51 protein-coding genes (2 of these 51 only partly in view) are annotated in these 57,094 nt (G+C 71.1%); 27 read left to right on the top strand and 24 right to left on the bottom strand.

All coding sequences use genetic code 11. The annotated features are described in order from the left end of the window. From ACZ52C_RS01235 to ACZ52C_RS01210, 6 genes are all read right to left on the bottom strand, one after another. Positions 1-193: the 5' portion of a TerD family protein gene (locus tag ACZ52C_RS01235; protein WP_469072820.1), read on the bottom strand. Its footprint begins 548 nt before the window's first position; only the first 193 of its 741 coding nucleotides appear in the window; it begins with the start codon at positions 191-193; its stop codon lies off the left edge, out of view. A 109-nt stretch (positions 194-302) separates the two neighbouring features. Then, the gene (locus ACZ52C_RS01230) at positions 303-1,448 is read right to left on the bottom strand and encodes a DUF475 domain-containing protein (RefSeq protein WP_469072819.1); all 1,146 of its coding nucleotides are present in this window, start codon (positions 1,446-1,448) and stop codon (positions 303-305) included. A gap of 125 nt (positions 1,449-1,573) precedes the next feature. After that, the gene (locus tag ACZ52C_RS01225; protein ID WP_469072818.1) at positions 1,574-2,149 is read right to left on the bottom strand and encodes a TerD family protein; all 576 of its coding nucleotides are present in this window, start codon (positions 2,147-2,149) and stop codon (positions 1,574-1,576) included. Between the two features lie 173 nt (positions 2,150-2,322). Then, entirely contained in the window at positions 2,323-2,898 is a 576-nt protein-coding gene (locus ACZ52C_RS01220; RefSeq protein ID WP_319363197.1) for a calcium homeostasis/redox stress adaptation protein, read from the bottom strand. Between the two features lie 113 nt (positions 2,899-3,011). Further along, a complete protein-coding gene (locus tag ACZ52C_RS01215) occupies positions 3,012-3,470 on the bottom strand; it encodes a peroxiredoxin (protein ID WP_215455185.1) in 459 nt (152 codons plus the stop codon). Positions 3,471-3,663: 193 nt separating this feature from the next. Then, positions 3,664-4,104, bottom strand: a complete 441-nt coding sequence (locus tag ACZ52C_RS01210; protein ID WP_033527287.1) for a DUF3052 domain-containing protein — start codon at positions 4,102-4,104, stop codon at positions 3,664-3,666. Between the two features lie 436 nt (positions 4,105-4,540). Here ACZ52C_RS01210 and aceE point away from each other — a divergent pair, with 436 nt between their 5' ends. Both aceE and ACZ52C_RS01200 read left to right on the top strand, forming a co-directional pair. Beyond that, complete coding sequence (aceE, locus tag ACZ52C_RS01205) at positions 4,541-7,288, top strand: pyruvate dehydrogenase (acetyl-transferring), homodimeric type (RefSeq protein ID WP_469072817.1); 2,748 nt, start codon at positions 4,541-4,543, stop codon at positions 7,286-7,288. A 72-nt stretch (positions 7,289-7,360) separates the two neighbouring features. Beyond that, positions 7,361-8,122 carry a potassium channel family protein gene (locus tag ACZ52C_RS01200; RefSeq protein ID WP_469072816.1) on the top strand — a complete coding sequence of 254 codons (762 nt, stop codon included), beginning with the start codon at positions 7,361-7,363 and terminating at the stop codon, positions 8,120-8,122. 234 nt (positions 8,123-8,356) lie between these two features. Here ACZ52C_RS01200 and ACZ52C_RS01195 read toward each other — a convergent pair whose 3' ends face one another. Next, entirely contained in the window at positions 8,357-8,662 is a 306-nt protein-coding gene (locus ACZ52C_RS01195; protein WP_469072815.1) for a small hydrophobic protein, read from the bottom strand. A 286-nt stretch (positions 8,663-8,948) separates the two neighbouring features. Beyond that, positions 8,949-10,574 carry an MFS transporter gene (locus ACZ52C_RS01190; RefSeq protein WP_469072814.1) on the bottom strand — a complete coding sequence of 542 codons (1,626 nt, stop codon included), beginning with the start codon at positions 10,572-10,574 and terminating at the stop codon, positions 8,949-8,951. 100 nt (positions 10,575-10,674) lie between these two features. On the opposite strand from ACZ52C_RS01190, the gene ACZ52C_RS01185 reads away from it, so the two are divergent. The 3 genes from ACZ52C_RS01185 (at position 10,675) to ACZ52C_RS01175 (ending at position 13,627) form a co-directional block, all read left to right on the top strand. After that, positions 10,675-11,340, top strand: a complete 666-nt coding sequence (locus ACZ52C_RS01185; protein ID WP_469072813.1) for a TetR/AcrR family transcriptional regulator — start codon at positions 10,675-10,677, stop codon at positions 11,338-11,340. A 124-nt stretch (positions 11,341-11,464) separates the two neighbouring features. Continuing rightward, positions 11,465-12,673, top strand: a complete 1,209-nt coding sequence (locus ACZ52C_RS01180) for an alpha/beta hydrolase (protein WP_469072812.1) — start codon at positions 11,465-11,467, stop codon at positions 12,671-12,673. Between the two features lie 75 nt (positions 12,674-12,748). Continuing rightward, a complete protein-coding gene (locus ACZ52C_RS01175) occupies positions 12,749-13,627 on the top strand; it encodes a DUF4429 domain-containing protein (protein WP_469072811.1) in 879 nt (292 codons plus the stop codon). Positions 13,628-13,739: 112 nt separating this feature from the next. Here ACZ52C_RS01175 and ACZ52C_RS01170 read toward each other — a convergent pair whose 3' ends face one another. Continuing rightward, a complete protein-coding gene (locus tag ACZ52C_RS01170; RefSeq protein ID WP_469072810.1) occupies positions 13,740-14,765 on the bottom strand; it encodes an aldo/keto reductase in 1,026 nt (341 codons plus the stop codon). Then, positions 14,762-15,256, bottom strand: a complete 495-nt coding sequence (locus ACZ52C_RS01165) for a MerR family transcriptional regulator (protein WP_469072809.1) — start codon at positions 15,254-15,256, stop codon at positions 14,762-14,764. Before ACZ52C_RS01165 ends, ACZ52C_RS01170 begins: the two co-directional genes overlap by 4 nt. A gap of 96 nt (positions 15,257-15,352) precedes the next feature. On the opposite strand from ACZ52C_RS01165, the gene ACZ52C_RS01160 reads away from it, so the two are divergent. The 3 genes from ACZ52C_RS01160 (at position 15,353) to ACZ52C_RS01150 (ending at position 18,671) form a co-directional block, all read left to right on the top strand. Then, entirely contained in the window at positions 15,353-15,829 is a 477-nt protein-coding gene (locus ACZ52C_RS01160; RefSeq protein WP_469072808.1) for a GNAT family N-acetyltransferase, read from the top strand. Between the two features lie 19 nt (positions 15,830-15,848). Further along, positions 15,849-16,676 (top strand): serine hydrolase domain-containing protein, encoded by an 828-nt coding sequence (locus ACZ52C_RS01155; protein WP_469072807.1) that lies wholly within the window; start codon positions 15,849-15,851, stop codon positions 16,674-16,676. A 123-nt stretch (positions 16,677-16,799) separates the two neighbouring features. Beyond that, entirely contained in the window at positions 16,800-18,671 is a 1,872-nt protein-coding gene (locus tag ACZ52C_RS01150) for a serine/threonine-protein kinase (protein WP_469072806.1), read from the top strand. Between the two features lie 7 nt (positions 18,672-18,678). On the opposite strand, the gene ACZ52C_RS01145 is transcribed toward ACZ52C_RS01150, so the two are convergent. After that, positions 18,679-19,338 carry a pirin family protein gene (locus ACZ52C_RS01145; protein WP_469073400.1) on the bottom strand — a complete coding sequence of 220 codons (660 nt, stop codon included), beginning with the start codon at positions 19,336-19,338 and terminating at the stop codon, positions 18,679-18,681. A gap of 62 nt (positions 19,339-19,400) precedes the next feature. Here ACZ52C_RS01145 and fasR point away from each other — a divergent pair, with 62 nt between their 5' ends. The 5 genes from fasR (at position 19,401) to fabF (ending at position 24,376) form a co-directional block, all read left to right on the top strand. Continuing rightward, complete coding sequence (gene fasR / locus ACZ52C_RS01140; RefSeq protein ID WP_329901569.1) at positions 19,401-20,603, top strand: fatty acid biosynthesis transcriptional regulator FasR; 1,203 nt, start codon at positions 19,401-19,403, stop codon at positions 20,601-20,603. 89 nt (positions 20,604-20,692) lie between these two features. After that, positions 20,693-21,607, top strand: coding sequence for an ACP S-malonyltransferase (locus tag ACZ52C_RS01135; protein WP_469072805.1), 915 nt, complete (start codon positions 20,693-20,695; stop codon positions 21,605-21,607). A 13-nt stretch (positions 21,608-21,620) separates the two neighbouring features. Beyond that, positions 21,621-22,652, top strand: coding sequence for a ketoacyl-ACP synthase III (locus ACZ52C_RS01130; protein WP_045557917.1), 1,032 nt, complete (start codon positions 21,621-21,623; stop codon positions 22,650-22,652). A gap of 100 nt (positions 22,653-22,752) precedes the next feature. Then, complete coding sequence (locus tag ACZ52C_RS01125; protein ID WP_045557916.1) at positions 22,753-23,001, top strand: acyl carrier protein; 249 nt, start codon at positions 22,753-22,755, stop codon at positions 22,999-23,001. A gap of 103 nt (positions 23,002-23,104) precedes the next feature. Further along, entirely contained in the window at positions 23,105-24,376 is a 1,272-nt protein-coding gene (gene fabF / locus ACZ52C_RS01120; RefSeq protein WP_239753936.1) for a beta-ketoacyl-ACP synthase II, read from the top strand. A gap of 137 nt (positions 24,377-24,513) precedes the next feature. Here the strand turns inward: fabF and ACZ52C_RS01115 are convergent, their stop codons facing one another. Next, on the bottom strand, positions 24,514-25,008 hold the full coding sequence (locus tag ACZ52C_RS01115) for a DUF3145 domain-containing protein (protein ID WP_045558053.1): 495 nt from the start codon (positions 25,006-25,008) through the stop codon (positions 24,514-24,516). A 277-nt stretch (positions 25,009-25,285) separates the two neighbouring features. Between ACZ52C_RS01115 and ACZ52C_RS01110 the strand changes: the two genes are divergently transcribed. Both ACZ52C_RS01110 and ACZ52C_RS01105 read left to right on the top strand, forming a co-directional pair. Continuing rightward, entirely contained in the window at positions 25,286-26,182 is an 897-nt protein-coding gene (locus ACZ52C_RS01110) for an SGNH/GDSL hydrolase family protein (RefSeq protein ID WP_469072804.1), read from the top strand. A gap of 49 nt (positions 26,183-26,231) precedes the next feature. Next, complete coding sequence (locus ACZ52C_RS01105) at positions 26,232-27,221, top strand: aldose epimerase family protein (RefSeq protein ID WP_469072803.1); 990 nt, start codon at positions 26,232-26,234, stop codon at positions 27,219-27,221. An 87-nt stretch (positions 27,222-27,308) separates the two neighbouring features. Here ACZ52C_RS01105 and ACZ52C_RS01100 read toward each other — a convergent pair whose 3' ends face one another. Continuing rightward, the gene (locus tag ACZ52C_RS01100; protein WP_469072802.1) at positions 27,309-29,771 is read right to left on the bottom strand and encodes a glycoside hydrolase family 3 protein; all 2,463 of its coding nucleotides are present in this window, start codon (positions 29,769-29,771) and stop codon (positions 27,309-27,311) included. A gap of 113 nt (positions 29,772-29,884) precedes the next feature. On the opposite strand from ACZ52C_RS01100, the gene ACZ52C_RS01095 reads away from it, so the two are divergent. Further along, positions 29,885-30,481, top strand: a complete 597-nt coding sequence (locus ACZ52C_RS01095) for a TetR/AcrR family transcriptional regulator (RefSeq protein ID WP_469072801.1) — start codon at positions 29,885-29,887, stop codon at positions 30,479-30,481. Between the two features lie 9 nt (positions 30,482-30,490). On the opposite strand, the gene ACZ52C_RS01090 is transcribed toward ACZ52C_RS01095, so the two are convergent. Continuing rightward, the gene (locus ACZ52C_RS01090) at positions 30,491-30,880 is read right to left on the bottom strand and encodes a RidA family protein (protein WP_469072800.1); all 390 of its coding nucleotides are present in this window, start codon (positions 30,878-30,880) and stop codon (positions 30,491-30,493) included. Positions 30,881-30,938: 58 nt separating this feature from the next. On the opposite strand from ACZ52C_RS01090, the gene ACZ52C_RS01085 reads away from it, so the two are divergent. Further along, a complete protein-coding gene (locus tag ACZ52C_RS01085) occupies positions 30,939-31,907 on the top strand; it encodes a LysR family transcriptional regulator (protein ID WP_469072799.1) in 969 nt (322 codons plus the stop codon). Positions 31,908-32,190: 283 nt separating this feature from the next. Continuing rightward, a complete protein-coding gene (locus ACZ52C_RS01080) occupies positions 32,191-33,444 on the top strand; it encodes a pyroglutamyl-peptidase I (RefSeq protein ID WP_469072798.1) in 1,254 nt (417 codons plus the stop codon). A gap of 34 nt (positions 33,445-33,478) precedes the next feature. On the opposite strand, the gene ACZ52C_RS01075 is transcribed toward ACZ52C_RS01080, so the two are convergent. From ACZ52C_RS01075 to ACZ52C_RS01065, 3 genes are all read right to left on the bottom strand, one after another. Further along, a complete protein-coding gene (locus tag ACZ52C_RS01075) occupies positions 33,479-34,309 on the bottom strand; it encodes an EI24 domain-containing protein (RefSeq protein ID WP_469072797.1) in 831 nt (276 codons plus the stop codon). 150 nt (positions 34,310-34,459) lie between these two features. Beyond that, on the bottom strand, positions 34,460-35,671 hold the full coding sequence (locus tag ACZ52C_RS01070) for a GDSL-type esterase/lipase family protein (RefSeq protein WP_469072796.1): 1,212 nt from the start codon (positions 35,669-35,671) through the stop codon (positions 34,460-34,462). Between the two features lie 89 nt (positions 35,672-35,760). Beyond that, a complete protein-coding gene (locus ACZ52C_RS01065; RefSeq protein WP_469072795.1) occupies positions 35,761-36,339 on the bottom strand; it encodes a TetR/AcrR family transcriptional regulator in 579 nt (192 codons plus the stop codon). 248 nt (positions 36,340-36,587) lie between these two features. Here ACZ52C_RS01065 and ACZ52C_RS01060 point away from each other — a divergent pair, with 248 nt between their 5' ends. Both ACZ52C_RS01060 and ACZ52C_RS01055 read left to right on the top strand, forming a co-directional pair. After that, positions 36,588-39,152, top strand: a complete 2,565-nt coding sequence (locus tag ACZ52C_RS01060) for a M14 family zinc carboxypeptidase (protein ID WP_469072794.1) — start codon at positions 36,588-36,590, stop codon at positions 39,150-39,152. Between the two features lie 25 nt (positions 39,153-39,177). After that, positions 39,178-40,362 (top strand): serine hydrolase domain-containing protein, encoded by a 1,185-nt coding sequence (locus ACZ52C_RS01055; RefSeq protein ID WP_469072793.1) that lies wholly within the window; start codon positions 39,178-39,180, stop codon positions 40,360-40,362. 125 nt (positions 40,363-40,487) lie between these two features. Here the strand turns inward: ACZ52C_RS01055 and ACZ52C_RS01050 are convergent, their stop codons facing one another. Then, positions 40,488-41,510, bottom strand: coding sequence for an NADP-dependent oxidoreductase (locus ACZ52C_RS01050; RefSeq protein ID WP_469072792.1), 1,023 nt, complete (start codon positions 41,508-41,510; stop codon positions 40,488-40,490). Between the two features lie 129 nt (positions 41,511-41,639). Here ACZ52C_RS01050 and ACZ52C_RS01045 point away from each other — a divergent pair, with 129 nt between their 5' ends. The 4 genes from ACZ52C_RS01045 to ACZ52C_RS01030 all read left to right on the top strand — a co-directional run bounded on the left by ACZ52C_RS01045 (position 41,640) and on the right by ACZ52C_RS01030 (position 46,407). Further along, positions 41,640-42,077 carry a MarR family winged helix-turn-helix transcriptional regulator gene (locus tag ACZ52C_RS01045; protein WP_469072791.1) on the top strand — a complete coding sequence of 146 codons (438 nt, stop codon included), beginning with the start codon at positions 41,640-41,642 and terminating at the stop codon, positions 42,075-42,077. Positions 42,078-42,160: 83 nt separating this feature from the next. Continuing rightward, complete coding sequence (locus tag ACZ52C_RS01040; RefSeq protein ID WP_469072790.1) at positions 42,161-43,411, top strand: hypothetical protein; 1,251 nt, start codon at positions 42,161-42,163, stop codon at positions 43,409-43,411. Next, entirely contained in the window at positions 43,404-43,712 is a 309-nt protein-coding gene (locus ACZ52C_RS01035; protein ID WP_469072789.1) for a hypothetical protein, read from the top strand. Before ACZ52C_RS01040 ends, ACZ52C_RS01035 begins: the two co-directional genes overlap by 8 nt. 319 nt (positions 43,713-44,031) lie before the next feature. After that, the gene (locus ACZ52C_RS01030; protein WP_469072788.1) at positions 44,032-46,407 is read left to right on the top strand and encodes a hypothetical protein; all 2,376 of its coding nucleotides are present in this window, start codon (positions 44,032-44,034) and stop codon (positions 46,405-46,407) included. A 185-nt stretch (positions 46,408-46,592) separates the two neighbouring features. On the opposite strand, the gene ACZ52C_RS01025 is transcribed toward ACZ52C_RS01030, so the two are convergent. From ACZ52C_RS01025 to ACZ52C_RS01000, 6 genes are all read right to left on the bottom strand, one after another. Next, on the bottom strand, positions 46,593-47,318 hold the full coding sequence (locus ACZ52C_RS01025) for an SCO2400 family protein (protein ID WP_469072787.1): 726 nt from the start codon (positions 47,316-47,318) through the stop codon (positions 46,593-46,595). A gap of 196 nt (positions 47,319-47,514) precedes the next feature. Further along, a complete protein-coding gene (yjfF, locus tag ACZ52C_RS01020; protein WP_469072786.1) occupies positions 47,515-48,546 on the bottom strand; it encodes a galactofuranose ABC transporter, permease protein YjfF in 1,032 nt (343 codons plus the stop codon). Further along, positions 48,543-49,643, bottom strand: coding sequence for an ABC transporter permease (locus tag ACZ52C_RS01015; RefSeq protein ID WP_469072785.1), 1,101 nt, complete (start codon positions 49,641-49,643; stop codon positions 48,543-48,545). The genes yjfF and ACZ52C_RS01015 overlap by 4 nt, the downstream gene beginning before the upstream one ends. Then, positions 49,640-51,178 (bottom strand): sugar ABC transporter ATP-binding protein, encoded by a 1,539-nt coding sequence (locus ACZ52C_RS01010; RefSeq protein WP_469072784.1) that lies wholly within the window; start codon positions 51,176-51,178, stop codon positions 49,640-49,642. The genes ACZ52C_RS01015 and ACZ52C_RS01010 overlap by 4 nt, the downstream gene beginning before the upstream one ends. A gap of 100 nt (positions 51,179-51,278) precedes the next feature. Further along, entirely contained in the window at positions 51,279-52,283 is a 1,005-nt protein-coding gene (locus tag ACZ52C_RS01005; protein ID WP_469072783.1) for an ABC transporter substrate-binding protein, read from the bottom strand. Between the two features lie 143 nt (positions 52,284-52,426). After that, complete coding sequence (locus tag ACZ52C_RS01000; protein WP_469072782.1) at positions 52,427-53,470, bottom strand: LacI family DNA-binding transcriptional regulator; 1,044 nt, start codon at positions 53,468-53,470, stop codon at positions 52,427-52,429. Positions 53,471-54,239: 769 nt separating this feature from the next. Between ACZ52C_RS01000 and ACZ52C_RS00995 the strand changes: the two genes are divergently transcribed. The 3 genes from ACZ52C_RS00995 to ACZ52C_RS00985 form a co-directional block, all read left to right on the top strand. Then, positions 54,240-55,397: a mandelate racemase/muconate lactonizing enzyme family protein gene (locus ACZ52C_RS00995; protein WP_469072781.1), complete on the top strand. Its 1,158-nt coding sequence runs from the start codon at positions 54,240-54,242 to the stop codon at positions 55,395-55,397. After that, positions 55,394-56,416: a zinc-dependent alcohol dehydrogenase gene (locus ACZ52C_RS00990; protein ID WP_469072780.1), complete on the top strand. Its 1,023-nt coding sequence runs from the start codon at positions 55,394-55,396 to the stop codon at positions 56,414-56,416. The genes ACZ52C_RS00995 and ACZ52C_RS00990 overlap by 4 nt, the downstream gene beginning before the upstream one ends. 131 nt (positions 56,417-56,547) lie before the next feature. Beyond that, positions 56,548-57,094, top strand: the 5' portion of a protein-coding gene (locus ACZ52C_RS00985) for a hypothetical protein (RefSeq protein ID WP_469072779.1). The gene runs 422 nt beyond the window's last position; 547 of the gene's 969 nt are visible here — the first part of the coding sequence; it begins with the start codon at positions 56,548-56,550; its stop codon lies off the right edge, out of view.

The following is a 57,094-nucleotide window of genomic DNA, read 5'->3' as shown; positions in this document are numbered from 1 at the left end:
GCCGCTTGGACCCGCCGATGTCGGAGGTCCGCATCCGCCAGGACAGGTTGACGCGCAGATGCCCGGCCGCCGCGTTCTGTTTGGAGAGGGACACCTTCTGGTGCCGCTTGGTCAGCTCGATCGCGTTGGTCGCCGCGTTGCCCGCGTCGAACTCCGAGGCCCGCCCGCGCCACAGGTTGTCCAGAAAACTCATGCCCGCCCCACACCTGCCGTGTCGTCGCGTCGACCACCAGCGGGGCGGCCGACGAGGACGCGTCCTCGTCGGCCGCCCCGCTCAGAGCCTGCCCTCACCTCACGGGTGGTCACACCCCTGAGGAGACCTCCGCCTTGTCGGCGGCGTCAGCGTTTCCCTCTTCGGCCGCCAGCGCCTTGTTGCGGCGGACGGAGGACCAGAAGGACCAGGCGATCAGGATGACACCGACGGAACCGGTGATGAACTCGTTGATCTCGTACTGGATGGTGACCAGCAGGATCGCGGCGAGGGCGCCGATCGCGTAGTGGGCGCCGTGCTCCAGGTAGACGTAGTCGTCGAGGGTGCCCTGGCGGACCAGGTACACGGTCAGCGACCGGACGTACATCGCGCCGACACCGAGGCCGAGCGCCATCAGGACGATGTCGTTGGTGATGGCGAAGGCGCCGATGACACCGTCGAAGGAGAAGGACGCGTCCAGGACCTCCAGGTAGAGGAACATGAAGAACGCGGCCTTGCCGGCGAGGGCGACGGCCGAACGCGGCTTGCCCGTGCGCGCCGCCTCTTCCTCCTCCTCGTGCTCGCGCTCCTCGTCCTCCTCCAGCTTGTTCTCGAAGTAGCCGGAGAGACCACCGACGATCAGATAGGTGATGAGGCCCGCGAGGCCGGAGATCAGGACCGTCTGCGCCTTGTCGGCATGGGTGCCGCCGTGCTGGTGGGCCTGGGTCGCGAAGGTCATCGAGGTGATCAGCAGGACGATCATCGCGATGCAGGCCGACAGCATGTCGACCTTGCCGAGCTTGGACAGCGGGCGCTCCAGCCAGCCCAGCCACTTGATGTCCCGGTCCTCGAAGATGAAGTCCAGGAAGATCATCAGCAGGAACATACCGCCGAAGGCCGCGATCGACGGGTGCGCGTCGGTCACGTACTGCTGGTACTGGTCCTTGTCGGTCAGCGCCAGGTCGACGGCCTCGAGCGGCCCGAGCTTGGCGCTGATCGCGACGATGACGACGGGGAAGACCAGCCGCATACCGAAGACGGCGATCAGGATGCCGACGGTGAGGAAGATCTTCTGCCAGAAGGCATTCATCTTCTTCACGATGCCGGCGTTGACCACCGCGTTGTCGAACGACAGCGAGATCTCCAGGACGCAGAGGATCGCGACGAGCCCGAGGGCCGTCCATCCGTCGTAGAGAACCGCTGCTACCAAGCCGAGCGCGGTGACCGCGAACGACCAGCCGAAGGTTTTCAGCACCACTGGCTACCCAATCGTGTGTGTACGGGGTTCCCCCGCGCCGCGCGCGGCTTTGCGAAACTTTGAACCCGAAGTCTAGTCGGGTACCCCTCGCACCCCACACGGCCCCGGCTTTTGCGCATATAGCGCTACGAGACGTTCACCCCGAAGTCGAGCGCGATGCCCCGCAGACCGGACGCGTACCCCTGTCCCACCGCGCGGAACTTCCACTCCCCGCCGTAGCGGTAGACCTCGCCGAAGATCATGGCGGTCTCGGTGGAGGCGTCCTCGGAGAGGTCGTAGCGGGCGAGTTCCTGGCCGTCGGCCTGGTTGACCACACGGATGAAGGCATTGCTGACCTGCCCGAAGGCCTGACCGCGGTTCTCGGCGTCGTGGATGGAGACCGGGAAGACGATCTTGTCGACGGTGGTCGGCACCCGCGAGAGATCGATGATCAACGACTCGTCGTCGCCGTCACCCTCACCGGTGAGGTTGTCGCCGGTGTGCTCGACCGAGCCGTCCGGGCTCTTGAGGTTGTTGTAGAAGACGAACCACTCGTCCCCCAGCACCCGGCCGCCCTGGCACAGCAAGGCGCTGGCGTCGAGGTCGAAAGGGGCTCCGGTGGTGGTTCTGACGTCCCAGCCGAGCCCGACCAACACGTGCGTGAGGTTCGGCGCGGCCTTGGAGAGGGAGACATTGCCTCCCTTGGCGAGTGTGACGCCCATGGTGCTGGTCCTCCCCGATTTTCGAGCTTCAGTTGCTCAACTGTTCAGTTGTGTGCGTACGCGCGTGGACGGCCCGCCCCGTCGTACGAGCGCGTCCGGCGCCGCCGTCGGTGACGACAGCGGCGCCGGACGTGTGGTGAGTCGGCAAGTCCAGGGGGGTACTCCCCCGCGACTCAGACGTTCACACCGAAGTCCTGGGCGATACCGCGCAGGCCCGAGGCGTAGCCCTGGCCGATGGCGCGGAACTTCCACTCGGCGCCGTGCCGGTAGAGCTCGCCGAAGACCATGGCGGTCTCGGTGGAGGCGTCCTCGGAGAGGTCGTAGCGGGCGATCTCCGCCTCGCCCGCCTGGTTCACCACGCGGATGAAGGCGTTGCGGACCTGGCCGAAGGACTGCTGACGGTTCTCGGCGTCGTAGATCGAGACCGGGAAGACGATCTTCTCGATCTCGGCCGGGACGGTCGCGAGGTTGACCTTGATCTGCTCGTCGTCGCCCTCGCCCTCACCGGTGAGGTTGTCGCCGGTGTGCTCGACCGAGCCGTCGGGGCTCTTCAGGTTGTTGAAGAAGATGAAGTTGGCGTCGCTGCTGACCTTGCCCGACGCGTCCAGCAGCAGGGCGCTGGCGTCCAGGTCGAAGTCGGTGCCGGTCGTGGTGCGGATGTCCCACCCCAGACCCACGATGACCGCGGTCAGGCCCGGTGCCTCCTTGGTCAGCGATACGTTGCCGCCCTTGCTGAGGCTGACTCCCACGAAGTCCTCCGTTTGGTTTCAGGGGCGGGGAGCCCCGTCGTGCGTTGGTGTCGGATCAACGTGTCGATCCTAGTGACGGGTTCCCGTTCCCCGCAGGGTGTGGAACCGAAGAATCACAGGGTGTCGAGGGCCGCGAGGTACTCGTTCAGGTCGCGGGCGTCGGGGAGGGCGTTGACGACCGACCAGCGGACGAGGCCCTCCTTGTCGACGATGAACGTGCCGCGCACCGCGCAGCCCTTGTCCGCGTCGAAGACGCCGTAGGCCCGGGAGACCTCGCCGTGCGGCCAGAAGTCCGACAGCAGCGGGTACTCCAGACCCTCCTGCTCGGCGAAGACCCGCAGCGTGTGGATGGAGTCGTTCGACACGGCCAGCAGCTGCACGTCGTCGTTGACGAACTTCGGCAGGTTGTCCCGCAGCTCGCACAGCTCGCCCGTGCACACCCCGGTGAAGGCGAACGGGTAGAAGAGCACCACCACGTTCTTCTCGCCCCGGAAGTCCGACAGCCGCACCGTGGCGCCGTGGTTGTCCTTGAGTTCGAAGTCGGGCGCCTTGTCACCGACCTGGATCGCCATGATCTACCTGAGTCCCTTCATGGACTGTTCGGGTGACCCAGCCTAAAACGACGCCCCTCGAAGGGCCCCGTAGGGGCACCCTTCGAGGGGCGCGGGGAACTGCGCGACAAGCCACGACGTACGCGCGGCCGCCCTCGCACAGAACCCACCGAGCTCTCAGGCGAACCTGCCGAGCCACAGCGGCAGCGTCACGTCACCTCTTGCCGGACTTCGCCGCCTTCGGCGTCACGAGCCGACTGCCGCTCCAGTCCTTGCCCACGCTGACACTCTTCGACGCGGACAACCCCGCAGTCGTCGCGGCCTCCGAAATGTCGCTGGGCTCCACATAGCCGTCGCGCCCGGTCTTGGGCGTCAGCAGCAGGATCGAGCCACCTTCCTCGATGTACGTGGTGGCGTCCACCAGCACATCCGTCAGGTCGCCGTCGTCGTCTCGGAACCACAGCACGACGGCATCGGCCACGTCGTCGTAGTCCTCGTCGACGAGCTCACTGCCTACGACTTCCTCGATGGACTCGCGGAGCTCCTGGTCGACATCGTCGTCGTAGCCGATCTCCTGGACCACCTGCTCGGGCTGGAACCCCAGCCTTGCGGCAGGGTTCGTCCGCTCCTCCGCGTGGTCCGCGGTCGCGCTCACGGGTTGCCTCCTGATCATGTTCGGGTGGGGTCGCCCCCTGGGGAATCAGCCACGCGCGTGCGCGAAGCATTGGCCGTAGTCCACACGGGCGGGACGGATCGCGCAAGTACCCAGCCTTCGAGACCGCCGAAACGGTGACGATCCGGGCCGTGTCACCGCAACTCTCTACGCGGATTCACAGCTTCACATGACGCACGCCACACCGTTCTGCCCGTTTTGCGTATTCGGCAACCATCCGGGGGTACGAGCATCGAATACCTTTACTACCTTTGTCGAGCCAGTATGCGCCTTGGTTACCTCTCGGTAGAGATGACGTTTGCGTCCCCGAGGTACACGATGGGGGGCGGTGCAGGCACCTAGAGAACCCCCAGAAGAACCCCTGCGAAACCCCCAGAAGAACCCTTGAAGAGCGGCCCTCTGACAGCTAAGGAACAGCGTGGCTTCCGGATCCGATCGCAATCCGATCATCATTGGCGGCCTTCCGAGTCAGGTCCCTGACTTCGATCCCGAGGAGACCCAGGAGTGGCTCGACTCGCTCGACGCCGCCGTGGACGAGCGCGGCCGTGAGCGCGCGCGCTACCTGATGCTCCGGCTCATCGAGCGGGCCCGCGAGAAGCGCGTGGCCGTGCCCGAGATGCGCAGCACGGACTACGTCAACACCATCCCGACCAAGGCCGAGCCGTTCTTCCCCGGCAACGAGGAGATCGAGCGGAAGATCCTCAACGCGACTCGCTGGAACGCCGCCGTGATGGTCTCGCGCGCCCAGCGGCCCGGGATCGGCGTCGGCGGTCACATCGCGACCTTCGCGTCCTCCGCCTCCCTCTACGACGTCGGCTTCAACCACTTCTTCCGCGGCAAGGACGAGGGCGACGGCGGCGACCAGATCTTCTTCCAGGGCCACGCGTCCCCGGGCATCTACGCCCGCGCGTACATGCTGGACCGGCTCGACGACCAGCAGCTCGACGCCTTCCGCCAGGAGAAGTCCAAGGCGCCGTACGGCCTGTCCAGCTACCCGCACCCGCGCCTGATGCCGGACTTCTGGGAGTTCCCGACCGTGTCCATGGGCCTCGGCCCGCTGGGCGCGATCTACCAGGCGCGGATGAACCGGTACATGGAGGCGCGCGGCATCGCCGACACCTCCAAGTCCCATGTCTGGGCGTTCCTCGGCGACGGCGAGATGGACGAGCCGGAGTCGCTCGGCCAGCTCACGATCGCCGCCCGAGAGGGCCTCGACAACCTGACCTTCGTGGTGAACTGCAACCTCCAGCGCCTCGACGGCCCGGTGCGCGGCAACGGCAAGGTCATCCAGGAGCTGGAGTCGGTCTTCCGGGGTGCCGGCTGGAACGTGATCAAGCTGGTCTGGGACCGCTCCTGGGACCCGCTGCTCGCGCAGGACCGCGACGGTGTGCTGGTCAACCGGATGAACACCACGCCGGACGGCCAGTACCAGACGTACGCCACCGAGACCGGCGCGTACATCCGCGACCACTTCTTCGGTGACGACCACCGGCTGCGCGCGATGGTCGAGAACATGACCGACGACCAGATCCTGCACCTGGGCCGCGGCGGTCACGACCACCGCAAGATCTACGCGGCGTACAAGGCGGCCTACGAGCACAAGGGCCAGCCGACGGTCATCCTGGCGAAGACGGTCAAGGGCTGGACCCTGGGCCCGAACTTCGAGGGCCGCAACGCCACGCACCAGATGAAGAAGCTGACGGTCGACGACCTCAAGCGCTTCCGTGACCGGCTGCACCTGCCGATCTCCGACAAGGAGCTGGAGAGCGGGGCCCCGCCGTACTACCACCCCGGGCGGGACTCCGAGGAGATCCAGTACATGCACGACCGCCGCAAGGCGCTCGGCGGGTACGTGCCCACCCGCGTCGTGCGGGCGAAGCCGCTGGCCCTGCCGGACGACAAGACGTACGCGACCGTGAAGAAGGGGTCCGGTCAGCAGTCGATCGCCACGACCATGGCGTTCGTCCGCCTGCTGAAGGACCTCATGCGGGACAAGGAGATCGGCAAGCGGTTCGTGCTGATCGCGCCCGACGAGTACCGCACCTTCGGTATGGACTCGTTCTTCCCGAGTGCGAAGATCTACAACCCGCTCGGCCAGCAGTACGAGGCGGTCGACCGCGATCTACTGCTCGCGTACAAGGAGTCCCCGACCGGCCAGATGCTGCACGACGGCATCTCGGAGGCGGGCTGCACGGCGTCGCTGATCGCCGCCGGTTCGGCCTACGCCACACACGGCGAACCGCTCATCCCGGTCTACGTCTTCTACTCGATGTTCGGTTTCCAGCGCACCGGTGACCAGTTCTGGCAGATGTCCGACCAGCTGGCCCGCGGCTTCGTTCTGGGCGCGACCGCCGGCCGTACGACCCTGACCGGTGAGGGTCTGCAGCACGCGGACGGGCACTCGCAGCTGCTGGCGTCCACCAACCCGGGCTGTGTCGCGTACGACCCGGCGTTCGGGTACGAGATCGCGCACATCGTGAAGGACGGTCTGCGCCGGATGTACGGCGAGACCGCGGACGGCAAGCCGGGCGAGGACGTCTTCTACTACCTCACCGTCTACAACGAGCCGATCCAGCACCCGGCCGAGCCGGCGGACGTGGACGTCGAAGGCATCCTCAAGGGCATCCACCGCCACAAGGCCGGCGAGGCGGGCTCCATCCCCGCGCAGATCATCGCCTCCGGTGTCGCGGTGCCGTGGGCGGTGGAGGCCCAGCGGATCCTCGCCGCCGACTGGAACGTCAAGGCGGACGTCTGGTCGGCGACCTCCTGGAACGAGCTGCGCCGTGAGGCGGTCGAGGTGGAGCGGCACAACCTGCTGCACCCCGAGGAGGAGCAGCAGGTCCCGTACGTGACGAAGAAGCTCGGCAGCGCCGAGGGGCCGTTCGTGGCCGTCTCCGACTGGATGCGGTCGGTGCCGGACCAGATCTCGCGCTGGGTGCCGGGCACGTACCAGTCGCTGGGCGCGGACGGCTTCGGCTTCGCGGACACCCGGGGCGCGGCGCGGCGCTTCTTCCACATCGACGCGCAGTCGATCGTGGTCGCGGTGCTGACCGAGCTGGCGCGTGAGGGCAAGGTCGACCGCTCGGTGCTCAAACAGGCCATCGACCGGTACCAGCTGCTCGACGTGGCCGCGGCGGACCCGGGGGCGGCCGGCGGCGACGCCTAGCATCCGGCCCGTGTGTCAAGGGGTGGTGAACCGATGGGTTCACCACCCCTTCACGTTTCCTACGATGCCGCCATGAAGCAACGATCGGTATCGGCTCAGCTCCGTTGGGAACGGCATACGCAGCGGCCGCTGTTCGGTCTGGCCCTGGTGTTCGCCGTCGCGTACGCCGTGCCGATCGTCCGGCCGGACGCGAGCGACGAGGTGGAGTGGTGGTGCGAGTTGGCCGAGTGGGTGGTGTGGGGGGCGTTCGCGCTCGACTACGTCATCCGGCTCGCGCTCACCGACCGGCGCCGGGAGTTCGTGCGGTCGCGGTGGCTGGACCTGGCGGCCGTGGTGCTGCCGATGATCCAGCCGCTGCGGCTGCTGCGGTTGGTGGCGACGCTGCTGCTGGTCGGGCAGCGGGCGCGGATGGCGTCGCAGATAAAGCTCACGACGTACGTCGGCGGGGCCGTCGTCGGGCTGCTGATGTTCGGGTCGCTGGCGGTGCTGTCCGTGGAGCGGGACGCACCCGGCGGGAACATCGACACGCTGGACGACGCGGTGTGGTGGTCGTTCACGACGATGACGACCGTGGGGTACGGGGACCACGCGCCGACGACCGGGCTGGGGCGGGTGCTGGCGGTCGGGCTGATGCTGTCCGGGATCGCGCTGCTGGGTGTGGTGACCGCGAACATCGCGGCGTGGTTCATAGCGCGGTTCGAGAAGGACGACGCGGAGGAGCGGCGGCAGACGGCCGCGATAGCGGAACTCGCCGAGGAGGTTCGGCTGCTGCGGGCGGAGGTGGCGTCGTTGAAGTCCGTGTCCGGGGAGGGGGTGCCTGAGCAGCGCCGGTGAGTGGGGGCCGTGGGGGTGCGTCGGCGGGTGCGGGTGCGGGTGCGTGGGGCTTCTCGCGCAGTTCCCCGCGCCCCTGGAAGCATCAGGCCCCTGCGGGCCTGAAAAGGCCTGCTCCCCGCGCCCCTGAAGAGCACGGGGCGCAGCCCGTGCTCTTCAGGGGCGCGGGGAGCTGCGCGGGAAGCCCCACCGGGGCGCGGCCCGCGACGGGGCTGTACCCCTACGGCGAACCCCGGGTCAGAAGACGCCGACCCCCGGCCCCGACGCACCCGCGAGCCAGATGATCGCCAGGATCGTGTCGATCGCACCCAGAACGACCGCGATGAGCGCAGGGACGGGGCGGGCGCCGGACCACGTGCGGTTCATGGCCAGCCAGCCGCAGAGGACCGCCACGGGTCCCAGGACGATGCCCAGGACGAAGAATCCGGCGACCGCGCAGATGACTCCGATGATCCCCAGCGTCGCGCGATCCGGCCCGCTCCGTGACCACGTCCGGCCACGTGAGCGAGGGTGCCTGCGCGAACTGTGTCCGAAACCCGCCATTGTCAACAACTCCCTGAACCTCGCGGTCAGTTCGAGTACGACGTGGCGAGTACCCCGGCGAAGTGGTTGAAACCAGGGAGGGTTGGCGGAGCCGTCTGCGCGCGCTGCCCCCCTCCGGCAGCGCGCCGCAGACCCCCGGGTCGCTCCGCGGTCGTACGACCATGCCGTGCGGAGGACTTGACCCACTGTGACCTGCGGCGCGCGCCAGACGGAAGCGATCATCAGCCTTGTCACCCTGATAGGCGAACGCGGGCGGAAACCCGCGCGTGAAGCGGCGGCGGGGCTGTTAGATGTGCGCCGCTCCCGCACCCGCCTCGGCGTTCGCGCCGCGCTTGGTCAGGAACGCCACGAGGACGGCGACCGCGGCCACCCCTGCGGCGACGAGGGAGGCCAGGCTCATGCCGGAGATGAAGGTGTCGTGCGCGACCGTGGTGATCTTCGCGGCGATCTCCGCCGGGGTGCCCGGGGCGACCGGGGCGGCCCCCTGCTGGACGGCCTGCTTGGCCTGGGCGAGCTGCTCCGCGTCGAGCGGCGGGAGCCCCGCGTCCTTCCAGTTGCCCGCGAAGTCGCTGTCCACCTTGGACGTCATCACCGCGCCCAGCACGGCCGTGCCGAGGCTGCCGCCGATCTGCATCGCGGCCTGCTGGAGGCCGCCGGCGACACCGGACAGCTCCAGGGGCGCGTTGCCGACGATGACCTCGGTGGCGCCGACCATCACCGGGGCGAGGCCCAGGCCGAGGAGGGCGAACCAGAGGGACATCACGGCGCTGCCGGTGTCGGTCTGGAGCGTCGACATGCCGTACATCGCGATCGCGGTGAGGGCCATGCCGCCGGCCAGCGGGATGCGCGGTCCGGCCTTGGTGATCAGCGCGCCGGCCAGCGGCGAGCCGACGATCATCATGCCGGTGAGCGGCAGCAGGTGCAGACCCGCGTCGATGGGGCTCATGCCGTGCACGTTCTGGAGGTAGAACGTGACGAAGAACAGGCCGCCCATGAAGGCGATGGCCATCAGGACCATCAGGACGACACCCGCCGAGAGCGGTACGGAACGGAAGAGGGCCAGCGGGACGAGCGGCTCCTTCACCTTCGTCTCCCAGAGGGCGAAGAGAGCGAAGCCCACGACGGAGACGACCAGGAAGGTCCAGGTCTGGCCGTCGCCCCAGCCCCACTCCGGGGCCTTGATGAGCGCCCAGACCAGGCAGAACATGGCTCCGGACAGCAGGGCGATGCCCAGCACGTCGAAGGAGCGCGGGGCGTTCTCGGCGCGGTGGTCCAGCAGGATCCAGGCGCCCAGCACCACGGCGAGGACGCCGACCGGGACGTTGATCCAGAACACCGACTGCCAGCTGACGTTCTCCACCAGGAAGCCGCCGAGGATCGGGCCGCCCGCGGTGGAGGCGCCGATGACCATGCCCCAGATGCCGATCGCCATGTTCAGCTTCTCGGCGGGGAACGTGGCGCGCAGCAGGCCGAGCGCGGCCGGCATCAGCAGCGCGCCGAACAGGCCCTGGAAGACACGGAAGGTCACCACGAAGGCGACCGAGTTCGACAGGCCGATGGCTCCGGAGGCGGCGGCGAAGCCGACCACGCCTATGAGGAAGGTCTGCCGGTGGCCGAAGCGGTCGCCCAGCTTGCCCGCGGTGATGAGGGTGACGGCGAGGGCGAGGAAGTACGCGTTGGTGATCCACTGGACATCGGCCCAGGTGGCACCGAGATCCTTGGCGATGGCCGGGTTGGCGATCGCCACGATGGTGCCGTCGAGGGCGACCATCATGACGCCGACGGCCACGGTGAGGAGGGTGAACCAGGGATGGCCGCGCAGGCCCCGGCCCTGGTTCGTCGTCGGGTCCGACGGGACGCCTGGCGCCTTGTCCCCCGGTCCCGTCTTGTCGACAGTGGTCTGACTAGTCATACACGCGAGGCTAATGACAGCCACTGACAGTTGACAAACCAATTCACAAGTCGGTAACTGTCACGTCACTCGCCGCAGGGGCGGGTGGAAACGAGGGTTCATGGAGACGGCGGCGACGGCGGCTGCGACGTCGGAGGAGCGGCCCGGGCTGCGCGAGCGGAAGAAGCGGCGCACCCATGACGCGCTGCTGCGGGCGGCTCTGGAACTGTTCACGACGCGGGGGTACGAGGCGACGACCGTCGACGACATCGCCGAGGCCGTCGATGTGTCGCAGCGCACCTTCTTCCGCTACTTCGCGGGCAAGGAGGAGGCCGCGCTCGCGGTCGTGAGCCTGACCCACGAGCACTTCCTCGACGCGGTGCGCGCCCGGCCGGCCCACGAGGCCCCGCTGGAGGCGATGCGCAACGCCGTCCTGGAGGGCTGGGACGCCTTCGGCGAGGCCGTCGGCCAGGTCGTGCCGCTCGACCTCCATCTGCGGGCGTACGGCATGGTCGAGTCGACGCCCGCGCTGCTGGCCGCGCATCTGCGCCGGGCGGACGAGGTGGCGCGGCAGATCGAGCGGATCATCGCCGAGCGCGAGGGGCTCGACGTGGAGACCGACCCCCGGCCGCGCGTGGCGGTGGCCGTGTTCGCCGGCGTCATGCGCGTGACCGAGCGGCTGTGGGCGCTGGGCGGCGACCTCAGCATGGAGGCGATGCGCGAGCTGACCGCCACGCATCTGGACGCCCTGCGCCCCTCGTTGGCCGAAAAGTGGCGCACTGGCTGAAACTAGACGACATCGTCATCATCGGGACGTTCTCTGCGCACTGTACGGAACGTGCGTGATCGAAACGTGATCCCCCTCACTCGGTTAACGCGAGACCCTTCCGTTCTCTTAGTGTGTCCTTTCAGTGACTTCCTTCGACTCCTCCCCGCAACTGAACGTCTGGCGCGCACTCCTGGCGCTGGCCGTGGTTTTCGTGATGCTGGCGACCACCGGCTGGACCGCGATCCGCAGCCATCGAGAGAAGTCGCCGCTCCAGGCGTCCCTCTCCGCATGGCAGAGCGGACACCTCGGCGGCCGTGAACTGCCGGACGCCGAATCGCCCCCGCACCGCCTGGCGGACTTCTTCGCCTCGCTCACCGCGCATCAGCGCACCCGGCTCGCCCACCGCTACCCGCTCGCCGTCGGCAACATGAACGGCGCGCCCGTCGTCCTGCGTTACCGGGCCAACCGCATCGCGCTGAAGCAGCAGAGCCGGCGCGAACGGGAACGCATGCACGACCAGCGGCTCTCCGCGACCGGCCGGCACGAGGCCGGCCGCCGGATGCACCGCTTCGACATGCTGGCCGCGAAGCAGCGCCACATCCTCGCCTTCGACCCCGAGGGCAACGGCCGGGTCGCCGAGGTCTTCGGCGACCTCGACAAGGCCGAGCGCGTCTCGGTCGTCGTCCCGGGCGTCGACACCAACGTGATCAACTTCCAGCGCACCAACCGCCGCTACTCCGCCCCCGTCGGCATGGCCGAGTCGCTCTACGACGCGGAGCGCGCGGCGAGCAGGGGGACGCGTACGGCCGTCATCGCCTGGGCCGACTACACCGCGCCCGACGGCCTGGGCCTGGACTCGGCGACCGCGCTGCGGGCCGAACAGGGCTCGGTCCGGCTGAACGCGCTGGTGCGGGGCCTGCCCGGCGCCTCCACGGTCGCGCTGGTGTGCCACAGCTACGGCTCGGTGGTGTGCGGGGTCGCCGCGCGCTCGCTGCCGTCACGGGTCACCGACATCGCCGTCGCGGGCAGCCCCGGCATGCGCGCCGAGACGGTCGGCCAGCTGCGGACGGCGGCCCGGGTGTGGGCCATGCGGGACGCCGACGACTGGGTCCAGGACGTGCCCTACCTGGAGGTCGGCGGGCTCGGTCACGGCGCCGACCCGGTCTCCTCGGAGTTCGGGGCGCGCATCCTGTCGGCGGCCGACGCCGAGGGGCACAGCGGCTACTTCGAGCCGGGCACGGAGAGCCTCCACAACTTCGCCGAGATCGGCATCGGCGCGTACGAGTCGGTGCGGTGCGCACGGGACGACGACGCGTGTCTGACCGGTCTGTCCGACAGCGCTGCGGCCTGACGCGCGTAGAGGAGGGGGAAAGTGCGGTTCGCCTCGGTCGGGACTTCCCCGCGCCGCCCGCATACGATGACCCGCATGGGTGACGTACTGGCCGGATTTCATGCCGCCTGGGAGTTCGAGTCCGACTCCGTCCTCATCCGCTTCGAACGGGGGATTCGCACGCCGAAGCTCTTCCAGACGCTCGGTGAGCGGCGCATCCCCCTGGAGGCGATCGCGGGGGTTTCACTGACACCCGGGAAGCGGGACACCGTCGTCCTGCGTGTCATACCGCGGCCCGGCGCCGATCCCCTGATGGAGGCGGCGGGGGACCAGCTCAAGGAAGGTTCCGACCCGTACCGGCTGGTGCTGCCGGCCGAACGGGAGACGCTCGCGGAGTACTACGCCGACGAGCTGCGGGCCCGGCTGACCGGGTCGGGGCCCGTCGACCGCTTCCTGGTGGCGGCGCCGGAGGTGCCGCTGCACTTCAAGGCGTACGACGGGAAGGCCTCGTTCGACGGACGGTCGGTGTCGTTCCGCTGGTTCTGGACGGGGGCGTCGTCGGCGAAGTGGAAGGCCGGGGACCAGAGCTTTCCGGTGAGTGCGCTGGCCGGCGTCGAGTGGCGCTCGCCGGAGCTGTTCGAGGGGTATCTGCGGTTGCTGCGCCGCGACGGGTCCGTGGAGCGGCCGGCCCAGCCGGATCATGATCCGGCCGCGGTGGTGTTCGGGCTGGGATACGGGCCGGTGCACGAGTCGTTGCCGTTCGCTGCCGCGGTCCTCGCCGCGGTGCGCTCGGCCGGAGGTGCGGTGGCGGGTGCGGGTGCGGTGGCGGGTGCGGCACCCGCCGACGCCGGGTCCCGGCGGGATCCGGCCGATATCGCCGACCGGATCCGGCACCTCGGGGAGTTGCACGAGGCGGGGCTGGTCACTGATGAGGAGTTCAGTGTGAAGAAGGCGGAGTTGTTGGCTGAGCTGTAGCCATGCGCCGTTCGCGGGGAGCGCCGTGAAGCAGTGACGGTGCGTCGGGGCTGATCGCGCAGTTCCCCGCGCCCCTGGCTCCGCTGCCGTACCCCCGCCCGAGAAGCCGGCCCTACTCCCTGCCCACCGACGTGAAGCGCATGTCCGCGTAGCGGTCGCCCGCGACCTTGGCCGCTATCGGCTCCAGCAGGGCCATGTCCTCCTCGCCCAGGACGATGCCCGTCGCCGCCACGTTCTCCTCCACCCGTGTCGGCCTGCGGGTGCCCGGGATCGGGACGACCGGGAGGCCGTGCATCGCCGACTGCTGGTGGACCCAGGCCAGGGCTATCTGGCCGAGGGTGGCGTCGTGGGCGGCGGCGACCTCGCGGATCGGGGTCAGGAGCGCCGCGTTGGCCTCGGCGTTGTCGCCGGTGAAGCGGGGCTGCTGGCGGCGGAAGTCGTCGGCGGTGAGGTCCTCCGCCTTGGCGAAGGAACCGGTGAGGAAGCCGCGGCCGAGCGGGGAGTAGGCGACGAGGGTGACGTCCAGCTCGCGGGCCGTGGGGACCACGTTCGCCTCGATGTCCCGGCTGAAGAGCGACCACTCGGACTGGAGGGCGGCGATGGGGTGCACGGTGTGGGCGGTGCGCAGCTCGGCGGCCGTGACCTCGCTGAGGCCCAGCTGCCTGACCTTGCCCTCGCGGACCAGCTCGGCCATGACGCCGACGGTCTCCTCGATGGGGACGCTCACGTCGCGGCGGTGCATGTAGTAGAGGTCGATCACGTCGACGTCGAGCCGGCGCAGGCTGCCCTCGACGGACTCCCGGATGTGGGCGGCGTCGTTGCGGATGATCCGCCCGGTCGGGTCGTCGGGGTCGATCGCCAGGCCGAACTTGGTGGCGACGACGACCTCGTCGCGGTGTGCCCGGACGAAGGGGGAGAGGAACCTCTCGTTCTCCCCGGCGCCGTACGCGTGGGCCGTGTCGTACAGCGTGACGCCCAGTTCCAGCGCGCGTTCCAGGGTGGCCCTGGACTCCGCCGCGTCCGAGGGGCCGTACGCGAAGCTCATGCCCATGCAGCCGAGGCCCTGCACCCCGACCTCGGGGCCGTCGGCGCCCAGCCGTGCCGTCGCGATCCTGCCGTTCGTCGTGCCGTCCGTCATGAAGCCCTCTCCGAGGCCAGGGCCCGCCCGGCGTCAGCATAGAAATTGATCTTGCGGTCGAGCACATTCAGGGTGTCCTGGAGTTCGGCGATCCGGGACAGGACGTCGTCCCGGGTCGACTTGAGCAGGTCGAAGCGCTCGGTGTAGGTGTGGTCGCCCGCCCGCACCAGTTCGGCGTAGCGGACCATGTCGGCGACCGGCATGCCGGTGAGCCGGAGCTTGCCCACGAGGTCGAGCCAGTCGAGGTCGCGGTTGCGGTAGCGGCGCTGGCCGGTGTGGGAGCGGTCGATGTGCGGCATCAGCCCGATCCGCTCGTACCAGCGCAGGGTGTGCGCCGTCAGCCCGGTGAGGTCGGCCACCTCGCTGATCGTGTATCTGTCCTGCCCGTCCGGCCGGCGCGGCTTGAGCGGCGGACCGGCGCAACTGTCGGTACCGGCAGCACCCGTGGCACTCTCGACACTCGTCGTACTCGTGGTCTCCATCACCGTCATGAGCACCACGCTAAAACCCTGGAGTGCGCTCGAAGCAAGCGAATCAGGTGAGAAAACACGGGGACTTGACGTGATCGTGGTGGTTAGCGTGCGGGCATGAGTCTCGTACGACGTGCCACGGCCGAGGACGCGGCGGAAGTGCTCCGGCTGCGCCAGGTGATGATCGACTCGATGGCGCCCCCGGGAGGCGGTGGTCCCACCGACTGGCACACCGAGTCCCTGCCGCTCCTGCGCCGTCGACTCGCGGATCCCGAAGGGGAGTTCGCGGCCTTCGTCGTCGACCATCCGCAGCGGCCCGACGCGCTGGCGGCGCTCGTGGTGGGGACGGTCGACTACCGGATCGGGAAGCCCGGCAATCCGCGCGGCGCGGTCGGTCACGTCTTCAGCGTGGCCACCGACCCGGACTGCCGGCGCCGGGGGTACGCCCGCGCCTGCATGGAGGCCCTCGTCGAGTGGTTCCGCGAGGTCGGCGCCGGATACGTCCATCTGACCGCCTCCGCCGAGGCTGAGCCGCTGTACGCGTCGATGGGCTTCCGGCGCCGGCCCGACCCCTTGATGCAGCTGAACCTCTGAGCCGCTTAGGCTCGTGCACATGTCTCTGCAGAGCCTCGCCGTGATCGAGAACTGGCCGGTTCCCACCGCCGCCGCCGCTGTCGTCCGGGCGGACGGCACCGTCCTCGGGACCCACGGGCCGCTCGGGCACCGCTTCCCGCTGGCCTCGGTCACCAAGCCGCTCGCCGCGTACGCCGTGCTGGTCGCCTACGAGGAGGGGGCGATCGAGCTGGACGAGGCGGCGGGCCCCGCGGGGTCCACCGTGCGGCACCTGCTGGCGCACACCTCCGGGCTGGCCTTCGACGAGCACCGGGTGACGGCCCCGCCCGGAGAGCGGCGGCTGTACTCCAACGCCGGGTTCGAGGTGCTCGGGGACCATGTGGCCAAGGCGGCCGAGATCCCGTTCGGGGAGTACGCGCGGCAGGCGGTGCTGGAACCGCTGGGCATGACGTCCACCTCGCTCGACGGCTCCCCCGCGAAGGACGGCGTCTCGACCGTCGAGGACCTGGTGCGGTTCGCCGCCGAGGTGCAGGCGCCCCGGCTGCTGGACCCGCGCACGGTCGCGGCGGCGATGACCGTGCAGTACCCGGGCACCAAGGGCGTCCTGCCGGGCTACGGGCACCAGAACCCCAACGACTGGGGGCTCGGCTTCGAGATCCGGGACTCCAAGTCGCCGCACTGGACGGGCACGTCCTCGTCGCCGGGGACCTTCGGGCACTTCGGCCAGTCGGGGACGTTCCTGTGGATCGACCCCGTCGCCGGGCTGGCGTGTGTCGCGCTGACGGACCGGGCGTTCGGGCCGTGGGCGGTCGAGGCCTGGACTCCGTTCACGGACGCTGTGCTCGCCGAGGTCGGGAACGGTGTCTGATCGGTGAAGGAAGCGACAACTCTTCCACGGATGGGGCGAGCGCCCCGTTCCGAGGGCCCCCGGCACCGATCCGTCCGCTAGCCTCCCCCGTGCACCACAGGCGCACAGCTTTCGGGGGAGACCATGGGCGAGGTTCGCGCGGGCGGGCAGTTCCGGCCGCTGGAGGCCGGTGACCCGACGACCGTGGCGAGCTACCGGCTCGCGGCACGGCTCGGCTCCGGCGGTATGGGCACGGTGTACCTGTCGTACACGCCGGGCGGGCACCCGATCGCGTTGAAGACGATCCGGCCCGAGCTGAGCGAGGACCCGGAGTTCCGCCGCCGGTTCAAGCAGGAGGTGCAGGCCGCCCAGCGCGTGCAGGGCCTCTACACCGCGCCCGTCCTCGACCACGACACCGAGGGCGCGCAGCCCTGGCTGGCCACCGCCTACGTGCCCGGCCCCTCTCTGCACGCGGCGGTCGCCGAGCACGGCGCGCTGCCGCTGAACTCGGTCCTGCTGCTGCTCGCCGGGGTCGCGGAGGCGCTCTCGGTCATCCACGGCGCGGGCATCGTGCACCGCGACCTGAAGCCCTCCAACGTGCTGCTCGCCGCCGACGGGCCCCGGGTCATCGACTTCGGCATCGCGCGGGCCGCCGACGCCACCGCCCTGACCGGCACCGGCGTCTCCATCGGCACCCCGGCCTTCATGTCGCCCGAGCAGGCGGCCGGGAAGCCGGTCACCCCCGCCTCGGACGTGTTCGCCCTCGGCCAGGTGGCCGCGTTCGCCGCCCGCGGTTCCGGCGCGTACGGCGACGGGCCCTCGCACGCGGTGCTGTACCGGATCGTCCACGAGGAACCCGACCTCGGCGGTCTCTCCGACGAACTCCGGTTCATCGAGCGCTGTCTGGCCAAGGACCCGGCCGAACGCCCCTCCCCCGCCGAGGTCGTCGCCCTCTGCCAGGAGGCGTCGCCGACGCCGCTGGTGCAGTCGGGCTCGTGGCTGCCGGAGGCGATCGGCGCCGACATCACCCGGCGGGTCTCGGCGTCGGCGGAGCTGCTGGCGGAGCGGAACAGGGCGGCCGAGACGGCGACCCCGGCGACCCAGACGCCGCCGCCCACCGCCCCGGTCACCCAGCTGAGTCCGCCGTCCGTGGACCACGGCGCGCAGACGATGCACGCGGCGCCGACGATGCACTCCGGTCCGACGACCCCGCCCCCGCCGGGCCCGGTGGGGCCGCCGTCGGCGCCGTACGCCCCGCAGCCGGGGCCCTCGGGGCCGCACACCGTGCCGACCGGGCACCATGCGCCGTACCCGCAGCCGGGCGGCTGGCAGCAGCCGTATCCGCCGGGTCACGGCCATCCGCAGGGGCCTCCCCGTCCGCTGCCCGTGCCGCCGCCCCGCAGCAACGTCGGCAAGTGGATCGGGATCGGTGTCGCGGCGGTGTTCGGACTGGGCCTTCTCGGCAGCTGCGCGTCGCTCGTGAAGGGCCTCACGGATTCGTCGAGCGGCTCGTCGAGCCAGTCCTCCGGCGGCTCGACCGGCGGTGCGTCGACCGGCTCCGGCGACGGCTCCGCGTCGAAGCCGAAGTCGGACCCGAAGCCGGTCACGTTCAAGGGCGTCAACATCCCCGGCAACTACTACGTGCGCTTCGCGGACTCCCCGCCCAAGCCCATCGACAGCGAGATGGGCGTGTCGTACGAGGACGACGGCGACTTCTACTACTACTCGGACCCGCTGTTCGAGGAGAAGAAGGTGGGCAGCAGCAGCGACAAGCTCGTCCTGCTGAACAACTCCCAGAAGGGCTCCCTCGCCACCTGCCGCGGCGAGACCCGGTACACGGACTCCGTCAAGCTCGGCCAGGTCTCCAAGGGCTCCCAGATGTGCGTGCGGACCAACTCGGGCCACATGGCGCTGGTCACCTTCCAGGGCTCGGCGCCGAGCGGCGACCCCAGCGACTACGTCTCGGTGGACATCACGGTGTGGCGCAACGCGGAGGAACCGACCGCCGAGAACTGACGGGCCCTCATCCGCCGAGTTCCCACACCAGCACCTCGGCCGGCGCGGCGACGGCGATCAGGTCCAGCCCCTTCTCGTCCTCGGCCCGCACCGCGTCCCCGGGCCCGAGCTCGTGCGGTCCGAGCCGCACCGCGCCCCGGACGACGTGCACGTACGCCCGTGCCGCGTCCGGTACCGCGGTCCGCTCCCCCGCCGTCCCCAGCCGCCGGACGTGCAGCATGGCGCCGGCCTCGGGGACGGCGTACGGGGTGGAGTCGGCGATGCCGCGCACGATCTCGTACGCCGGGTCGCCGCCCGGGTCCAGCGGGGCCAGCCACATCTGCACGAAGGTGAGCGGCGCGGAGCCGTCGTTGCGCTCGACGTGGCGGACGCCGCCGGCCGCGCTGAGCCGCTGGACGTCGCCGGAGCGGACGACGGTCTCGTGGCCCGTGGTGTCCCGGTGGGTCAGCTCGCCCTCGACGACCCAGGTGACGATCTCGGTGTGGCTGTGCGGATGCTCGTCGAACCCGGCGCCCGGTTCGAGCCGCTCCTCGTTGCAGGCGATCACCGCGCCGAACCGCAGGTTGTCGGGGTCGTAGTGCGCCCCGAAGGAGAAGGCGTGCAGCGAGGAGATCCCGGCCTCCGGGTCCCCACCGGGGTAGCGCGTGGCGGCGCGCCTCAGGTCCATCACGTACTCCACGGTAGCGACCCGCGCCGCACACGGGTGTCCTGATGAGGCAGTCTTGTCCCGTGCCCGAACCCGAAACCCGCAAATCCGCAACCGCGCCGTACGTCCATCCGCACTCCGCGACGCTGCGGCGGCTGGAGAAGTCGTCCGGAAGTCTCGCCGCGCAGGCCATCGCGCGGATGGACGAGACGCTGCCCTGGTACCGGGCGATGCCGCCGGAGAACCGGTCGTGGATCGGGCTGGTCGCCCAGGCCGGTATCGCCGCCTTCACCGAGTGGTTCCGGCACCCGGACGCCCCGCAGGCCATCTCGACGGACGTGTTCGGGACCGCGCCGCGTGAGCTGACCCGGGCGATCACGCTCCGGCAGACCGTGGAGATGGTGCGCACGACCATCGAGGTCATGGAGTCCGCCATCGACGAGGTCGCCGCCCCCGGCGACGAGAGCGTGCTCCGCGAGGCCCTGCTCGTCTACGCGCGGGAGATCGCCTTCGCCACCGCGCAGGTGTACGCGCAGGCCGCCGAGGCACGCGGCGCCTGGGACGCCCGGCTGGAGTCCCTGGTGGTGAACGCGGTGCTCAGCGGCGAGGCCGACGAGGGCGCCGTCAGCAGGGCCGCCGCGCTCGGCTGGAACTCCCCCGACCATGTCTGTGTGGTCCTCGGCACCGCCCCGGACGGCGACAGCGAGCTGACCGTGGAGGCCATCCGGCGCGCCGCCCGGCACGCCAAGCTCCAGGTGCTCACCGGGGTGCTCGGCGACCGCCTGGTGGTGATCGCCGGCGGGAACAACGACCCGTTGCAGGTGGCGAAGTCGCTGATCGGCCCGTATGCGGCGGGGCCGGTGGTGGCCGGGCCGATCGTGCCCGACCTGCTGGCCGCGACCCGGTCCGCGCAGGCCGCCGCCGCCGGACTCAAGGCGTGTTCGGCGTGGCAGGACGCGCCGCGTCCCGTTCTGGCGGACGATCTGCTTCCGGAGCGCGCGATCGCCGGTGATCCCAGTGCGCGCGAGCAACTGGTGGAGGAGATCTACAGACCGCTGGAGGAGGCAGGCTCCGCTCTCCTGGAGACGCTCAGCGTCTATCTCGAACAGGCGTCGAGCCTCGAGGGCGCGGCCCGGATGCTGTTCGTCCATCCCAACACCGTGCGCTACCGGCTTCGACGTGTGACTGACGTCACCGGCTGGTCGCCTTCCGATGTACGCTCGGCCTTCACCTTGAGGATCGCGCTGATCCTGGGGCGTCTGGTGGATGGGGATCCCCAGCTCTAGGGTTTTGTCGGAGGGCTACAAAACCCCCTCGTGTTCTTCGTCCCTGTCCCCACGGGCGGCCTGAGCCGCCCTCAAGAGAGAGTGTGAGAGTGCTCGTACTCGTCGCTCCCGGCCAGGGCGCCCAGACGCCCGGCTTCCTGACTCCTTGGCTCGCCCTCCCCGGCGCCGCCGACCGCCTCGGCGCGTGGTCGGACGCCATCGGGCTGGACCTCGCCCACTACGGCACCGAGGCCGACGCCGACGCGATCCGCGACACCGCCGTGGCCCAGCCGCTCCTCGTGGCGGCCGGACTGCTGTCCGCCGCCGCCCTCGGAGAGGTGGCGCCCGGCGCGGTCGCCGGGCACAGCGTCGGCGAGATCACCGCCGCCGCGTTCGCCGGTGTCCTCGACGACACGGCCGCGCTGTCCCTCGTCCGCAAGCGGGGCCTGGCCATGGCCGAGGCCGCCGCGATCACCCAGACCGGTATGTCCGCGCTGCTCGGCGGCGACCCCGAGGCGACGGTCCCGCATCTGGAGAAGCTGGGGCTGACCCCGGCCAACGTGAACGGCGCCGGGCAGATCGTCGCCGCCGGCACCCTGGAGCAGCTGGCCGCCCTGGAGGCGGACAAGCCCGAGGGTGTCCGTCGTGTGGTGGCCCTCAAGGTCGCGGGCGCCTTCCACACGCACCACATGGCCCCCGCCGTGGACAGCCTCGCCAAGGCCGCCGAGGAACTCGCCCCCGGGGACCCGAAGCTCACCTACGTCTCGAACAAGGACGGGCAGGCCGTCGCCACCGGCGCCGAGGTGCTCTCCCGTCTCGTCGGTCAGGTCGCCAACCCGGTCCGCTGGGACCTGTGCATGGAGACCTTCAAGGAGCTGGGTGTGACCGCGATCGTCGAGGTGTGCCCCGGCGGCACGCTCACCGGTCTCGCCAAGCGCGCGCTGCCGGGTGTGGCGACGGTGGCGCTGAAGACACCGGACGACCTCGACGCCGCCCGCGCGCTCATCGCCGAGCACCAGAACTAGGAGCCCCGGAGCTATGTCGAAGATCAGGCCTAGCAAGGGCGCCCCGTACGCGCGCATCCTCGGCGTGGGCGGCTACCGCCCGGTCCGGGTGGTGCCCAACGACGTCATCCTGGAGAGGATCGACTCCTCCGACGAGTGGATCCGCTCCCGCTCCGGCATCGAGACCCGGCACTGGGCGAACGACGAGGAGACCGTCGCCGCCATGTCGATCGAGGCCTCCGGCAAGGCGATCGCCGACGCCGGGATCTCCGCCGAGCAGATCGGCGCGGTCGTCGTCTCGACCGTCTCGCACTTCAGCCAGACCCCGGCCGTCGCCACCGAGATCGCCGACAAGCTGGGCACGGCCAAGGCCGCCGCCTTCGACATCTCGGCCGGCTGCGCGGGCTTCGGCTACGGCCTCACCCTCGCCAAGGGCATGGTCGTCGAGGGCTCCGCGGAGTACGTCCTCGTCATCGGTGTCGAGCGGCTGTCCGACCTGACCGACCTGGAGGACCGGGCCACGGCCTTCCTCTTCGGCGACGGCGCCGGCGCGGTCGTCGTCGGTCCCTCCCAGGAGCCGCACATCGGCCCCACGGTGTGGGGCTCCGAGGGCGACAAGGCCGGCACGATCAAGCAGACGGTCCCGTGGAACGAGTTCCGGATCGGGGACGTCGAGAATCTTCCGCTGGACAGCGAGGGCAACGTCAAGTTCCCCGCGATCACGCAGGAGGGCCAGGCGGTGTTCCGCTGGGCCGTGTTCGAGATGGCGAAGGTCGCACAGCAGGCGCTGGAAGCGGCCGGGATCAGCTCGGACGACCTGGACGTCTTCATTCCCCACCAGGCCAACGAGCGGATCATCGACTCGATGGTGAAGACACTCAAGCTGCCGGAGCATGTCACGGTCGCGCGTGACGTGCGCACCACCGGCAACACCTCGGCCGCCTCGATCCCGCTCGCGATGGAGCGGCTCCTGGCGACCGGCGAGGCGAAGAGCGGCGACACCGCGCTCGTCATCGGCTTCGGGGCGGGTCTCGTGTACGCCGCGACGGTCGTTACCCTCCCCTAGGCACCCGCTCCGGATCTTGCGGTCCGGTGCGGGAAACGCACAACCTGCCGCTGACGCGGCGGGCCGCCAACCCTCTGGAAACTACGAAGGAGCGCCTGACATGGCCGCCACCCAGGAAGAGATCGTCGCCGGTCTCGCCGACATCGTGAACGAGATCGCCGGCATCCCGGTCGAGGACGTCCAGCTGGACAAGTCCTTCACCGACGACCTGGACGTCGACTCGCTGTCCATGGTCGAGGTCGTCGTCGCCGCCGAAGAGCGCTTCGACGTCAAGATCCCGGACGACGACGTCAAGAACCTCAAGACGGTCGGCGACGCGACCGACTACATCCTCAAGCACCAGGGCTGATCCGGCGGATCGGGTCCGGCCCGATCCACCGCGGAGCAGTCCGCTTGCCCCGCCACCCGGCGGTGGCGCCGCTGATTCCTCGTAACCGTTGGAGAACATTCCCGTGAGCTCGACCAATCGCACCGTGGTCGTCACCGGTATCGGCGCAACCACACCGCTGGGTGGCGACGCGACTTCCACCTGGGAAGGGCTGGTCGCCGGCAAGTCCGGTGTCGGCCCCCTGGAGCAGGAGTGGGCCGCCGACCAGGCGGTCCGCATCGCCGCGCAGATCGCGGTGGAGCCGACCGAGGTCATTCCCCGGCCGCAGGCCCGCCGCCTGGACCGCTCGGCGCAGTTCGCGCTGATCGCGGCCAAGGAGGCGTGGGCGGACGCCGGTTACACGGAGACGTCGGCCGACGACGGCACCGTCGACGCGGACCGCGTCGGCGCGGTCATCGCCTCCGGCATCGGTGGTGTGACGACGCTGCTCGACCAGTACGACGTGCTGAAGGAGAAGGGCGTACGCCGCGTCTCCCCGCACACCGTGCCCATGCTGATGCCCAACGGCCCGTCCGCCAACGTCGGTCTGTACGTCGGCGCGCGCGCCGGTGTGCACACCCCGGTCTCCGCCTGTGCGTCGGGCGCCGAGGCCATCGGCTACGCCATCGAGATGATCCGCACCGGCCGCGCCGACGTCGTGATCGCCGGTGGCACCGAGGCCGCCATCCACCCCCTGCCGATCGCCGCGTTCGGCAACATGATGGCGATGTCCAAGAACAACGAGGACCCGCAGGGCGCGTCCCGTCCGTACGACACCGGCCGTGACGGCTTCGTCCTCGGCGAGGGTGCCGGTGTCGTGGTCCTGGAGTCGGCGGAGCACGCGGCGGCCCGGGGTGCCCGGGTCTACGCCGAGGCCGTGGGCCAGGGCATCTCCGCCGACGGCCACGACATCGTGCAGCCGGAGCCGGAGGGGCGCGGGATCGCCCACGCCCTGCAGAACCTGCTGGACCGCACCGACCTGGACCCGGCGGAGATCGTGCACGTCAACGCGCACGGGACGTCGACGCCGGCCGGTGACATCGCGGAGCTGAAGGCGCTGCGGAAGGTGTTCGGCGACGACACCGACCACTTCGCGGTGTCGGCGACGAAGTCGATGACCGGGCATCTGCTCGGTGGGGCCGGCGGGGTGGAGACGGTGGCGACGGTGCTCGCGCTGTACCACCGGGTGGCTCCGCCGACGATCAATGTGAACGACCTCGACCCGGAGGCCGAGGCCAACGCGGACATCGTGCGGGGTGAGGCGCGCAAGCTGCCCGTCGAGGGCCGTATCGCCGCGCTCAACGACTCGTTCGGGTTCGGTGGGCACAACGTGGTGCTGGCGTTCCGGACGGTTTGATTCGTTCGCTGACGCGCTTGTGGCCCGGGTCCCTTTCAGGGATTCGGGCCACAGCTGTCTGTACGTCGGGTGCGGGTCCGTGGGGCTTCTCGCGCAGTTCCCCGTGCCCCTGAAAGATCGGGGGCGCCCCCTCGTTCTCAGACCACCTGGTGCAGCCAGCGGACCGGGGCGCCCTCTCCCGCGTAGCGGAACGGCTCCAGTTCGTCGTCCCAGGGCTTGCCCAGGAGCTTGGCGAGGTCGGACTCCAGGTCGGTCTCGCCCCGTTGGCTGCGGAGCAGGGCGGCGCGGAGGCGGTCCTCGGGGATGAGGATGTCGCCGTGGATGCCGGTGACGGCGTGGAAGATGCCGAGGTCGGGGGTGCAGCTGTAGCGCTCGCCCTCGGCGGTGGCGCAGGGCTCGGCGGTGACCTCGAAGCGCAGGAGGTGCCAGCCGCGCAGGGCCGACGCCAGCTTGGAGGCGGTGCCGGCCTGGCCCTGCCAGGAGAACTCGGAGCGCCAGGTGCCCGGCGCGGCCGGCTGCCGGATCCAGTCGAGGTTCACGCGGGTCCCGAGAACGCCCGCGACGGCCCACTCGACGTGCGGGCACAGCGCACGCGGCGCGGAGTGCACGTACAGGACTCCACGTGTCGTCACCGGGGCCTCCACAGAGCAGGGCATCTTGTCATTCGACGGAACGGCAGTGGCAGGGCGGCCACGGGGCGAGGCTACCGTGCGGCGGGGCAAGGAGTGTGACGTACCGTCGGAGCGGACGCCAGGACGCGACGCTGTTTCACCCGGGGGGACGCGTGTGCGGTACGGAACAGTTGCACCGTTCGCCGCAGCGTTCTCGTCGGTCTCCCGTGTCGGGAACTCCCGCGCGTTGTGATGGGTGGGAACTTGCACGTGCAGGACCGACCGAGGGGACCAGGGGATGCGGAAGCGACGCCACCGTTCGAGGGCGGTGTGGGGCGCGGCCACGGCCGCGTTCCTGCTGGCCGTGACCGGGTGCGACGCCACGGGCGGTGACTCCCCCGGCCCCGAGGGGACCGGACCGCGGGCCGCGTCGCCGAGGCCGACGCCCGCGTGGGACAGCACGCCCGAGTCGCTGGTCGCCGTGGGGGACTCCATCACCCGGGGCTTCGACGCGTGCAAGGTCCTCTCCGACTGCCCCGAGGTGTCCTGGGCGACCGGCACCGACGCCTCGGTCGAGAGTCTCGCGGTACGGCTGCTGGGCCGCTCCGGCGCGCTGCGGCACAGCTGGAACTACGCGGTCACCGGGGCCCGGATGGCCGACCTGCCGAACCAGATGGCCCGGGCGGTGACCCGTGAGCCGGAGCTGGTCACGGTGATGGTCGGGGCGAACGACGCGTGCCGCGCGACCGTCGCCGCGATGACGCCGGTCGCCGACTTCCGCGCGGACTTCGAGGACTCGATGGCGACGCTGCGGGACGCGCTGCCCAAGGCGCAGGTGTTCGTGGCGAGCGTGCCGGATCTGAAGCGGCTGTGGTCCGCGGGCCGCGTCAGCCCGGTCGGCAAGCAGGTGTGGAAGCTGGGCATCTGTCCGTCCATGCTGGCCGACCCGGACGCCCTCACCACGGCGGCCGGCCAGCGGCGCGACGCCGTCCAGGACCGGGTGGAGGCGTACAACGACGTGCTGCGCGAGGTCTGCGCGAAGGACCGCCACTGCCGGTACGACGGGGACGCCGTCTTCGACTACCGCTTCGGGCGGGCCCAGCTCAGCCAGTGGGACTGGTTCCATCCGAGCGTGGACGGACAGGCGCGGCTGGCGGAGATCGCGTACCGGGTCGTCAGCGCCAAGGAGTCGTGACCGAGGGTTCCGTCGTGGCCCCGGATTCCTGTGACCTAGGGTTTCGCTCATGAGCGAACTTTTCGGCACACTTTCCGACGGCTCGCCCGTGCACCGGTGGACGCTGGAGCGGGGCGGCACACGGGTGCGGGTCCTGACGTACGGCGGGATCGTGCAGTCCGTGGAGCTTCCGGGCCGGGACGGGCGGACGGCCGACGTGGTGCTGGGGTTCGCCGGCCTCGACGGGTATCTGCGCCATCAGGGGCCGTTCTTCGGGGCACTCGTCGGACGGTACGCCAATCGGATCGCCGGTGGGCGCTTCACCCTCGACGGGCGGACGTACGAGCTGGCGCGCAACAACCCTCCGAACTCGTTGCACGGCGGTCCGCTCGGCTTCGACAAGCGGGTGTGGGAGGCGCGGGGCGTCGCGGACGGGGCCGGGGTGCGGCTGACGCGGGTGAGCCCGGACGGCGAGGAGGGCTTTCCCGGACGGCTGGAGGTCTCCGCCACGTACACGCTGGAGGAGGACGGCAGCGCGCTGCGGATCGCGTACGAGGCGGTCACGGACGCGCCGACGGTGGTGAACCTGACCAATCACTCGTACTGGAACCTGGCGGGCGCCGGCTCCGGCGGCGCCGGTGGGCACGAGCTGCGGATCGACGCGTCGCGGGTGACGCCGGTGGACGCGGATCTGATACCGACCGGCGAGACGGCGGAGGTCGAGGGGACCCGGTTCGACTTCCGGGCGGCGCGGAAGGTGGGGAGCGGGTACGACCACAACTTCGTGCTCGACAAGGGGGTCACGGAGGGCCCTGAGGTGGTGGCCGAGCTGTGGGAGCCGGGGTCGGGGCGGGTGTTGAGCGTGGCGACGACCGAGCCGGGGATGCAGCTCTACACGGCGGATCATCTGGAGGAGCCGTTCGGGCCCTGCGCCGGGGTCGCGCTGGAGACGCAGCACTTTCCCGATTCGCCGAACCGGCCGCGGTTCCCTAGTACGGAACTGCGGCCGGGCGGCGTGTATCGGTCGGAGACGGTTTATGGGTTCGGGGTGCGTTCGTAGGTGTGTCGGGCGCGGGTTCATGGGGGCTGGTCGCGCCCACGCGGCGGAGCCGCATATCGACACGGCCCCGCGCCCCTGAGGGGTGCCCTATGCCTCGATCGGTGCTGTAAGGCGGCGGTCGGCCAGGGAACGGCCCGCTTCCAGCTCGTACGAACCCTTCACGTACGCCCACGCGTTGGTCGTCTCGTCCCAGATCTCGAAGGCGCGGCCCGGGAGTTGGATGACGGCCTCCGCCGTTTCGCCCGGGGCCGCCTCCACCGTCGCGAAGCCCGCGAGCCAGCGGGTCGGGCGGGTGGCGTCCGGGGTCGTGGGGGCCAGGTAGAGCTGGACGGTCTCGCGGCCCTCGCGTGAGCCCGTGTTGCGGACGCGGACGGTCGCCGTCGTGCCGCTGACGTCGAGGGACTCGTACGTCCAGTCGGTGTAGCCGAGGCCGTGGCCGAAGGGGTACGCGGGGGTCCTGTTCTCCTTGTCCCAGGCGCGGTAGCCGATGAAGACGCCCTCGTCGTAGGTGAGTTCGCCGGCGGTGGGGGTGACCTGGGTGACCGGGGCCTCGGACAGGGTGCCCCAGGTGGTGGGGAGGCGGCCGCCGGGCTCGTGGGTGCCGGTGAGGACGTCGGCGAGGGCGGCGCCGCCCTCCTGGCCGGGGAACCAGGTGAGGAGGACGGCGGCCACGTCGTCGCGCCACGGGAGTTCCACCGGGGAGCCCGCGTTGACGACCACGATCGTGGCGGGGTTGGCGGCGGCCACCGCGCGGACCAGGTCGTCCTGGCGGCCGGGGAGGCGCAGGTCCTTGCGGTCGAAGCCCTCGGACTCGACCCGCTCGGTGGTGGCGACCACGACGACGGCCGTGTCGGCGGCGCGGGCGGCCTCGACGGCCTCGGCGATCAGGTCGTCGGGGTCGCGCTGCGGTCCCTGGTGGCAGAGGGAGAAGGCGAGCATCGTGATCGGGGCGTCGGCGGCGAGTTCCACGACATGGGTGAGGGAGACCCGTACCGGTGTGCCCTCGGTCAGTTCGACCTGGGCCAGCGGGACGGGGGCGCCGAAGAACGAGACGAAGGGGTCGTCCGTGTCGGTGGTCCGGACACCGTCGAAGTGGGTGGTGCCGTCGACGGTGAGGGTGTAGGCGCCGAGGCCCTTGATGCCGAAGGTGTGCGTGCCGGTCTCGCGCGGGACGAAGGTGCCGGTCACCTCGACGGTGTGCAGGGTGCTGTGGGTGACGCCGTCGGGGAGGTCCGAACCCATCCACTGGATGTGGCCGCTGGGCGAGGAGCGGGTGCCGATGACCGTGCCGGAGGTGTCGCGGCAGACGGCCTCGAAGGTGAACCCCTTGTCGGCGACGCCCAGTTCCTCGTTCGGGTCCGCGCCGACGGCGTACGTCAGGGCGCCCTCGGGGAGGGCGGCGGTGAGGCCGTCGAGCGGGGAGACGATGTGGTCGGGGAAGACGGTGGCCGAGCCGCCGCCGAGGACGCGGGCGTCGCGGGCCGCGGCGCCGATGAGGGCGACCGTCGAGCCCGGCCGGAGCGGGAGGGCGGCCCGGCCGTCCCGGGCCTCGTTGCGGACGAGGACGAAGGAGCGACGGGCGATCTCACGGGCCAGGGCGTCGCCGTCGACGGGGGCGGGGAGTTCGGTGACGACCGGGTCGGCGCCTTCGAGGATGCCGACGCGGGCGGCCAGCAGCAGCACACGGCGGACCGCCTCGTCGAGTTCGGTCTCCGTGACCTCGCCGGCGCGGACCGCGGCGGCCAGGGCCTCGCCGTAGACGGTGACCGGGCCGGGCATGGCGACGTCGAGGCCGCCGGTCAGGGCGGCGGCCGTGGAGCGGGCGGCCAGCCAGTCGGAGACGTTGAAGCCGTCGAAGCCCCACTCGCCGCGCAGGACCTCGTTCACGAGGTAGCGGTGCTCGCTCATCGTGGTGCCGTTGACGGTGTTGTAGGCGGTCATGATGCCCCAGGGGTGGGCGTTCGCCACGATCGCCTCGAACGGGGCCAGGTACAGCTCGCGCAGGGCGCGTTCGGAGACCAGGTTGTTCACCGTGAAGCGGTCGGTCTCGGCGTCGTTGGCGACGAAGTGCTTGACCGTGGTGCCGACGCCGCCGGACTGCACGCCCGCCACATAGCCCGAGCCGATCTCGCCGGTGAGGTAGGGGTCCTCGCTGTACGCCTCGAAGTGGCGGCCGCCCAGCGGTGAGCGGTGCAGGTTGACCGTCGGGGCGAGGAGGACGTGGACGCCCTTGCGGCGCGCCTCCTGGGCCAGCAACACTCCTGCACGGTGGGCGAGTTCGGGGTCCCAGGCGGCGGCCAGGGCGGTCGGGGAGGGCAGCGCGACGGACGGGTCCTCGGCGGTCCAGCGCACTCCCCGTACGCCGATGGGGCCGTCGGACATGACGAGGGAGGCGAGGCCGATCTCGGGAAGCGCGGGCAGCGTCCACATGTCCTGGCCGGCGAGGAGCCTCGCCTTGGCGTCCAGGTCCAGCCTGGCGAGGGCCTCCTCCACGGCCGCTGCGCGGGCCTCGTCTGCCGGGGTGGGGCGGGTGCCCGGGGTTGCCGCCATCGCGGTGCCTCCTCGTCGAGTCCGTTCGTCTCCCGCCATCGTGCACGCATCACCTGTAGATCGGTAGGTTTCGTTATGCTGCCGTGATATTTAGGGCGGTCCCGGAGGGCGTCATGCCGTACGGTGACGGCATGAGCGGCACCCGTGGGACCAGGAGCGTCAGGGGCGAGGAGCGGCGCGCGGAGATCGTGCTGGCGGCCCTGGAGGTGATCGCCGAGCGCGGTTACCGGGGCGCGAGCATGGCCGCGGTCGCCGAGCGCGTCGGGCTCACCCAGCAGGGGCTGCTGCACTACTTCCCCACCAAGGAGGCGCTGCTCGTCGCCGTCCTCAGGGAGCGGGACCGGTGGGACGCCGTCCCCGACAGCCCGCTGCGGCTCGATCTGCTGGGCTCCCTGGTCGAGTACAACGCCATGCGGCCCGGCATCGTGCAGACCTTCTCCGCGCTGCTCGGCGAGAGCGTCACGGAGGGGCATCCCGCGCGCGAGTTCTTCACCGAGCGGTACGAGCGGGTGCGGGGCTCCATGGCCGAGGTGCTGCGCGCCGAGTACGGCGACCGGCTCCCGAGCGGGCTCACACCGGAGCGCGCGGCCCCGCTGCTGGTGGCCGTGATGGACGGCCTGCAGTACCAGTGGCTGCTGGCCCCGGACACCGTGGACATGCCGGGGGCGTTCCGCGACTTCCTGGGCCTGCTGGGCGAGGACACCCCCTAGGTGTATTGATCACCCTCGCGCGGGCACCGCCGCCACGACCTCGACCTCCACCAGGGCCTGGGGCCTGAAGAGTTTCGGAACCTCCATCGTCATGCTGGTCGGGGGTGTGCCCGGCAGGAACCGGGTGCGCACGGCGCCGTACTCGTGGAGCGTGCTGAGGTCGGTGAGGTAGGTGCGGATGTTGATGATGTCGGCGAGGGTGGCGCCATGGGCCGCGAGGAGGGCGGCGACGGTCTCGAAGACGCCTCGGGTCTGGTCGGCCACGGTGGCGCCCTCGGCGATCTGGCCCGAGAGGTACAACAGGGCACTGCCGTCGGCGAGTTGAACGCGGGCGACCTGGGAGTAGTAGGGGCTCAGCGGTTGCGGCGCGGAGGGCGGGTTGTCGAGGGTGATCTCCATGGCCTCGACGCTAGGTCCGGCCGTGTGATGCGACAAGCGAATGTCTAGCATGGCCGCCATGCGTGAGGTGCATGACGCGAACGGCGTGTCCCCCGCCGTCGGCGTTCCCGATCTGTCCGCCTTCTGGCTGCGGGTGTTCCTGGAGGTCGCGCGGCACGGGTCGTTCACCGTCGCCGCGCGTTCGCTCGGCTGGACCCAGTCGGCCGTGTCGCGTCAGGTCGCCTCGCTGGAGGGGGCGTTGGGCGGGGCGGCGCTGTTCGACCGGCTGCCGCGCGGGGTGCGGCTCACGGAGGCGGGCCGCGCGCTCGTCCCGCACGCCGAGGCCCTGGTGGAGCGACTGGGGCAGGCGGAGCGGGAGTTGACCGCGCTGCGGGAGGCAGCCGGCGGGGTGGTGCGGATCGGTGCCTTCGCCACGGCGGACGCGGCGCTCGTCCCGCACGCGATGGCCGCGTTCCGGGCCCGGCATCCCGGTGTACGGCTCACCCGGGACGAGGGGTTCACGCCCGTGTTGCTCGATCGGCTGGGCGCGGGCGGGCTGGATCTGGCGATCGTGTCGACCACGGGACGCGCGCCCCTCGACGCGTACGACCTCCATCACCTCCTCGACGAACCGCTGTACGTCGCCGTCCCCGCCGGCCATCCGCTCGCCGGGCGGGGTGCGGTGCGGCTCCCCCAACTCGCCGACGCGGACTGGATATCCGGCGACGCCCACCCCGAGGGAACACTGCTCGACGCGGCCCTGCGCCACGGTTTCCGGCCCAGGATCGCGCATGTCGTCGTGGAGTGGATCGCCAAGCTGGGCTATGTGGCGGCCGGGCTCGGGGTCACGCTGGTACCGGCGCTGGCCGCCGGGTCCGTACGGTCGGACGTCGCGCTGCTGCCGGTGGTGGACGAGGAGGCGGCCGGGCGGGTGGTGTACGCGGCGACGGCTCGCGGGGTGGCGCCGTCGCCCGCCGCACACGCGTTCCTCGAAGCTCTGCGGGAGGCGGCGGCGCGGGTCCCGGTGCCGCGAGGCGCGGACCGCTGAGCCGCCGTGCGCCATGTGCGCGTCCTCGTCCTGCGGCGCGTGCGGGTCCTGCGGCGCGTGCGGGTCCTGCGGCGCGTGCGGGTCCTGCGGCGCGTGCGCGGCCGGGCGCCCCTTCCGGCGCCGACCGCGACGTGTGTCCCCGGCGGCGGCGGGCATGGCGCGAGCCCCTTCCGTCACGCGATACTGCCGCCGTCCGGAGCGGCACCCCACGGCACGACCCAGACGGAAGGACCGAACTCCCTTGGTCTCACTGACGACTTACCGACGGGCACGCGGAGCGACGATGGGGCTCGCGGCCCTGCTCGCCGGTCTCTGCGCCCCCACCTCCGCCGCCGCCTCGCCCCCGGCGGCGGCATCGGCCTCCTCGGCCGCCGCGCCCACGGTCGAGGAGCAGCGACTCGACCGGGCCGTGCCCCAGGAGATCCTGCGGCGGTCCGGATTCGACACCGTGGCACCGGAGTTCGCCGAGGCGCTGGACGGGGCGCGGTCGTACGCGCAGGCCGAGCGGATCGTCGTACGGCAGGGTGGGCGGCTGTGGACGCGGGCCGTGGACCGGGCGCAGGGGCGGGGGCCGGCGGGCGGTGACCTGAGCCGGGACGACGACCGGCCGCTGTACTGGGCGCGGTTGGGGATGACGCGGGAAGTGCGGGCCTGGGAGCCCGCGTTCGAGCTGAGTGACCGTCAGAGAGCGTCTCTGTTGCGGGAGTTGGAGCGGACGTCGCGCGGGCAGGACTCCCTGCGCTTCCCGCGTCGCGGCGAGGGGGTGAAGCGGGTCCTCGTCACCGGGTTCGATCCGTTCACGCTGGACCGGGACGTACGGATCTCCAACCCGTCCGGGGCGACCGCGCTCGCGCTCGACGGGACGGTGATCCGGACCGCCGACGGGCTCGCCCGCGTCGAGACCGCCGTCTTCCCCGTCCGCTGGCAGGACTTCGCGGACGGGACCGTCGAGCGGACGCTCCGTGCGCCGCTGCCCCGGGTGGACCTCTTCGCGACCGTCAGCCAGGGCCGGGTGGGTCGTTTCGACATCGAGCGGACCAACGGGGCCTGGCGCGGCGGCTTCGCCGACAACGACACCGTCGGCAGCACCGGCACCATCCCGGTGGCCGACCCCGCCGGCCAGCCGCAGTGGACGACCACGACCCTGCCGTACGCGGACGTCGTCGCCGCGGACACGGGCCGCTTCCCGGTCTACGACAACACGAGCGTGACCGAGATACCGGCCGGCGGCACGGCTGCGGTGGTCCGCCCGAACGGTCCGACGCCCGGCTCGACCGCGCGGGCCGGCGGCGGCGGCGACTACCTCTCCAACGAGATCGCCTACCGGGCGACGCTGCTGCGCGACCGGCTGGGGCTCGGCTCGTCGCTGCCGGGCGGGCATGTGCACACACCCGTCCTGCAGTTCGGGACCGGCAACACCGACCCGGCGACGGGGGCAGTGACCGATCCCGAGTTCGTGCGCAACCGGCTGGACATCATCGCCCAGGTGCGGGCGATCGTGACGGTCGCCGTGGACGCCTCGGCTCCCGGCGCCTGAGGACCCTCCGGCCGGGCGGTGGCACGACGCCCGGTCAGGCGCCGACCTCGGGCTTGCGGAACATGGGCGGGACGGGGTGGCCGTCGCCGGGGACGCGGTTGCGCTCGTCCTCGCCGGTGGTCTCCTCGCCCAGCAGGTCACGGGCCATGAGGGTGGCGCCGGCGACCGCGCCCGGCATCAGGAAGACGGCGACGAACGGCACCAGGAAGGCGAGGCCGAGCGGGGTGCCGAAGCCCCAGATCAGCGTCTTGCGGGAGCGCAGGAGGGCGAGGCGGTCGCGGAGTTCGACGCGGCGGCGCTGGAGGGCGACGGCCGTCAGCTCCTCGGTGAGGAAGAAGCCGGTCACGAAGAAGCCGATCACCGGCACCACCGTCTGGCCGACGAACGGGACGAAGCCGAGGGCGAAGAGCAGGACCGCCCAGACCAGGGCCCGGACGAGGATGCGGAGGCTGTCGCGGGCCGAGACCCACAGCTCCTGCCAGAGCGGCAGGTCGGACTCCGGGGCGGTGCCGTCCGGTGAGACGTCCCGGTCGACCTTCTCCGAGAGGTTCTCGTAGAAGGGCTGGCCGATGAGGAGGGTCACGGCGGTGAAGGTGATGACCGCGAGGGCCAGGGCCAGGGCGAACAGGACGGCCGTGAGGAGGCCGCGGAAGAGGCCCGGCCAGGGGCTCGACCAGTCGTCCGCGAAGGGGGTGGCCCAGGTGACGAAGTCCGGGCCCCAGACGGCGAGGGCCACCAGGGCGGCTATGTAGAGCACCAGGGTGATGAGGCCCGGGATCAGGCCGAAGCCGTACTGCTTCCCGTGCCCGGCCACCCAGCGTTGGCCCTGGACGAGGTACTGGAAACCCACCCTCAGATCGCGCATGGGGCGCACTTTATCGTTCGGTGCCTTTGCGCAGGAGGGCTCGGGGGGTGGGGTGCGCGGGCGACTGCGGGTTGTATGTGGTTGCTCGCGCCCACGCGGGCGAGCCGCATATCGATACCGCCCCGCGCCCCTTGAGGGGCCTGCGGCACCTCAGGGCGCGAATGCCCCCTTGGCTGTGAAGGCCAGCTCCGCGAAGCGTTCTCCGATGAGGTGGTGGGTCTCGGCGTCCGGATGGAGGTCGTCCGGGAGCGGGAGGGTGGCGGCGTCCTGCTCGCCGTAGAGGGCGAGGCCGTCCAGGTAGTGGAGGTGGGGGTCCTCCTCGGAACGCCGGGCCACGAGCGCCGCGAGTTCCTCGCGGATGACGCGGAGGGTGAGCCTGCCGGGGGTGATGTCGTCCGGGTCGCCCATGGGGCGGAAGCGGAGGTGGCCCTCGGCGAGGCCGCTGAGGTCGGGGGCGCTGGGGCCGGGGGTGTCCTCGTGGATGGGACAGAGGATCGGCGAGACGACGAGGAGCGGGACGTCGGGGTGGCCTTCGCGGATGGTGTCGAGGAAGCCGTGGACGGCCGGGGTGAAGGCGCGCAGCCGCATCACGTCGTGGTTGACGAGGTTGATGCCGATCTTGACGCTGATCAGGTCGGCGGGGGTGTCCCGGATCGCGCGGGCGACGAAGGGGTCGAGGAGGGCGCTGCCGCCGAGGCCCAGATTGACGAGTTCGACTCCGGCCAGCAGGGCGGCGCGGGCGGGCCAGATGCCGGTGGGGCTCGCGGCGTCGGAGCCGTGGCTGATGGAGCTGCCGTGGTGCAGCCAGACCCGGCGGCCGGGGTCGGGGGCGGGTTCGACGGGGGCGTCGGTGCGCAGGGCGACGAGTTCGGTGGTCTCGTTGTGCGGGAGCCAGATCTCGATCGTCTTCAGGCCGTCGGGGAGGTCGGTGAAGGACACCGTGCCGGGCGGACCCGGCCGGTGCTCCGCCGTGCCGGTGGTCATGTCGATGGTCAGGGTGTTGCCGTCCGGCACGCTCGCCCGGGCGGTCGGGCGGCCGTCGACGACGAGGTCGTACAGCCCGTCCGGGCGGGGCGGGGCGCCCACGTAGGTCCGCTTGGTGCGCAGGGCGTCCAGCTCGACGGCGGTGGCACGGGTGCGCAGGACCAGGCGTACGCCGGAGGGCTGGGACTCGACCACGGCCAGCTGCGGATCGGAGCACTGGGCGCGGGCCCGGGCGGGCAACCGGTGCGGCAGGACGCCGTGTTCGGTGCGCTCCAGCTCCAGGGCGCCGCGCAGGAGGTCGGCGGTGATGGGGGTGGTGATCCAGGAGGAGGTCATGGGCCGGTTCGTGTGGCGGGCGGGGTGAGAGGCGCTGGGCATGGGCTCAACCTGACGATCGGGGGGAACGGACTGGTCGGCGGCGGCGGTCGGTGCCGGAGGGCGGCGGCCGGCCGGAGCGGCGGCCGGGGTCAACCGGGCGGCTGGGCGGGCCAGTTGCGCAGCAGGGCGTCGAGGGCGTCCAGGACGCGCTCCCAGCTCTCCTGCGAGTCGGGGGCGCTGTGGCTGAAGCCGCCGGCCGACTCCAGGCTGACGTAGCCGTGGAAGACGCTGCCGAGGAGCCGGACCGCGTGGGTCTGGTCCGGCTCGGTGAGGTCGTAGCCGCGCAGGACCGCCCGGGTCATCCGGGCGTGCCGGCCGCCCGCGCTCGCCGCGGCCGTCGGCGGGTCCAGCCGCAACTGGGCCGCCGCGTACCGGCCGGGGTGTGCGCGGGCGTAGTCGCGGTACACGTCGCCGAGCGCGGCCAGCGCGTCCTTCCCGGCCCGGCCGGCGAGCGCGGCGGCGCCCCGGTCGGCCATCTCCTCCAGGGCGAGGAGGGCGATCCGGGTCTTGAGGTCCTGGGAGTTGCGCACGTGCGAGTAGAGACTCGCGACCTTCACGTCGAAACGGCGGGCCAACTCCGAGACGGTCACCTCGTCGAAGCCGATCTCGTCGGCCAACTCGGCGCCCGCCAGGGCGAGACGTTCCGGGCTGAGTCCCGCACGCGCCATGCCCGTGGCACCGTCCTTCCGTCCGTGTTCCGGTCCGTTCGACCGGGTGGGTCGATTATGCAGTTGCCTAAAAGCTTTAGGCAAGTGGCGACAACCCTTAGGTCTCCGTGTCGTCTGTGCCCTCTTGTTGCCCGGGAGTCGAACATGTAGACCACCTGTGGTCGACCGGCCCCGGCCGGCCGTCGTCACACCCGTACCGGCACGTCGTAGGAACCCGCTCCAGAAGGAACCCCACTCCAGGAGGTAGCGTGCGTCCGCCGAGACCCGGCCCGAGATCCGCACCGTTCAGCGTCGCCGCCGTCACCGTGACCGCCGCCCTCACCGCGGGGTCGCTGCTGATCGCCCCGCACGCGGGCGCCGACCCCAGGCCGCCGGTCCGCGAGGGCTCGGCCCTGTCGCCCGGCGCCGCGCAGGCCCCGGCGAGCGTGACCCGCCGAGCCCTGACCGCCCCGGTCGCGGATCTCGCCGACACGGCCGGTACCGGCCGCGGTTACCCCCGCGAGCAGGTTCTCTCCCCCGACCCGGAGAACCCGGCCGACAAGTCCCTCAAACTGGGCCTCACCCCATACCACGCCATCGCCCCGAAGCTGAACGCGCTTCAGCGGCTCGGCGACCGGGTGAGCGTGGAGATCGCCGGCCGGTCGGCCGGGGGCCACCGGCTCTACCTCGTCACCGTGACCGCGCCCGAGACCGCGCGGCAGGCTCGCGACCAGGCGCGGATGCGCGAACTCATAGAGTCCGCACCCCGGTCGGCCGCCCGGAGCCCGGAAATCCGCAGGGCCTACAAGGCGCCCGTCTTCTTCAACAACAACATCCACGGCAACGAGTGGGAGGGCACCGACGCCTCGCTGAAGCTGATCGAGCGGCTGGCGACGGCGACCGACGCCGGGACGAAGGACCTCCTCGCCCACTCCCGGCTGTACTTCAACATCACCGCCAACCCGGACGGCCGGATCGCGGGCACCCGCGCCAACGCGGGCGGGTTCGACATGAACCGGGACTTCGTCACCGCCTCGCAGCCCGAGGTGCGGGCGATGCGGCAGATCGGCATCGACAAGCAGCCCGTCGTCATGCTCGACCTGCACGGGTACGTCAACGGCACGCTCATCGAGCCGACCACTCCCCCGCACGGCGAGAACTACGAGTACGACCTGTTCCTGAAGAACACCTACGCGAACGCGCTCCGCATGGAGTCCGCCGTCAACGCCCTCGGGTACACACCCGCCTCGGACGGTGTCGAGCCGGCCCAGATCCCGTTCCGCGACTCGGAGGAGGGCTGGGACGACTGGCCGCCGATCTTCACCCCGCAGTACGCGGCCTTCCACGGCACGGTCGCCGCGCACACCGTGGAGATCCCGCTCCAGGTGAACAACGCGGCGTACGAGTCGCTGCCGGTCGGGGAACTCCGCCGCCGCTCCGCGATCAACGTCGACGTGGCGGGCGCGGCCCTGCGCGCGACCCTCGACTTCGTCCGGGAGAAGCGGACTTCGCTGATCGCCGACCAGATCGAGGTCTTCCGGCGCGGTGCCACGGGCGCCGCGCAGGTGCCGGTCTCGGAGCGAACCGTGCCCGGGGTGCCCGGCATCGGTCCCGAGGACGTCTACACGACCGATTTCCCGCGCGCCTACGTCGTCCCCGCGGGCGGCGGTCAGCGCTCCGCCACGGCCGCCGCACGTCTCGTCGACCATCTGCTCGCCAACGACGTACGCGTGACACGCGCGACCCGCGCCTTCCGGCTCGACGGCCGGTCGTACGCGAAGGGGTCGTACGTCGTCGACCTGCGTCAGCCCAAGCGTGGGATGGCCAATGTGCTGCTCGCCGACGGGCGGGACATCAGCGACAAGGTCTCGGCGATGTACGACATCTCCGGCTGGAGCCTCGGGCGGCTGTGGGGCGCCACCGTGGTGGCCGCGCAGAGCGGCCGTCCGTCCGCCGTGCCCGCCCGGCCGGTGACGGCCGCCGCGCGCGTCGGACAGGTCGCCCCGCGCGGCGACCTGCGTCTCCGGCTCGACACCCCGCAGGAGATCGCCGCGCTCAACTCCCTTCTGCGGGACGGGATCCCCGTACGTCAGGCGGGCGACGGCAGCGCGCTCGTGCCGTCCTCGGCGCGACGGCGGGCCGAGGCGCTCGCCCGCTCGTACGACGTGGTCTTCGCCGCGGCCGAGGGCCGTCCGAAGGGCACGCCCCTGCGCCCGGTCCGGGTGGCCGCGGCCGTCACGGCGGGGGAGCTGTTCGCGCTGCGCGAGATGGGCTTCGACGTGGTGCCGGTGTCGACGGCGGTCCTCAACGCGGGCTTCGACTGGTCGAGGGCCGATGTGCTGTTCGTGTCGTCCGGGCTGTCGTACGGCGCCCTGAACCCGTCCGCCCGTACGGCCCTGTCCGGCTTCCTCGCCGGGCACGGGCTGGTCGGCCGCGGCACGTCCGGCGCGGCGCTGGCCACGGCCACCGGGCAGTTGCAGGCCACGGCGGTGCAGGGCAACGGAGACGCCAACGGTGTGGTGCGGGTGGTGAACGCGGGGGGCGCGGTGACCGGCGGCGCGCCGGGCCACAGCTTCGTCTACGCGCCGGTGTGGTTCACCGGTCTCGGCGGCGGCGTCACCGTCGAGCAGTCCTACGGCACCGGGAATCCGCTGGTGTCCGGGCACTGGCGGCCGCTGGAGGACGGCAGCGGTGGTCCGGCAGCGGCGGCGGGCCGGCCGTCGGTCGTCAGCGATTCGGACGCGGTCCTCTTCGGCACGGAACCGCTCTTCCGCGCCCATCCGAAGGGGGAACTCCCGCAGGTGGGGCGCGCGTTGCTGACCGTGTGGAGATAGCCGGGGTCGAGGAAGAGGAGTGCGCATGACCGAGGGGACCCGGACGGCCGCCGTCCACGGGACCGTAGCCGTCGGCTTCGAGGCGGTGCGCGAGGAGTTCGCCGCCTTCGTGGCGGGTGAACGGGCCGACTACGAGGGGCAGTTGGCCGCGTATGTGCATGGGCGGCGGGTTGTCGACCTGTGGGCCGGCCCCGCCGAGGAGGCGGAGACGGGCGGTGACGCGCTGCACGGCGTGTTCTCCTCCACCAAGGGCGCCGCCCACCTCGTCGTCGCGCTCCTCGTCCAGGACGGCGTACTGGAGCTGGACCGCGAAGTCGCGCACTACTGGCCGGAGTTCGCGGCCGAGGGCAAGGGCGCGGTGACCCTGCGGGAGCTGATCTCGCACCGGGCGGGCCTCATCGGCACCGATGCCGGGTTCACCCTGGAGGAGCTGGCGGACGACCGTGTCATCGCCGAGCGCCTCGCCGCGCAGCGCCCGTACTGGCGGCCCGGTGCCGCCTTCGGCTACCACGCGCTGGTCATCGGGGCGCTCACCGGCGAGGTCGTACGGCGGGCGACGGGCAGCACCCTCCAGGAGGTGTACGAGGAGCGGATCCGCGCGCCGTACGGGCTCGACCTCTTCCTGGGGCTGCCGGCCGAGCACGAGCCCCGCTTCCGGACCGTGCAACCGATGCTGCCGACGCCCGCGCAGCAGGCCGAGCTGGACGCGGCGCCCACCGGCCCGCACACGTTGACGTCGATCGCGTTCAACAACCAGGTGCCGGAGCCGGGAGAGCTGTCGGACTTCCCCAACGCGCGGATCGTGCGCGCCGGCGGGCAGTCGTCGGCGGGTGGCATCGGCTCGGCGCGGGGGCTCGCCGGGATGTACGCGGCGGCCGTCAGCGAGGTCGACGGGCGGCCGCCGCTGCTCAAGCCCGACACCATCGGCGAGTTCGGCCAGGTGCACTCCCTCGGCCACGACCTGGTGGCGCGCGCCCCGAAGGCGTTCGGCCTCGGCTTCCAGGCCACCGCCGAGCTCGTGCACCCCTTCCTCGGCGCCGGCACGTTCGGCCACAGCGGCGCGGCAGGCTCGCAGGCCTTCGCCGACCCCCGCAGCGGCCTCGCCTACGGCTACACGCGCCGCCGCACGGCCTTCCCGGGCGGAGCGGCCCCGGAGAACACGGGGCTGGTCCGGGCGGTGCACACGGCGGCACTGGCGGCACAGCCCTGAAGCACCGCGCACGAGGCGTCGCTGCTCTGCGGCACCGCACATGACGAAGTCCGCACCCCACGTCCAGGGGTGCGGACTCCGTCGTGTGCAACGACCGTGAGCGGGCGGTCGTCACGGGGTGGCGCTCAGAGCTTGACGATCATCTTGCCCGTGTTGTCGCCGCGCAGGACGCCGAGGAAAGCCTCCAGGTTGTTCTCGATGCCCTCGACGACTGTCTCGCGGTACTTGAGGGCGCCGGAGGCGACCCAGGGGCCGACCTCCTGGACGAACTGGGGCTGGAAGTCGTAGTGGTCGCCGACGAGGACGCCCTCGACGCGGAGGCGGTTCTGCAGGATCTTGACCATGTTGCGCGGACCCGGGGTCGGCTCGGTCGAGTTGTACTGGGAGATCATGCCGCAGATCACGGCCCGGCCACGCAGGTTGAGCGCGCCTATCGCGGCCTCCAGGTGCTCACCGCCGACGTTGTCGAAGTAGACGTCGATGCCGTCGGGGGCGGCCTCCTTGAGCTGCTCCCACACCGGGCCGTTCTTGTAGTTGAAGGCGGCGTCGAAGCCGTACTCCTCGACGAGCAGCTTGACCTTGTCGTCGGAGCCGGCCGAACCGATGACGCGCGAGGCGCCCTTGAGCTTGGCGATCTGGCCGACCTGGCTGCCGACGGCACCGGCGGCGCCGGAGACGAACACGGCGTCGCCCTCCTTGAAGGCGCCGACCCGCAGCAGGCCCGCGTAGGCGGTGAGACCGGTCATGCCGAGGACGCCGAGGTAGGTGGAGAGCGGCGCGGCGTCCGGGTCGACCTTGACGGCCTGCTTGGCGTCGAAGGTGGCGTACTCGCGCCAGCCGCCGAAGTGCAGCACGTGGTCGCCGACGGCGATGCCCTCCGCCGCCGAGGCGACGACCTCGCCGACGGCGCCGCCCTGCATGGCCTTGCCCAGCTCGTAGGGGGCGACGTAGGACTTCGCGTCGCTCATGCGGCCTCGCATGTACGGGTCCACGGAGAGGTACTTGTTCCGTACGAGGACCTCACCCGCGCCGGGCTGCCGGATCTCCGCCTCGACCAGGGCGAAGTCCTCGTCCTTGGGCCAGCCGACGGGACGGCTCAGCAGGTGCCATTCACGGCTGGTGGCGGGGAGGGCGGGGGTGTCGGACATGGGGGTGTGCCTTTCTGCGGTGCGTGGGGCACGCGGTGGCGCGTACATACCGGGTGGTTACTTCAGCGACTGAAACAACCATGCTCCTGAATATTTCATGTTGTCAAGTAAAGGGGTACCCTGGACGTCATGCCCACGCAGAAGACGACCCCCCGCATCGATCCGCTGACCATGGAGGTCGTCGAACTCATCGGCACGGTGGTGGCCCGCTACCACGAGGAGTACGAGGACGCCGCCGCCGAGCACAGCCTCACCGGCGCCCAGGCCCGTCTCCTCGGCCTCCTTTCCCTGGAACCGCTTCCCATGCGTCGCCTCGCCCAGAAACTCCGCTGCGAGCCGTCGAACGTGACCGGCATCGTGGACCGCCTAGAGGCCCGGGGCCTGGTGGAACGCCGCCCCGACCCGAACGACCGCCGCGTGAAACTGGCCGCCGCCACCGACGACGGCCGCCGGGTGGCCCGCAGCCTCCGGGACTCCCTGGACTTCGCCCGCGAGCCGCTGGCGGGCCTGAGCACCACCGAGCGGGAGTCCCTGCGGGATCTGCTGCGGCGGATGCTGGCGGCGTAGGCGCGCCGGGGTCGATCGGGTGTAGGTGCACCCGTCGGTCGTCCGGCCTACGCTGAACGGGGGAGTCTTTGCTGGAGGTCGGGATGACCAACGGGAAGGCCTTCGACGGCGCCGACGGGTCCGACGGCGCCGACGGCCCGAAGAGGCCCCGCGTCGCCGCCGTCGTTCTCGCGTGGGTCGCCGCACACGTCCTCGGACGCACACCGGCGCGGGACCGGGCATCGCGCCCTGCCGCCGACGGGCCGACCCGACCGGAGCACGTGGCCCAACTCCCCCGCCCCGCCGAGGAGCTGTTCCGAAGTCACCGGACAGCCTGGCGCGAGCGTGCCGTCGCCCACATCCTCTATCTGGAGCAGCAGGCGGCCCGTGAGGGATGCCGGCCGGTCGAGGACCCGGTCGAGCGGTGTCAGCGGGAGAAGACGCTGGAGGGGATCGCCCGGCAACTGCGGGAGGCGCGCGAGGCCGTCTCCGCGCGGCGCCGGCTGTTCACCGGGGCCGCGGCCCTGGAGAGAACGTGGGCCAATGTGCGCGCGGCCGACGTCATGCTGCTCAGGCTGTGTTCGGAGCAGGACCTGGTCGGCCGCAGCGCCGACGTGCTGAGCCACGTCGAGCAGCATCTCCGCCCGAACGACCCGCTGCGGGTGAAGGTGGCCGCGGCCGTGGGACGCGTGGAGGCGGAGGAGCGGCTGCCGGGGGACCGTGAACTCCTCGTCTCCGCCCTGAGCGCCTCCTACGAGGCGCTGGACGGCGAGTTCAGCAGGGTGCGCAGCCTCAGCATCATCCTGCGGATCGCGACCTTCTTCGTCCTCCTCGGCGCGGGCGGGCTCGCGCTCTGGGGATGGGCCTGCCCCGACTCCCTGAACATGTGCTTCCTCCCCGACAGGAGCGAGTACGCCGCCTGCCCGTCCGGGGAGATCGACCGCAACGACGAGGAACTGGCGCCCAGCGACTACGCCCAGCGGGTCGACGTCCTCGTCGTGGAGGCCGCGGGGCTCGCCGGCGCGGCGCTCACGGTCATCGCCTCCCTGCGCCGCATCCAGGGGACGAGTTCGCCGTACATGCTGCCGCTCGCGGCGGCCCTGCTGAAGTTCCCCACCGGGGCCCTGACCGCGTTCGTCGGAGTGCTGCTCATCCGGGGCGCGTTCATCCCCGGTCTGAGCTACCTGGACTCCAGTCCGCAGATCGTGGCGTGGGCCGTCATCTTCGGCGCCGCCCAGCATCTCGTGACCCGTTTCGTCGACGCGCGGGCGCGCGAGACGCTCTCGGACGTGGGCCGGCCGCCGACCGATCCGCCCGAACGACGGGCCCCCGACGGAGGGAAGAGCCTTGGCTGAGCCGGGTGAGCTGACCATCGCGCTGGAGGAGGGCTTCGAGGGCCAGCACGTCGTGGTCGCCGTGGACGGCGGCGTCGTCCTGGACGAGCCCGAGGTCCGCACCCGGCTGCAGATCGGCCTCGCGCGCTCGGTCCCCGTCCGGTTGCCGCCGGGCGACCACGTGATCGACGTACGGGTCGACGGCGTCGAGCGGCTGAGCGTCCGGGTCGACGCGGGCGCCGTCCGCTGGGTGGCGATCAGCCGCGCCGCCGACGGCGGCCTCGACGCCGTGACCGGCAGCGGCCGCCGCGGCTATGCGTGAGAGCCCGTCACGCACGGCGCGTCGCGCACGGCCCGGTCGCGGCGGCCCGGTCCCGGCGGTCCGGTTGCGCCTCTCCCCTGCCGGGCTTTGACTGGCGAGTGGGAACAAACCCGCCTGTCGGGTGAATCATCACCTTCCGTGCGCCGTCCGACGTCGCGTTCCCCGTACGACGCCCCCGCAGCCGCTTCCGCCGGCTCCGGCGCGTAGGGCGATGTCGTCCAGGCCCACGTTTCCTCGGTCCGGAACGGTCCGGGCTCCCGGCCGTTCACCGTTCACCTTCATCCGCGCGTGCTCGGCACGGGCGGAAGCGGGAGGCAGCATGACCACTCAGGAATCCAGCCCGCGCAGTGAGTTCGACCAGCTCGTCAACGCGGTGATGGGCACGATCACCCGGCGTCTGGGCGGCGAGAGGCAGACCGCGCGCGAGACGGCCGCGGAGGCCGAGGCCATCGCGCCGACCGGGCGCAGCGGCGTGTATCTGCGCCTCGATCTCCCCGTTCCGCCCGACGGCGTCGCGGGCGCCGCCGAGGCCGCTCCCGCCGCCGAGACGGGGCCGGTCACGCCGACGGCCTTCGGCTTCCCGTGGACGTCGGCCCCGTCGTCGGGCGACGGCGAACCTGCTGCCCCGCAGCAGTTCATGTCCGGTCAGGCCCCGGGCCGGGCCGAGGCCGCGGCGCCGGAGAGCGCCGTCGTGTCCTTCGAGGAACTGCGCGTCGACGTGGACGGCCCGGCTCCCACCATGACGGTCTCCGGCACGGTCTGGCGGCTCACCAGCGGCCGGCTCACCTGGCTCGCCAAGGTCCGCAAGGAGCCGAACGGCACGTACGCCGGACCGATCAGGTACCGCGACGGCAACTCGGCCCTGCGGCCCGGCACGGCGGTCCGGGTCCAGCTCACCGGCACCCCGCCCCTGCAACCCATGGGCGCGCTGGTGACCTTCGTACGGCCGGACGCCCCCGACGAGGTGGTGCGGTACGCGCACGCCACGCCGCACTTCCGCGAGGTGGAGATCGAGTACGACAGGGTCTCCGACGCCGAGCAGACCGTCGAGTACGCGTTGCACGACCACCCCGTGCGGCCGCCCGACCTCCCGAACACCACCCTCACCGTGGAGGACGCGTTCAGCCGGCAGGGCATCCGTGTCACGCGCACCCGGGGCAGCAACGAGATTCCGCTCTCCGAGTCGGTGAACGGCACCTGGTCCGACATCGAGATGCACGACGCCATGCAGCGGCACTGGTCCGCCTGGCAGCCCGGCTCCTCGGGACAGGGCGTCGCCCAGTGGCAGGTGTGGACGCTGTTCGCCGGCCGGCACGACGAAGGTCCCGGCCTGGGCGGCATCATGTTCGACGACATCGGCACCGCCCAGCGGCAGGGCTGCGCGGTGTTCTCCAAGTCGTTCGTCTCCGAGCGGCCGCCGAACGATCCCGACCCCGAGGCGTATGTACGGCGGATGCGCTTCTGGACGGCGGTGCACGAGATCGGTCACTGCTTCAACCTCGCCCACTCGTGGCAGAAGTCGCTGGGCACGCCCTGGATCCCGCTGCGGAACGAGCCCCACGCCTTCAGCTACATGAACTACCCGCACCGCTTCGACGGCGGAGAACAGGCGTTCTTCTCGGGCTTCCGCTACTTCTTCTCGGAGGACGAACTCCGCTTCCTGCGGCACGCTCCCGCGCGGTTCGTGCAGCAGGGCAACATCCCCTGGTTCGACCACCACGGCTTCGAACAGGCCCGCCGCAGCGCCGCCACCGGGCCGTTGGGGCTCACCCTGCGCTTCAACCGCGGCACCGACCGGCAGCGGGCCTACCGCTTCGGCATGCTGGAGCCGGTGATCGGGGAGCTGAAGCTGACCAACACCTCCGGGGCCCCCGCGATGGTGAACCGCGCGTCGCTGCGCGGCGACGAACTCAGCCTGCTCGTCCAGCGGGACGGTGCGACGGAGGCCCGGGTGGTCCAGCCGTACCTGCGTTACTGCCTGCGCCCGGAGCCCGTCCTGCTGCAGCCCGGCGAGTCGCTGTACGAGCAGGTCGTCCTCTCCAGTGGTGTCGGCGGCTGGCAGATCTCCGAGCCCGGCGCCTACCGGGTGTACGCGGCGCTGCGGTCCGCCCGCGACGGGGCCTCCTCCGCCACCGACCCCTCCGGCGGCCAGGTGCTGGCGGACCCGGTCACCGTCCGGGTGGAGCGCCCGGCCAGCCGTGACCAGGAGCGCCTCGCGGACGACGTGTTCACCGACACGGTGGGACGCGTCCTCGCGCTGGGCGGCAGCCGGGTCCTGGACGACGCCAACGACGTACTGCGCGAGGTCACCGAGCGGATCCCGGACACGGCGGTGGCCAGGCACTCGGCCGCGTGTCTCGCCACCGCGGCCACCGTCCCCGGCAAGGTCCTCGTGACCGGGAACGGCGCGGTGAGCGTGGAGGCCGCGACCACCGACGCGGAGGCGGGCGGACGGCTCGCCGAGCACGCCTACGGCGATCTCGGGGCCGCGGCGGACACCTTCGGTCACATCCGGCTGACGAACGACGTGACGCGGTACGCGGCCGGCCTGGACGAACTGGGCCGACGGGACTCGGCGACCCACCTGCTGGACGGGCTCGTCCACACCCTGGAGGACCGTCAAGTCAAGCCCGACGTGGTGCGCAAGGTGCAGTGGGAGAGGCAGCAGATCGCGGAGGGCCACGCCGACCGGTGACTCCGGATCCGTTTCCACCGACGGCCCCTGACGATGTGTCAGGGGCCGCCGCCGGTCGACTGCTCAGCGCCAGGGGGTGTTTCGAAAGTCCCGCAGAGCACCCACGGCGCCCGGCACGCCGAGAGCACGCACCGGACGCCGCGGGCACCCACAGGGCTTTCGAAACACCCCCCCCCAAGCGACCCCTAGGCGCACCACCACAGGAACTTCTCGCACGTCTCCGAGGGGGACGGCTCGGGGTCCGGGTCGTCGGGGGTGGGGTCGGAGGTGGGCCGCGTCGTCGGGTCGGGGGCGGAGGTGGCGGCCGGGGCGGACGGGGACGCGTCGGGGCGGGAGCCCGTGGTCGCCGACTGGCCGTCGCGCTCCTTCTCCTGCTCCGCCTCGTCCTTGTCCTTGTCGTCCTTCTCCGACTCGGAGGCGGACGGGGAGGCCGATTTCGAGGGCGAGGCGGACGGGGAGGCGTCCGCGCCGGAGCCCTCGGAGGTGTCGTCCCGCTCGGCCGCGCCCCCGTCGGGGGAGGCCGAGGCGCCGCCCGCGCGCTTGTCGTCGGCCGCGTTGGTGGCCGGACCCGAGCCGGGGGACTCCATGCCCAGCTCCGTCAGGCTGAGCGCGCCGACGGCCAGCAGCAGGCCGGAGCCGATCAGCAGGACGCGTTTGCGTCGCCGTCGGTGGGCGGCCGCCTTGCGGTCGCGGCGGTTGGAGCGGCTCCCCGCCGCGCGCTCACGGCCGGTCCGGCGGCGCGAGGCGCGGGGGCCGGGCTCGTCCGCCGGCTCCGGGGAGGTCTCCTCGACCTCCTCGGGAGGCGCGTCCGCGTCGTCCGCGTACGGGTGCAGATCTTCGACCGAGGTGCCGCAGCCCGGGCAGGCGAGGGCGCCGTTGAGGTGCCGTCGGCACGGGTGGCAGTAGTCCATGACGCGGGAAGACTAGATTCCGCACGGGGAGCGTTCCTAGAGGCTCCTGTGAAGGTTGTGTGCGGAACTGGGCTTTCCGGTTTGCCCGGTGGAGGTCAAGCCCGACCATTCGCCGCGTTGTCGGCGAACGCCGCGCGGCCCGCCGCACGTTGTGTGCGACGGACCGCGGGAACCGACGTGCCGTGAACCCCTCGGCTCAGGTCTGCTTACGGGCCGTCATGGCCCGCTGGATCAGGATGAACGCGCAGAGCAGCACACCGGTGGCGATCTTCGTCCACCAGGAGCTGAGGGTGCCCTCGAACTGGATGATGCTCTTGATCAGGCCCAGCACCAGGACACCGAAGAGGGTGCCGATGACATAGCCGGAGCCACCCGTCAGCAGGGTGCCGCCGATGACCACCGCAGCGATGGCGTCGAGCTCCATGCCGACGGCGTGCAGCGGGTCGCCGGACTGGATGTACAGCATGAACAGCAGGCCGGCCAGCGCCGAGCAGAAGCCGCTCACCGTGTACACGGCGATCTTGGTGCCGCCCAGCGGAAGTCCCATCAGCAGCGCCGACTGCTCGTTGCCGCCGATCGCGTACACACGGCGGCCGAAGCGCGTGTAGTGCAGTACGTAGAAGGCGAACGCGAGGACGGCCAGGGCCACGAGGGCGCCGATCGACAGGTCCCCCAGCCCGAGGGGCACCCGGGTCTGGGCGAGGCTGCTGACCGTGGAGTCGCTGATGGAGATGGACTCCTTGCTGATGACCAGGCACAGGCCCCGGAAGAGGAAGAGCCCGGCGAGGGTCACGATGAACGGCTGGATCTCGAAGTTGTGGATCACATAGCCCATCAGGAAGCCGCCGAACGCGCCCACGCCGAGGGCGAGGGGGACGACCACGATCAGGGGCAGGCCCTGACGCTCCACCAGCCAGGCGGTGAACATCGTGGTGAAGCCGATCAGCGAGCCCACCGACAGGTCGATGCCGCCGGACATGATGACGAAGGTGGCGCCCACCGCGGCGACCAGCAGATAGCCGTTGTCGATGAACAGGTTGAGGAACACCTGCGAATCGGCGAACCCGTAGTTCTGGTACCGGCTGAGGCCGGTGATGTACATCGCGAGGAACAGGGCGGCCGTGACCAGGACCGGCAGCCGCCGGTCACCGAGCAGGCGGGTGACCGCGGACACCTGGGACGCGGTACGGCCCTCCGGCGCCGTGGGTGTCTTGGTGGTCGCGCTCATCGCGACACCTCCATCTTCGGGGCGGCGTCGGCCGGGGTGGCGGGCTCCGCCGGGACGGCGGGCTTGCCGCGGCCCTTGGCGCCGAAGACCTTGGCCCGGAACTTCGGGGACTGAAGCAGGCAGACGACGATGACGACGGCTGCCTTGAAGACCAGGTTGGTCTGGGTCGGCACGCCGATGGTGTAGATCGTGGTGGTCAGGGTCTGGATCACGAGGGCGCCGATCACCGTGCCGCCGATCGAGAACCGGCCGCCGAGCAGCGAGGTGCCGCCGATGACCACCGCGAGGATCGCGTCCAGCTCGATCCACAGACCGGCGTTGTTGCCGTCCGCGGCCGAGGTGTTGGAGCTGATCATCAGGCCGGCGATGCCCGCGCACAGGGCGCAGAACATATAGACCATGATCTTGATGCGCCGGGACCGGATGCCCACCAGGCGGCTGGCCTCGGCGTTGCCGCCGACCGACTCGACGAGCAGTCCGAGCGCGGTCTTCCGGGTCAGCGCCACGGTGACGGCGACGACCGCGGCCACCACGAAGATGGAGAACGGCAGCGTCAGCCAGTAGCCGCCGCCGATCAGCTTGTACGGCTCGCTGTTGATGGTGATGATCTGGCCATCGGTGATCAGCTGGGCGACACCGCGTCCGGCGACCATGATGATCAGGGTCGCGATGATCGGCTGGATGCCCATGCGGGCGACCAGGAACCCGTTCCACAGACCGCACAGGACCGCGGCCACGAGCCCGATCCCCATGGCCAGGAAGACCCCGGCAAGCGCGTTCTGGTCGGCCTGGTCGCTGATGTACGAACAGGTCAGGGCGCCGGTGATGGCGACGACCGCGCCGACCGAGAGGTCGATGCCGCCGGTGGCGATGACCAGGGTCATGCCGACGGCGACCAGGATCAGCGGCGAGCCGAACAGCACGATCGAGACGAGGCTGCCGTAGAGGTGGCCGTCCGTCATCTTGATCGCGAAGAAGTCGGGCGTGAAGGGGACGTTGATGAGCAGCAGGGCCACCAGGACCGCGACCGGCCAGAACAGGTGGTGGTGCGTCAGCGCCCGCCAGCGGGAGGTGGTGGCTGCGGATGGGGTGCTCACTGGTGTTCTCCGCTCGCGATGGTCTCCAGGATCTTGCTGGTGGTGATCTCCGGCCCGTTGGTGAGCCGGGCCACCAGCTTGCGGTCGCGCAGGACCCCGATGGTGTGGCTGAGGCGGAGGACCTCCTCCAGCTCGGCCGCGATGTAGAGGACGGACATGCCGTCCTCGGAGAGGGAGACGACCAGTTTCTGGATCTCCGCCTTCGCGCCGATGTCGATGCCGCGCGTCGGCTCGTCCAGGATCAGCAGCTTCGGCTGGGTGATCAGCCAGCGGGCGAGCAGCACCTTCTGCTGGTTGCCGCCGCTGAGCTGGCCGACCCGGGCCTCCGGGTTGGCGGGGCGGATGTCCAGCGCCTTGATGTACTTGGCGACCAGTTCGTCGCGCTGACTCGTCGGGATGGGCCGGGTCCAGCCGCGGGACGCCTGGAGGGCCAGGATGATGTTCTCCCGGACCGTCAGATCGGGGATCAGGCCCTCGGCCTTGCGGTTCTCCGAGCAGAACGCGACCCCGGCGCCGATGGCGTCGTTCGGGGCGCTCATCGAGACCTGCTTGCCGCCCACGGTGACCTTGCCGCTGTCGGGCTGGTCGGCGCCGAAGAGCAGCCGGGCGAGTTCGGTGCGGCCGGAGCCGAGCAGACCGGCGAGGCCGACGACCTCGCCCTTGTTGATCTCCAGGTCGAAGGGGGCGATGCCACCGGTCCGACCGAGGCCCTCGGCGGCGACCAGGGTCTCGCCGACGTCGGAGCGCAGCTGGTGCTCGTGCAGCTCCTCCAGCTGGTCCAGGGCCTTGCCGATCATCAGCTCGATCAGCCCGACCTGGTCGAGGTCACGGACCATGTGCTCGCCGACCAGGGTGCCGTTGCGCAACACCGTCATCCGGTCGCAGATCTCGTAGATCTGGTCCAGGAAGTGCGAGACGAAGAGGATGGCGACGCCCTCGTCCCTGAGCCGCCTCATCAGACGGAAGAGTTCGAGGACCTCGTCGCGGTCGAGGCTGGAGGTGGGCTCGTCCAGGACGAGCACCTTGGTGCCGGAGCCCTCGCCGTCGCTGTCGCCGGTGCCCACCGACCGTACGATCGCGACCAGTTGCTGCACGGCCAGCGGGTACGCGGACAGGGGCGCGGTCACGTCGATGTCGAGGCCGAGGCGGTCGACCAGCTCCGCGGCCTCCTTGCGCATCCGCTTCCACTGGATGCGGCCCCCGCGTGTGGGTTCACGTCCGATGAAGATGTTCTCCGCCACCGAGAGGTTGGGGCAGAGGTTGACCTCCTGGTAGACCGTGCTGATGCCGGCCTGCTGCGCCTGCAGCGGGCTGCCGAACAGCACGGACTTCCCGTCGAGGGTGACGGTGCCGCCGTCCAGGGAGTAGACCCCCGTCAGCACCTTGATGAGGGTGGACTTCCCCGCTCCGTTCTCGCCCATCAGGGCGTGGATCTCGCCGGGGAAGAGCCGGAAGTCGACGCCCGACAGAGCCCGTACCCCCGGAAACTCCTTGACTATGCCCGTCATCTCCAGGACGGGCCGCGGCTCTGCCATGAGCAGCGCTCCTCTTGACATGGGTTCAGGCCCGCGGGGAGCCTCCCGGACCGGGGCGTGCCCGGTCCCCTGGAGGCTCCCTGCCGGTGGGGCGAGTGGGTCAGTACTTACGGGTGGGGAGCGCGTCCTTGGCCTGGTCCTGCATGAAGTCGCTCTCCTCGGTCTTGATCCAGCGCTCGACCTTCTCGCCGTTCTTGACCTTCTGCACGACGTCCATCAGCTGGGGGCCGAGCAGCGGGTTGCACTCGACGATCGCGTTGATCTTGCCTTCGGACATCGCGATGAAGCCGTCCTTCACACCGTCGACCGTGACGATGAGGATGTCCTTGCCGGGCTTCTTGCCGGCCGCCTCGATGGCCTGGATGGCTCCGAGGCCCATGTCGTCGTTGTGCGCGTAGAGGACGTTGATGTCCGGGTTGGACTGCAGGAAGGCCGCCATGACCTGCTTGCCGCCGGCGCGGGTGAAGTCACCGGTCTGGCTGACGACGATCTCCCAGTCGTCCTTGTGCTCGGCGTCCATGACCTCCTTGAAGCCCTTGGCGCGCTCGATCGCGGGGGCGGCACCGGTGGTGCCCTCCAGCTGGGCGATCTTCACCTTGCCCTTGTGGCCGGCCTTCTCCAGGACCTTCTCCAGGATCTTGGCGGCGCGGCGGCCCTCGTCGGTGAAGTCGGAGCCGACCAGGGTGACGAACAGGGACTCGTCGCTCTCGACGGAGCGGTCGGTCAGGACGACGGGGATCTTCGCGGCCTGGGCCTCCTTGAGGATGGCGTCCCAGCCGGTGACGACGACCGGCGAGAAGGCGATGACGTCCACCTTCTGCGCGATGTAGCTGCGGATCGCGGAGATCTGGTTCTCCTGCTTCTGCTGCGCGTCGGAGAACTTGAGGTTGTAGCCCGCCTCCTTCGCCGCGGACTTCACGGAGTCGGTGTTGGCGCTGCGCCAGCCGCTCTCGGAGCCGACCTGGGAGAAGCCGAGGGTGATCTTCTTGCTGCCGCCGGAACCGGAGTTGCCGCCGGAGCCCTCGTCCTCCTTGGCACAGGCCGCCAGGGTGCCCGCCGCCGCCACGCCGATCGCCGCGCTCAGGAAGTTCCGTCTGTTGAGCATGTTTCTTCTCCTTTGAAGAGCCGGTCCGGGGACGGACCGTTGGTACTCATGGGGACCGGCCGCACTGCGTCCAACCTGTCGATCATTGTTCGAAATGTCGGCCACACCGATGAATGAATGACGTTCGTTTGTTCGGTTCCGCGTCAGCCCGGCGCGGTCCCCGAGAGGGGCCCGTACGGGAAGGTGCTGGCGCGGACGACGAGCTGGGGTTCGATGGCGACCCGGGAGACGGACGGGGCCCGTCCCTCGATGAGGTCCAGCAGCAGAGCGATGCTCCGCTGCCCCACCGTGGCGAAGTCCTGTCGGACGGTGGTGAGCGGCGGGGCGAAGAACTCCGACTCCGGGATGTCGTCGAAGCCGACCACCGCCACGTCCTGCGGGGTCCGTACGCCCGCCTCGCGCAGGGCCCGCAACACCCCCAGCGCCATCTGGTCGTTGGCGACGAAGACGGCGGTCAGGCCGCGGCCCACCCAGCCGGCCAGTTCCTGGCCCGCACGATAGCCCGAGAGCGGACTCCAGTCACCCCGCAGCGGCTGCGGCGGTTCGACGCCGGCCTCCTCGAGGGTGGCCCGCCAGCCGGTGGTCCGGTCGACGGCCTCCTGCCAGTACTCGGGTCCGGCGAGGTGCCAGACCTTCCGGTGGCCGGCGGCGAGCAGATGGCCGGTGGCCAGCCGCGCGCCGAGGTGTTGATCCACGTTGACGCTCGGGATCTCCGCACCGGAGCCGGTGCCCACGGCCACCACCGGGACGGGGTGCCGCAGTTCGGCGAGGGCGGCCACCGCCGACCGCTGCGGGGCGAGGGCGATCACCCCCTCCACCCCACCCTCGATGAGACGGTCCAGGGCCTCGGACAGTGCCTGGACGGTCGGTTCGCGCAGACTGACCGTCGAGACGAGGTAACCCTCGGCCCGTGCCGCCTCCTCCAGCGCGAACAACGTGCTGGCCGGGCCGTAGAGCGTGGTGTTGGAGGCGACCACGCCCAGGGTCTGGGTGCGCCTGGTCGCCAGGGCCCGTGCGGAGAAGTTGCGGCGGTAGCCCATCTCCTCGATCGCGCGGAGCACCTTGGCCCGGGTCTCGTCCCGCACGTTGGGGTGGTCCCCCAGCACGCGGGAGACGGTCTGGTGAGACACCCCTGCCTGGCGGGCGACATCGGCCATGGTGGGCGGCCGCAGCTGCGCGTGTGTCACGGCCGCACCTCCTTGGCGGTCGTCTGCCGATAAGACCCGTGTCGTGGAGGCGCTCTCCCGCGCCGCCGGTTTCATAACGGAAGTCCGGAACGCCCCAGGACATCCACGGGGAAGACGAGTTGACGCATAGCCGACACGACGCTCGTACCTCCTTGGCTGCCGTCGGGCGATGAGTGGTGCGTTGCGGAGGTCATTGTGAGCGCTAACAATTCCCGGCGGTCAAGAGGGCTGCGACAGAGAAGGCGGTCACGTTTGAGTAACGCGACGGGTGGCACGGGTCACGACGGCGTCGATCGAGCCCACCGACCTGCGGGGCAACAGGCTTTTGGCCCGATCACGCCGACGAGAGTCGCAGCGAGGCCGCTTCCGGGCGCGCCGTCCGGCCCGAACGTCCAGGCAGGGCCCACATTCCGGCACCTCCACCGGCCGGCGGCGACCGAAACCCGGGGCCCCCGGCACGTCCGGAAATCGCCGCGCCGCCCTCAACTCACCACGGACGCAACGGACATCACGACCCCCGCTCCAGGCCTCTTGGACGTCCGCACCCCCGTCAAGGACACCGCTCACATCCGTGCGCCGCGCGCCGCGTCAGCCCGGCCCCGGATCACCCCGTACCGTTCCGGGGGCGCAGGTCGCGCAGGTCGCCCCGAACCGTTGTGTGTTCACCCCATTGACACCCCGACCGGGTCGTCTTTACTGTCACGACCAGAATTTCGAACGAGCGACGAAATTTCGAACAAACCACGAACTACAGAGGGCAGGGAGTACCGTGCGCATCACGGGAATCAGCACGCACGTGGTCGGGACGCCGTGGCGAAACCTGACCTACGTCCTCGTGCACACCGACGAGGGTCTCACCGGAGTCGGCGAGACCCGCATGCTGGGCCATACCGACGCGCTGCTCGGCTATCTTCACGAGGCGAAGACCAACCACATTCTCGGCTCCGACCCGTTCGCTGTCGAGGATCTGGTCAAGCGCATGAAGTACGGCGACTACGGGCGCGCCGGCGAGATCGTGATGTCCGGCATCGCCGTCATCGAGATGGCCTGCTGGGACATCAAGGGCAAGGCCCTCGGTGTCCCGGTCTGGCAGCTGCTGGGCGGCAAGGTCACCGACAAGGTCAAGGCGTACGCCAACGGCTGGTACACCACCGAGCGCACGCCCGAGGCGTACCACAAGGCGGCGCGGGGCGTGATGGAGCGCGGCTACAAGGCGCTCAAGATCGACCCCTTCGGGACCGGCCACTTCGAGCTGGACCACGAGCAGAGCCTGTACGCCGTCTCGCTGATCGAGGCCGTGCGCGACGCCATCGGGCCGGATGCCGAGCTGATGCTGGAGATGCACGGCCGGTTCTCGCCCTCGACCGCCGTGCGGCTCGCCAAGGACCTCGCGCCCTTCAAGCCCGCGTGGCTGGAGGAGCCGGTGCCGCCGGAGAACCTGAAGGCGCTGGAGAAGGTCGCCGCCAAGGTCGACATGCCGGTGGCCACGGGTGAGCGGATCCACGACCGGATCGAGTTCCGCGAGCTCTTCGAGAGCCAGGCCGTGGACATCATCCAGCCGGACGTCGGCCACATCGGCGGCATCTGGGAGACCCGCAAGCTGGCCGCCACCGCGGAGACCCACTACATGCTGGTCGCGCCGCACAACGTGGGCGGCCCGGTGCTGACGGCGGCCTCCCTCCAGGTCGGCTTCACCGCCCCGAACTTCAAGATCCTCGAGCACTTCAACGACTTCGCCGACGCGGACATCAAGAAGGTCGTCTCGGGTGCCCCGGAGGTCGTGGACGGCTACTTCCACCTCTCCGACAAGCCCGGCCTCGGGGTCGAGCTGAACGTGGAGGCGGCGGCGGAGTTCCCGCAGCAGCAGGCGCGCTTCGACCTGTGGGCCGAGGGCTGGGAGCAGCGCAAGCCGAAGGGGACCAAGTGACCGCCTCCCCCGACGCGGCCACCGCCGTCGTCATCGAGGCACCGGGCGAGCATCGGCTCGTCCCGCACGAGGCCCGGCCGCCGGAGGCCGGCGAGGCCCTGGTCCGGGTGCACGCCTCGGGGATCTGCGGAAGCGACCGTGAGGTCTTCCAGGGGAACCGGCCGGAGGGGTACGTCCGCTACCCGCTCACCCCGGGCCACGAGTGGTCCGGGACGGTCGTCGAGGTCGGCGCCGGCGTTCCTTCAACTCTTGTAGGGCGCAAGGTAGTTGGCGAAGGATTCCGGAACTGTCAGGTGTGCGACCGCTGCCACGCGGGCGAGACCACCCTGTGCTCCGCGGGGTACGAGGAGACCGGGTTCACCCAGCCCGGCGCGATGGCCACGACCCTCACCCTGCCTGCCCGTCTGCTGCACGTCCTGCCGGACGACGCGGATCTGACGGCGGCGGCGCTGCTGGAGCCGGCCGCGTGCATCGCGGCCGCCGCGCTGAAGGCGAACGCCGTTCCGGGTGAGCGGGTCGCCGTGGTGGGGACCGGGACGCTCGGGATGTTCGCCGTTCAGTTCTTGAAGGCGGCCTCTCCCGCCGAGCTGCTCGTCGTGGGCACCCGTCCGGACCGCGCGGAGCTGTCGAAGCGCTTCGGCGCGACCGACTTCCGGACCAAGGAGCAGGAGCTTCCGGGCGACTTCGACGTGGTCATCGAGACCGCCGGGTCCGCGGACGCGGCGCGCACGGCCGCCGCGCTGCTGCGGCGCGGCGGGCGGCTGGTCCTGACGGGCATCCCGGCGCCGGGCGCGGACGGGCTCGACCCGACGGATCTCGTCGTACGACAGCTGGAGGTGCACACGGTGTTCGGCGCGGCGCCGGACGCGTGGGCACACACGGTGCGGGTCTTCGGAGCCGGACTGCTGGACCCGCTGCCGCTCGTCACGCACGAGCTGCCGCTGGCGGAGTTCCCGCAGGCCATCGAGCTGGTGGGGTCCGGCGACCCGACGGTCGGCAAGGTCCTGCTGCGGCCATGACACACCCCTGAGCCGTACGCCGGTACGGGGTACCTGACGACTTCGTACCGGCGTACACCCAAGAGCTTTGTGCACCAAGAGCCGCGAACCTCGTCCGAAATATCGAATCTGACCAGCCAGAAGGACAGCTTGTGACCGACACCACCGCTCCGGCGCCGCGCCGACCCGGCGAGCAGGCCCTCACCGCTCTCGGGCTGAACGCACCCGCCCTCGACCCTTCCGACGCCTCACCGCACACCTTCCCCGGTGGCGGCCGCTGGCGCACCGAGGTGCCCTCCGTGGAGGGGCCCGAGGCGCTCGCAGTCGTCCTCAAGGAGGCCTCGCGGCTCGACGTGCCGATCCACCGGATCAGCCAGGGCAGCGGCGTGTGGATGCTCACCGACGCCGAGATCACCGAGATGGTGGAGGCGACGGCCGAGCGCGACATCGAGCTCTGCCTCTTCACCGGCCCGCGCGGCACCTGGGACATCGGCGGCTCGACCCGTACCGACTCCAAGGGCGGCGGCCTGCGCGCCCGGGGCCACGACGCGGTCGCCGGCTGTGTCGAGGACGCCGTGCGCGCGACCGAGCTGGGTGTGAAGTGCCTGCTCGTCGCCGACGAGGGCGTGCTGTGGACGCTGCACCGGGCGCGTGTGGAGGGGATCATCCCGGCCGACACGACCTTCAAGGTGTCGGCGC

The sequence above is a fragment of the Streptomyces sp. NPDC034049 genome (genome assembly GCF_055575575.1).
The sequence above is the reverse complement of the archived record's forward strand: the minus strand, read 5'-3'. Positions and strand labels throughout refer to the sequence as shown.

Coding starts and splice junctions, on each gene's coding strand:
- ACZ52C_RS01045 (WP_469072791.1), top strand. CDS start 41,640: ATGCCCACGCAGAAGACGACCCCCCGCATCGATCCGCTGACCATGGAG.
- ACZ52C_RS01170 (WP_469072810.1), bottom strand. CDS start 14,765: ATGACGGACGGCACGACGAACGGCAGGATCGCGACGGCACGGCTGGGC.
- yjfF (WP_469072786.1), bottom strand. CDS start 48,546: ATGAGCGCGACCACCAAGACACCCACGGCGCCGGAGGGCCGTACCGCG.
- ACZ52C_RS01215 (WP_215455185.1), bottom strand. CDS start 3,470: ATGGCGATCCAGGTCGGTGACAAGGCGCCCGACTTCGAACTCAAGGAC.
- ACZ52C_RS01190 (WP_469072814.1), bottom strand. CDS start 10,574: ATGACTAGTCAGACCACTGTCGACAAGACGGGACCGGGGGACAAGGCG.
- ACZ52C_RS01175 (WP_469072811.1), top strand. CDS start 12,749: ATGGGTGACGTACTGGCCGGATTTCATGCCGCCTGGGAGTTCGAGTCC.
- ACZ52C_RS01085 (WP_469072799.1), top strand. CDS start 30,939: ATGCGTGAGGTGCATGACGCGAACGGCGTGTCCCCCGCCGTCGGCGTT.
- ACZ52C_RS01050 (WP_469072792.1), bottom strand. CDS start 41,510: ATGTCCGACACCCCCGCCCTCCCCGCCACCAGCCGTGAATGGCACCTG.
- ACZ52C_RS01090 (WP_469072800.1), bottom strand. CDS start 30,880: ATGGAGATCACCCTCGACAACCCGCCCTCCGCGCCGCAACCGCTGAGC.
- ACZ52C_RS01125 (WP_045557916.1), top strand. CDS start 22,753: ATGGCCGCCACCCAGGAAGAGATCGTCGCCGGTCTCGCCGACATCGTG.
- ACZ52C_RS01165 (WP_469072809.1), bottom strand. CDS start 15,256: ATGACGGTGATGGAGACCACGAGTACGACGAGTGTCGAGAGTGCCACG.
- ACZ52C_RS01200 (WP_469072816.1), top strand. CDS start 7,361: ATGAAGCAACGATCGGTATCGGCTCAGCTCCGTTGGGAACGGCATACG.
- ACZ52C_RS01005 (WP_469072783.1), bottom strand. CDS start 52,283: ATGCTCAACAGACGGAACTTCCTGAGCGCGGCGATCGGCGTGGCGGCG.
- ACZ52C_RS01095 (WP_469072801.1), top strand. CDS start 29,885: ATGCCGTACGGTGACGGCATGAGCGGCACCCGTGGGACCAGGAGCGTC.
- ACZ52C_RS01130 (WP_045557917.1), top strand. CDS start 21,621: ATGTCGAAGATCAGGCCTAGCAAGGGCGCCCCGTACGCGCGCATCCTC.
- ACZ52C_RS01065 (WP_469072795.1), bottom strand. CDS start 36,339: ATGGCGCGTGCGGGACTCAGCCCGGAACGTCTCGCCCTGGCGGGCGCC.
- ACZ52C_RS01110 (WP_469072804.1), top strand. CDS start 25,286: ATGCGGAAGCGACGCCACCGTTCGAGGGCGGTGTGGGGCGCGGCCACG.
- ACZ52C_RS01040 (WP_469072790.1), top strand. CDS start 42,161: ATGACCAACGGGAAGGCCTTCGACGGCGCCGACGGGTCCGACGGCGCC.
- ACZ52C_RS01055 (WP_469072793.1), top strand. CDS start 39,178: ATGACCGAGGGGACCCGGACGGCCGCCGTCCACGGGACCGTAGCCGTC.
- ACZ52C_RS01100 (WP_469072802.1), bottom strand. CDS start 29,771: ATGGCGGCAACCCCGGGCACCCGCCCCACCCCGGCAGACGAGGCCCGC.
- ACZ52C_RS01195 (WP_469072815.1), bottom strand. CDS start 8,662: ATGGCGGGTTTCGGACACAGTTCGCGCAGGCACCCTCGCTCACGTGGC.
- ACZ52C_RS01155 (WP_469072807.1), top strand. CDS start 15,849: ATGTCTCTGCAGAGCCTCGCCGTGATCGAGAACTGGCCGGTTCCCACC.
- ACZ52C_RS01010 (WP_469072784.1), bottom strand. CDS start 51,178: ATGGCAGAGCCGCGGCCCGTCCTGGAGATGACGGGCATAGTCAAGGAG.
- ACZ52C_RS01025 (WP_469072787.1), bottom strand. CDS start 47,318: ATGGACTACTGCCACCCGTGCCGACGGCACCTCAACGGCGCCCTCGCC.
- ACZ52C_RS01030 (WP_469072788.1), top strand. CDS start 44,032: ATGACCACTCAGGAATCCAGCCCGCGCAGTGAGTTCGACCAGCTCGTC.
- ACZ52C_RS01080 (WP_469072798.1), top strand. CDS start 32,191: ATGGGGCTCGCGGCCCTGCTCGCCGGTCTCTGCGCCCCCACCTCCGCC.
- ACZ52C_RS01160 (WP_469072808.1), top strand. CDS start 15,353: ATGAGTCTCGTACGACGTGCCACGGCCGAGGACGCGGCGGAAGTGCTC.
- ACZ52C_RS01150 (WP_469072806.1), top strand. CDS start 16,800: ATGGGCGAGGTTCGCGCGGGCGGGCAGTTCCGGCCGCTGGAGGCCGGT.
- ACZ52C_RS01185 (WP_469072813.1), top strand. CDS start 10,675: ATGGAGACGGCGGCGACGGCGGCTGCGACGTCGGAGGAGCGGCCCGGG.
- ACZ52C_RS01105 (WP_469072803.1), top strand. CDS start 26,232: ATGAGCGAACTTTTCGGCACACTTTCCGACGGCTCGCCCGTGCACCGG.
- ACZ52C_RS01070 (WP_469072796.1), bottom strand. CDS start 35,671: ATGCCCAGCGCCTCTCACCCCGCCCGCCACACGAACCGGCCCATGACC.
- ACZ52C_RS01145 (WP_469073400.1), bottom strand. CDS start 19,338: ATGGACCTGAGGCGCGCCGCCACGCGCTACCCCGGTGGGGACCCGGAG.
- ACZ52C_RS01225 (WP_469072818.1), bottom strand. CDS start 2,149: ATGGGCGTCACACTCGCCAAGGGAGGCAATGTCTCCCTCTCCAAGGCC.
- ACZ52C_RS01075 (WP_469072797.1), bottom strand. CDS start 34,309: ATGCGCGATCTGAGGGTGGGTTTCCAGTACCTCGTCCAGGGCCAACGC.